Origin of the sequence: Oryzibacillus soli, from assembly GCF_051594765.1 — a bacterium.
Classification (GTDB): Bacteria; Bacillota; Bacilli; order Paenibacillales; family NBRC-103111; genus Paenibacillus_AR.
Map to the genome: position 1 here is coordinate 1 of NZ_JBPPGJ010000027.1, position 57,671 is coordinate 57,671.

The window sequence follows — 57,671 nt, forward strand, 5'->3', positions numbered from 1 at the left end:
GGGTTAAGACACCTCCCTTTCACGGAGGTAACAGGGGTTCGAATCCCCTACGGGTCATTTCCATTCCCGGGCGCTTAGCTCAGCCGGGAGAGCATCTGCCTTACAAGCAGAGGGTCGGCGGTTCGATCCCGTCAGCGCCCATTCGTTGGGGATTAGCCAAGCGGTAAGGCAACGGACTTTGACTCCGTCATGCCTAGGTTCGAATCCTAGATCCCCAGCCATTTTTGAGAGCCATTAGCTCAGTCGGTAGAGCACCTGACTTTTAATCAGGGTGTCGTAGGTTCGAGTCCTACATGGCTCACCATTTGCCTTATGCGCGTGTGGCGGAATTGGCAGACGCACTAGACTTAGGATCTAGCGGGCAACCGTGGGGGTTCAAGTCCCTCCACGCGCATTATACGATTTCTCTGCGGACGTGGCTCAGTGGTAGAGCATCGCCTTGCCAAGGCGAGGGTCGAGGGTTCGAATCCCTTCGTCCGCTCCATTTATTTTGCACCCTTAGCTCAGCTGGATAGAGCGTTTGACTACGAATCAAAAGGCCGGGAGTTCGAATCTCTCAGGGTGCGTTTTCTTCTTCACTATCATCGGGACGTAGCTCAGCTTGGTAGAGCACCTGGTTTGGGACCAGGGGGTCGCATGTTCAAATCGTGTCGTCCCGACCACTCATATACGTGCGGGTGTAGTTCAATGGTAGAACTTTAGCCTTCCAAGCTAATAGCGTGGGTTCGATTCCCATCACCCGCTTCGTACACACAAACATCGACCTCGGTCGATGTTTTTTTGCTTTCATATCATTCGCAGCATGGATCAAACCGCAATCCATATGGCTTTGACATGAATCATATGGAATCTTCCATACACCGTCACAAGTTTGACGAATTTACTTTACACGGGAGAACGGGCATGCTATTTTGTAGAAAGTGTGGATTTTCAGCCCTTTTGACAAAATTTGCGGAAGACCTTGAAAAACAATTTTTATACACTTCCCTCTATATTTATGCGTAGCCCATGTGATAAAATTAAGTAATCTAAGTTCACGGTCCGATAAAGAAGGATTTATGCGAAGTGTTGTAGAATGAATAGGGTTAACGAGGTGAGAGGCATGTCCGAATTCATACTGGCAAACAAGAGTTCCAACAACAATTTGCTGCGCCGCGACATCCGGTTTCTAGCCAATATTCTGGGTGAAGTGCTGGTTCACCAGGGCGGGGACGTCTTGCTGAATACGGTTGAGAAGATTAGAGAGATGAGCAAGTCCATGCGGGCTTCGTTCGATTCCGAGATCTATAAAGAATACACCGAGACGATCCACGGATTGAATCCGGAGATCCGGCATCAGGTGATCCGTGCGTTCGCGATCTACTTCCAGTTGGTGAACATCGCCGAGCAGAATCATCGGATCCGGCGCAAGCGGGATTACGACCGGACAGCCGGGGAGACCATTCAACCGGGCTCCATCGAGAGCATCATTAAAGAGCTGCGCCTGAAGGACATCACACCGGAAGAGATTAAGGAGATTCTCGAAGGCATCTCCCTCGAACTGGTCATGACCGCCCATCCGACGGAAGCGACACGTAAGGCCGTGCTTGATATTCATCATCGGATCGCCGACCAGGTGATGGAACTGGATAACCCCATGCTCACTTACCGGGAGCGAGAGCAGCTTCGTGCACGTCTGCACGGTGAAGTATTGGCGCTTTGGCAGACCGACGAGCTCCGTGACCGCAAGCCTACCGTCATCGACGAGGTTCGGAACGGTCTGTACTATTTTGACGAGACCCTGTTCGATGTGCTGCCGGAGGTATACGGTGAGGTGGAGCGCTGTCTGGACAAATATTATCCGGATCAGAGCTGGCACGTTCCGAGCTTCCTGCGCTTCGGCTCCTGGATCGGTGGCGACCGGGACGGCAATCCTTCCGTAACGGCTGACGTGACCTACGAGACTCTGGGTATGCACCGCGAGCTGGCCATCAAGAAATACAGCGAAGTCCTGCGCGAGGCCATGGGTTATATGAGCTTCAGCTCCGGCATCGTCCAAGTATCGGAGGAGCTGCTTGCGTCAATCCAAGCGGACCGTGAGGCTATTCAAGAGCTGGAGGATCCTTGGCGCAATGAGAAGGAGCCGTATCGGATCAAGCTGACGTATATGCTGGAAAAGGTGCAGAACTCGGTCGACCCCGAGTTAGATAACCCGAAGGCACGCTATAATTCGCCGGAGGAGCTGGTGGCCGATCTGCAGATCGTAGACCGCAGTCTCCGTTCCCACTATGCCGATCAAGTATCGGACCGCTTCATCAAAAAGCTGATTCGCCAGGTGGAGCTCTTCGGCTTCCACATGTCGACGCTGGATATCCGTCAGCACAGCAAAGAGCATGAGAATGCCATGGCCGAAATTTTCAGAACAATCGGATTAACGGAATCTTACGGAGACTTGTCCGAAGCAGAGAAAATCCAGTTGCTGAACGACGTGCTGAATGATCCGCGGCCGATCACATCGCCTTATTTCCAATATACCGACTCCACCATGGAATGCCTGAACGTCTACCGGACGGTTCAAGCCGCCCAGAAGGAGTTCGGCCAAGGCTGTATCCGCAGTTATCTGATCAGTATGACCCAAGGCACCAGCGATCTGCTGGAGGTCCTCGTATTCTGCAAGGAAGTGGGTCTGTACCGGAAGGATAAGGATGGCAACGTCATCTGCACCCTGCAGCCGGTTCCGTTGTTTGAAACCATTGACGACCTGCACGACGCTCCCGAAATCATGGGCAGGCTGTTCTCCATCCCGGCTTACAAGGTAAGCCTGGAGAGCACGGCCGGATTGCAGGAGATCATGCTGGGCTATTCCGACAGCAATAAGGACGGCGGCGTGCTGACCGCCAACTGGGAGCTCCGCAAAGCCCTCAAGAAGCTCACCGAGGTGGGCCGGGAGCATCAGGTGAAGCTGAAGTTCTTCCACGGCAGAGGCGGCGCTCTGGGCCGCGGAGGCATGCCGCTGAACCGCAGTATTCTGGCTCAACCTCCCGAAACCATTGGGGGCGGCATTAAGATCACGGAGCAGGGGGAAGTCCTCTCCCAGCGCTATTCGATGAAGGGGATCGCTTACCGCAGCCTGGAGCAGGCCACTTGGGCGCTGATCACGGCGGCCGTCATGTCGAAGCATCCGACCAGCGACATCCAGGAGCACAAGTATGAGACCATCATGGCCTCCATCTCTGAGAAGGCGCTGGATAAATATCAGGATCTGGTCTTCCGGGATCCGGACTTCCTGGCCTTCTTCAAGGAATCCACCCCGCTGCCGGAGATCGGCGAGCTGAACATCGGTTCCCGTCCCTCTAAGCGGAAGAACAGCGACCGGTTCGAGGATCTGCGAGCGATTCCGTGGGTGTTCGCTTGGACACAGAGCCGCTATCTCTTCCCTGCCTGGTATGCGGCGGGCTCCGGCCTGTACAGCTTCTACCAAGGCAAGGCGGAGAACATGAAGATGCTGCAGAAGATGTATGCCAAGTGGTCCTTCTTCCGGACTGCGATTGACAGTCTGCAGATGGCCTTGGCCAAAGCCGACCTTACCATTGCGCGGGAATACGGCACAATGGTTCAGGATTCGGAGGTGGCGGACCGGGTGTTCCAGCTGATCAAGAACGAATATCAGCTTACTTCGGACCTGATCCTGAAGATTACCGGCCAGCAGGATATTCTGGACAACGTGCCGATTCTGCAGGAATCCATCCGGCTCCGGAACCCTTATGTTGACCCGCTGAGCTATATGCAGGTCCAGCTTCTTAAGGAGCTTCGCTCCCTCCGGTCCCAGAACCAAGAGGACGAAGGGCTCCTGAGAGAAGTGCTTCTTACGATCAACGGAATTGCTGCAGGTCTTCGGAATACCGGCTGATGCCGGTACCCGGCACAGCAAACCGGCAGCAGTGCAGAAAGAGGCTTTTCCAAAGCGGCTTCGGCCGCTCTCGGAAAGGCCCTTTTTACTTCTTCACGGAGGGAGACTCCCTTCGTATAATCCGCTATGGGCTGGGGCACTAATAGCCGCAGATCCTTTTTTGGAGACAGACCCTACAGCCAAAGGAGAACGACATGAAAAACTGGTTACAGTACAAATGGATCAGCGTCCTGCTCATTCTGATCGGCGCATCCAGCTACGGTATGCTCTCCCCCCTCATTAAGCTGGCCTTCGCAGACGGCTATCACGATGGAGAAATCTCTTCCGCTCAGACCACTCTCGGTACGATCGTCATGTGGCTCTTGGTGCTCATCACACCAGAAGCCAGGCAAAACCCCTTCCGCGGACCTTGGATCAAGCTGGGGCTGATCGGTATGGCAGGGCTGTCCCTGACGACCGTGTTTTACAACAAGGCCCTGAGCGAATTGGATGCGTCCTTATCGATAGTATTGCTATTTCAGTTTACTTGGATTACCATCTTAATGGAGTGCCTTGCTGGCAAAAGATGGCCCACTGCGTATCAGACCGCAGCGGTGGTCATCGTGCTGATCGGAACCGTGATGTCCGTCAACCTGCTGGGAACCGAGCTGTCGCGCATCAGCCCTGTGGGGATTGCCTTCGGCTTTGCATCGGCGGTGACCTATAGCCTATTCCTGTTCTTAACGGGACGGGTAGAATCGAAGCAGCATCCGTTCCTGAAGTCGGCCTGGATGCTTACGGCGGGCCTCGTCGTTATCTATTGCTTCTATCCTCCTGCCTTCCTGTTCGAGGGGGGAACGCATTCAGCGGGCCTCTGGTTATGGGGACTGGGATTGGGCATTGTGGGACAGGTCATTCCCACGGTGACCTTCATTGTGGGGATTCCAAGGACAGGTGCGGCATTGGCCGCGATGCTGGGAGCGATGGAGCTTCCCGTGGCGGTTATCGGAGCTTTCGTGATCCTGCGAGAACAGGTGACGGCCATCCAATGGCTCGGCATGCTTCTGATCCTGGGAGGAGTTCTGGTGTCAGAGCTTCGTGCGGTTACGGAACGGGCCAGAGCCAAGGCGTAGGTGCCGGTGACAGGAGCATAACGCGAAGAGATAGGCTCAAGATAGGCTTTGGGAGAAGCCGGGTTGGAGGAATGTCCGTGAATTATGTTGAGACGCGGCTGGTTCAGCTGTCGCGTAACGGGGATCGTCGAGCTTTCGAAGAGCTGGTCGATATGTATAAGGACAAGATATACCACTTGGGATACCGGATGCTGGGCCAGTCCGGCGACGCGGAGGATGTGGTGCAGGAGACCTTCCTCCGGGTTTATATGAATCTGGACCGGTACGACGAGAATCAGAAATTTTCCACATGGATCTACCGGATTGGAACCAATCTGTGTATCGACCGCCTGCGCAAGCGCAAGCCCAACTATTCCTTGGACGCGGAGCTGCCCGATGCGGATGGCGCGGATTGGTATTCCACGCTGCCGTCCGATCAGGACACGCCGGAAGAGGAGATCATGCTCTCGGAGACGCAACAGCAGATCCGCCAAGCCATCGACACCCTGCCGGAGAAGTACAAGTCGGTTGTCATTCTCCGTTATCTGCATGACATGTCCCTTCAGGAGATCGGAGATGTGTTGCAGATGCCCGTTACGACGGTGAAGACCCGGGTGCACCGGGGAAGAGAGTTCCTGCGAAAAAAACTGGAGCCTGAATTCGGAGGCCAAATATAAATGAAACCAAGCCGGAATCCGCTACGTAGAATAGAGTGTGGAGTTCAAGAAGCCATGAAGAAAGGAGAGGCTGGACATGGAATGTCATGACGCCCTTCCTTTGATGCATGAGTATCTGGATGGAGATCTGGAGGCGGAGGATTCGGCCGCGCTGAAGAGGCACCTGATCGCTTGTCCGTCCTGCAATAGGATGTTCAAGCAGATGGAGCAAGCGGATGCGATGGTGCGCATGCTGCCCAAGAGCCCGGTTCCTGCCGGGTTGACGGCCCGAATCATGGCCCAGATCCCCGAGCCCAAGCGGCGCACGCGCTGGTATGCTTGGGTGAAGAGTCATCCGGCCTTGTCGGTGGCGTCCGTATTCCTACTGGTCATGATCAGCAGCTTTCTCTCCCTACTGAATGAAGACCAGGACATGGTAGTGAAAGGTGCTAATTTAGATCAGGTGGTGATTCGTGGTGACACGGTCATCATACCGGAGGGACATACCGTTCAAGGGGACCTCATGGTCAAACGGGGGAAAATCCAAGTCGACGGCAATGTCGAAGGTGATCTGACCGTTGTGGACGGAAGCTATAATCTGGCTTCCACCGCCTATATCTCAGGACATGTGAATAAGGTGGATGAGACGCTGGAGTGGATTTGGTACAGAATGAACGAGGTATTCTCGGCATTCGCCAAATAAGAGAAACCGTATAGACCTTCCTTACTATTTTTTATGTAAGGGAGGTTTTTTGTTATGAAATTTGTTATGATGAAATGAGGACTGTTCCTATAGAGATAGTTCGGACGTGGGGGATACAGGTATGGATTTCTGGACGAACCTGACGTTCAGGGGATCGATTAAAGAAATCATCGATATCATGATCGTCAGCTATGTCATCTATAAATTAATCATGCTCTTGCGGGGCACGAGAGCCATCCAGCTGCTGAAGGGAATTCTTGTGGTGGTAGCGGCCTGGGCGCTTAGCTTTGTCTTTCATTTGAATACGCTTCAGTGGCTCATGAACCAGATGTTCACCTACGGGGTTATGGCTCTCATCATCATCTTCCAGCCGGAGCTGCGCCGGGCCTTGGAGCAGTTGGGCCGCGGCAAGCTGTTCAGCCGGACGAATTCCGATGTGGACCAGGATGTGAACCGAAGGATCGGTGAAATCGTCAAAACGGTTAACAACCTCTCCCGCCGCAAAATCGGAGCCCTCATCGTCTTCGAGCGTGAGACGGGGTTGAATGATTATATCGAATCGGGAATTCCGCTGGGATCGCAGATTAGCTCGGAGCTGCTCATCAACATCTTCATTCCGAATACGCCGCTCCATGACGGAGCCGTCATCATCCGTCAGGGGTTGATCATGGCCGCCGGCTGTTATCTGCCGCTGTCGGAGAACCCTTTTATCAGCAAGGAGCTGGGAACCCGCCACCGAGCCGGTATCGGGATGAGTGAGGTATCCGATGCCATCTCCGTCATCGTCTCGGAGGAGACAGGACAGATCTCATTGGCCATCAACGGGCAGATCGTTCGGGACATCAAGGAAGAGTCCATGATCTCCAAGCTCTATGAGGAGCTGACCATGAAGAACCAGACTAAGGAGAAGAACACCTTTTGGAAGTGGAAGGGCGGTTCGAATGGATAAGTGGCTGCGCAATACCAACGTGGTGAAGGTCGTGGCGCTGGCCATCGGTATCATGCTCTGGGTGGTGGTGCATCTGGACGTGGAGACGAACTCCGGCAAGGCGACTCCATCGGTGCCCAACACGACCATCTCGAACGTGATGGTTCAGGCCCTCTACGATGAGACCCAATTCGGGATCGTCTCCATCGAGCCGAGCGAGGTGACGGTGACGCTGATCGGGGATACGGCGAAGATCCGGGAGTTGAACCCGAGCAACTTCAAGATTGTGGCCGACCTGACGAAGCTAACCGCCGGAACCTATGAGCTTCCGGTTACTGCGGACTCTCCGCTGCCCAAGGGTGTATCGCTGGAGATTGTGCCTAACAAGGTCAAGGTGACCATGGAAGAGAAGAAGATGAAGGAGATCCCGGTTCAGATCGACGTCACCGGCAAGCCTGCGGCGGGCTTCCGGGCCGGACAGCCTATCGTGAACCCGGGGCGGGTCTACTTCTCGGCGCCTGCAAGCAAGATCGAGAATGCCGTTACCGCCAAGGCGGAGGTCAACATCGAAGGTGCCAAAGCCAACGTGACCAAGAAGGTCAAGCTGATCGCGTATGACAAGGCCGGTCACGAGGTGAAGGGCTCCATCAGCCCTCCGGTGCTGGAGATCGAGATCCCGGTTACCCTGCCGCTCAAGTCCATGCCGCTTCAGATCAAGTGGACCGGTCAGCCGGCCAAGGGCTTCGCGGTGGCGTCCGTGCAGCAGAGCGTGGAGCAGATCACGGTATACGGCACGCAGGACGTATTGGACCGGATGGAATTCTACGAGGGCGTCGAGATCGATATCTCCGGCATCAAGGAAGATAAGGTCTATACCGTGGACATTCCCGTCAAGAACAAGGATATCCGGGTAGAGCCCGGGAAGCTCGAAGTGAAGGTGATCGTGGTTCCCTCCGTCACGAAGGTACTGGAGCAGGTGCCCGTAACGCTGAACACGCCCAATGAAGGCTTGAAGGCCGCCTTGACGGCACCGGCGAACGGCCGGATCTCGCTTGCGGTGGAGGGAGCTTCCGCCGTGGTGGAGAAGCTTAAGCCGCAGGATCTGGTCGGATTGGTGAATGTCAGCAATCTGAGCCCCGGGAGCTATGAGCTTCCGATCAGTGTCAGCTTGCCCCCGTTCGTCAAACGAACGGATACGCCCGTTAAGGCTACCGTTCAGCTGACGGCTGCGGTAAAGGCGGAGGGCTTGGCCACCGAGACGGCTGCTTCTCCGGCCGCTTCGGCTTCCGCCCCAACGGCGACGCCTGCGCCGGCTTCGAGCCAGCCGGCCGCATCCACTCCTGCCGCGGGGACGGTAACCCCGGCAGCAAGCAATACTCCGTCCCCCGAAGCAAGATAACGGAGGACGGCTACATTAGACTAGCAGAGAATGAAGGGGAGAAACCGCAACATGGGGAAATATTTCGGAACAGATGGTGTACGTGGTGTAGCCAATCAGGAGCTCACACCGGAGTTAGCTTATAAAATCGGCCGCTGCGGCGGGTATGTGCTGACCCGTCAGGCCCAGCATCCCAAGGTCGTCATCGGGCTGGATACCCGGATCTCGGGACCGATGCTGGAAGCGGCGCTGACGGCAGGCTTGCTGTCCATCGGAGCTAATGTCATCCGCCTGGGGGTCGTCTCCACGCCCTGCGTGGCCTACCTGACCCGCAAGCTGGGCGCCGATGCAGGCGTCATGATCTCCGCCTCCCATAACCCGGTAGAGGATAATGGGATCAAGTTTTTTGGCGGAGACGGCTATAAGCTGTTGGATGATACGGAGCTGGAGATTGAGGCACTGATGGATGCGGAGCAGGATGTGCTGCCCCGTCCGGTCGGCGGCGAGCTGGGTACCGTGTCCGAAGCAGCCGATGCGAAGAAGGACTATCTCGAATTCTTGAAGAGCACGGTCCAATCCTCGTTCAAGGGCCTGAAGATCGTGTTGGACTGCGCCAACGGCGCGGCCTTCGAGCTGGCTCCGGCTATCTTCCGGGAGCTGGGGGCGGAGGTCGTAACGATCGGCGCGGAGCCCAACGGCCGGAATATCAATGACGGCTGCGGCTCCACCCATCCCGAAGCGCTGGCGGTGCAGGTGCGCAAATACGGTGCGGATCTGGGTCTCTCTTTCGACGGGGATGCAGACCGTTTGATTGCTATCGACGAGAACGGGGAAGAGGTAGACGGCGATTATATCCTGACCATCTGCGGCGACGCGATGAACCGCGAAGGACGCTTGAACCACGGAACCGTCGTAACGACGGTGATGGCGAACCTGGGCTTCTTCAAGGGTGCCCGGGACCTGGGCCTGAAGGCCGTTCAGACGGCGGTCGGCGACCGGTATGTCATGGAGGAGATGCGGAAGAATGGCTACAACCTGGGCGGTGAGCAATCCGGGCACGTGATCTTCCTGGATTACAACACCACAGGCGACGGTATTCTGACGGCACTCCAGCTGACTGACACCCTGGTCAAGTCCGGCAAGAAGCTGTCCGTGCTCAAAGCCTCCATGCGCAAGTTCCCGCAGGTGCTGGTTAATGTCCGCGTGGCGGACAAGAGCAAGTACAAGGACAATGCGGCCATCGCCGAAGCCGTGGAAGCGGTGGAGCGGGAGCTGGGCGAGAACGGCCGGGTGCTGGTTCGTCCGTCCGGAACCGAATCCTTGATCCGCGTCATGGCGGAAGGACCGGAGAAGGAAATGGTCGAGGCTTACGTGAACCGGATCGTCGAGGTAGTAGAGCGCGAGCTGGTGTAAGAATATAGGTACGACCCTGGAGCGAATAGGGCTGCAGGGTCTTTTTTTTTGGTGATAAAAATCTGAAAATTCAAATAAATTATGATAAAATAGAGATGTAGCACCCGTATGTACCTGACATGGATGAATCAACAGAATGACGCGTTGGATCGGCGGTACCAGAACACAATTCCGAAGGGAGTGGGGTTCATGAGCGGCGATTGCGGATTCTGCGGCAAAGGTGTGTTTCAGGAGGATGGGAAGCGGTATTACTGCTCCCACTGCGACATGTCGGTATGGAAGAACGGGATGTTCTTCCGGGGAGTACCCTTCATCTCCGCGGATCGGGCACGGAGGCTTCTGAAGGGGCAGAAGGCGGTCTTCACCTGCGTCTCGCGTGCGTACGGCATGCCGTATGACGTGGAGGTGCGGCTGCTGCCGGAGGGGAAGCTGGAGGTGCTCGGCTTCGCGAAGAAATCCCGGAAGAAAGCGTAGGTTGGTCGGCCCGTCGGTGGACGGGCTTTTTCTTATGAAAAGTCCGTATGCGATCAGGTGCATTAATGCAGGTGCGATATTGTATGCATCCTGGAATCCGGTAATATAGGAAGGGCAAGCGGAATAGGTCAAATATGGATGATTTTGTTGTTGCAAGCCGGTATGAAAATGAATAAGATGGGTATATGTCAATTTGGATATGGAAGGGCAGGGTAGAGGTTTTCCGCAAGGCAAGCGCCAGAGCTTGCGGGCGTTGCGGGCTTGGACTCCCACGCAAGAGATGAATTTCGGGAGGAAGGGCAGCACGCTGCAAGCTGACGAGGTGAAGGTGTTCGGAATCATTCGGCGGGGACCTTCCGGCCTGCAGCAACCAGGTCGTGAAGTTGGAGGGCAAACCGGCGCGGGCAACCGGCCGTACAAGACTCCAACAGGATTGCTTGAACCATGAACAGTATCCGTGCGAGGCACGGACCACATAGAGCATGTCTACGAAGTTCGGATTACAGCCGGACCTTCTTGCCCTGCGTTTTTGAGACGGGGTTCGAAGGTTTATTTCGAAGCGCTCTTTTGAAAACTAAAAATCATTGGAGGAATACAATATATGTGCGGTATCGTCGGTTATGTGGGTAAACGGAACTCCCAGGGCATCCTGATTGAAGGTCTGAAGAAGCTGGAGTACCGGGGTTACGACTCCGCGGGCGTCGCTGTGTTCACGAGCGCCGGTCTGGAAGTGCGCAAAGCCAAAGGCCGTCTGGCCATTCTGGAATCGAACCTCGAGGACGCGCCGCTGCAGGGAAATATCGGCATCGGCCACACCCGTTGGGCGACCCACGGGAAGCCTTCGGATGTGAACTCCCATCCCCACACAGACAATACTTCGAAATTCTCTGTTGTCCATAACGGTATCATTGAGAACTACCTGAACCTGAAGGAAGAGTTGATCGCAGAAGGCGCTCATTTCGTATCCGAAACAGACACAGAGGTCATTGCCCACCTGATCGCATCGGTCTACGAAGGCGACATCGTGAAGGCTGTTCAGAAGGCCGTAAAACGGATGCGCGGCGCATTCGCACTGGGCGTCCTGACCGAATATGAGCCGGAGAAGCTGGTTGCCGTACGACTGGCCAGCCCGCTGATCATCGGCGTAGGCGAAGGCGAGAACTTCATCGGCTCCGACATTCCGGCAATTCTCGAGCATACCCGCAACGTTTATATCCTGAACGACGGGGAAATGGCTGTTCTGACCCAAGAAGGGGTCGAATTGATGACGATCGAGGGGAATTTCATTTCCCGGGAATTATTCCATGTCGATTGGGACATCACCACGGCTGAAAAAGGCGGCTTCGATCACTTCATGCTGAAGGAGATCTTTGAGCAGCCGAAGGCTTACCGCGACACCATGGGCGCGCGCATTAACGATGCGGGAACGGCGATCGAGCTTCCGGAAGTGAAGCTGTCCGCCGAGCAGATCAAGGGCATCCGCAATGTTCATATCGTTGCTTGCGGTACGGCTTACCATGCCGGCCTGGTCGGTAAAAACGTCATCGAGCGTCTGGCCCGTATCCCGGTTGAAGCGGATGTAGCTTCCGAGTACCGGTATCGGGAGCCGATCATCACGAAGGAAACGCTGGTTATCGTCGTCAGCCAGTCCGGTGAAACCGCGGATACACTGGCGGCCCTGCGGGAAGCGAAGCGCTGCGGCGCCCATGTGCTGGCCATCACTAACGTGGTCGGCAGCTCGGTTGCCCGCGAAGCGGACAGCGTCATCGTCACTTGGGCCGGCCCAGAGATCGCCGTCGCCTCCACCAAGGCGTATACCTCTCAGCTGATCGCCTTCTATCTGTTCGGTCTGTTCCTGGCCCAAACGCTGGGAACCCAGACTCCGGAAGCCATCCGCAGCATCATCGCGGACATGAAGGAGCTGCCGCAGCAGGTGGAGAGCATCCTGGCCCGCTCGGAGGAGATCAAGCAGTACGCGGAGGAATTCGCGAAGAACACGGACCTGTTCTTCATCGGCCGCGGCATCGACTATGCGGTGGTGCTGGAAGGCTCCTTGAAGCTGAAGGAGATCTCCTACATTCACTCGGAAGCCTATCCGGCGGGTGAGCTGAAGCACGGAACCCTGGCGCTGATCGAGGATGGCATCCCGGTTATTGCCCTGGCGATCCAAGAGGAGCTCTTCGAGAAGACCGTGAGCAACATCAAGGAAGTGAAAGCCCGCGGCGCCAATGTGCTGGGCATCGTCTCCGAAGGCAACGACGAGCTGCAGAAGTCCGTGGACCATGTGTTCACCATTCCGAAGACCACCGGTCTTCTGACTCCGGCCCTGTCCGTCGTTCCGCTGCAGCTGCTGTCCTACTATGCGTCCCTGGCCCTGGGCCACGACGTCGATAAGCCCCGCAACCTGGCTAAGAGCGTAACGGTAGAGTAAGTCGTTTCACTAGAAGCAAGAAGATTGGACATAAAGCAGGGAGCCCGAGGATTAGCTCGGTGCTCCCTTTTCACTTGTGTAGAAGTAATTCATGCGTAAGAAGGCACTTTAAAGTGGACTACCCACTTCAAAGTGCCATTTTGGATGGCAGTATCGCTACGATAACTTACATCATAAGCATGCTTTTTTATATTCACTCATCATATTGGTAAGGATCGTTTTGACCGGCAAGATTTCTTTGATTTCATGTACTCGGGATCCAGCAAATACAAGACCATTCTCGCAATCCCCATTCATAGAATTGTTCAAGGAATCAAGGATACAAAAGCGGTAAGAACAGTCTTTCAGGCAATTTAAGCACTGCTTGATCTTTACCTTTTTATCGTCAGAAATAAGATTGGTGAAATGGTTCTTGATCGCACGACCTTGGAGCCCGACACATGATTGAATCAAGGTGGTATCTCCTTGCTGGGCGTTTACATATTTCTCCTTAAAAGATAATGGTGCATCGCATTCTTCGCTAGCGACGAACCTCGTTCCAAGTTGTACTCCAGATGCCCCCGCACGTAAAGCTCTTAAAAGATCGTCTCCAGACAGAATTCCTCCAGCAGCAATAACCGGAATGGTGACGGCTGCAGTTACTTCAGGCAAAATATCAAACAAAGGTCTTTCCGTACCCAGGTGACCGCCGGCTTCGTGGCCTTCTACAACAACAGCAGCAGCACCAAGACGTTCTGACAGCTTGGCCAGCTTCGCCGAGGACACAATGGAGAGGACGGGGATGCCGGCTTCCTTACCCCAAGTATATATATCCCTTGAGATCCCAGCGCCAGATATGATGAAATCAACCTTTTCTTCAAGGGCTGCTTTCATTTTTTGGGCAAAATCATTCATGGCAAAAAGGACGTTTACTCCGATATATCCGGAATTCTTTATACAATCCCTCGCCTTTCTTATTTGTGATCTCATTTCCTCTACAGTAATCCCAGTTCCTGATATGGTACCAATTCCTCCTGCATTAGCAACAGCAGAAGCAAGTCCATGTAAAGAAATCCCTACCCCCATGGCACCCTGAATAACGGGAAGACTCGGTAACATATGACCTATTTTCAATTGTGGATAGCCCATAAAAATACCCCATTTCGTTATGTGTGAAAGGATTAATTTCACTAAGTTCAACAATAGTCCATAAGGGTTCTATAGAATAGTGACATGTGTAATGGTTAAAAATAAGAATCAAAAAAAACCATCCCTATGTCACACAATGTTCGAATTATTACCAACGAATTGTTTATCACGTATGAAACCATTATCATAAAAGGAACAGGTTTGTTTCATCGATCTCTTCAAATATGACATTTGTCACGTCCTAGTCTTGACGTTTATGTCTTACCCCCGAAGCTGTCGTTTCGTATAATGAGACGTACCAGGGAATTCGAAGGAGGCTGTATTTCGTCGATGAAGAGTGAAGTGATTAGGCTCAAGCAAGCTGTCGTCCCATTCGAGGAAACAAATACGAAAACGAGTATTTGGCAAATTATTACCACTATTCCGCCGTTATTGGTATGTTGGTATACGTCCTATGCAGCGCTCGCGGTATCGTTTTGGCTGATGCTGCCGCTTGCGGTAATTACGGGTGCCCTCGTTGTTCGCACGTTTATTATATTCCACGATTGTTGTCACCAGTCTTTCTTTAAGAGCCGTACAGCGAATGATGTGTTGGGTACCATTACAGGGGTTCTAACTTTCGTACCTTACCGGCAATGGAAGCATACCCACTCGATTCATCACGCGACCAGCAGCAACCTTGATAAACGAGGAATCGGCGATATGTGGCTCCTTACTACAGAAGAATATGCAGCTTCTACCTGGTGGCGTAAACTTCAATATCGAATATACCGCAACCCTTTTGTCATGTTTTTCATCGGGCCTATTGCGGTATTTTTGATCGAATATCGATTTAATCGCAAGGGTGCGAAACACCAGGAACGAATCAATACGTACGTGACCAACGTGTCCATTGTTGCGCTGTACCTCCTCATCGGCTTGTTAGTTGGAGTGAAGGCGTTATTGTTGGTGCAGGCCCCTATTTTTCTCGTATCCGGTGTGCTGGGTATTTGGCTGTTCTATGTTCAGCATCAGTTTGAAGATTCCTATTTTGAGCATGAGGAAGAGTGGAGCTATGTGCAGGCTGCGGTCGAAGGCAGCTCCTATTATAAGCTTCCGAAGATGCTTCAATGGATCACGGGTAATATCGGATTCCATCATGTACATCACCTGAGCCCGAAGATTCCTAATTATTATTTGGAAAAAGCACATCAAGCGGTGCCGCCGCTTCAGAAAGCCACAACCATCACAATGTCGACAAGCTTGAAATCATTGCGTTATCGCCTGTGGAGTGAAGGGGGCAAGAAGTTCGTTTCTTTCAGGGAAGCGAAAGCGATGCGGAAAGAAACCGCTGTCACCCCATCCGTTGAGAATCAGCCGTTTGTGCTGAGACAACGTCCACAAGAAAGTTCATGAGCGAAGGGAAAGAGGGTGGAGTAAAAGACCTATGAACAAGTGGAGTCAAGTATTGCGCAAACATACTGGACTCAACCCGTATGTATGGGTTGTCTTTTACATCTTTCCCTTTTATTTTGTGTTTCGATCCTCCTCCACGTACGACATTGTCATTGGCATCTCCATGATATTCGTTTATTTAATCTGTTACGTGTTGTCGATTGTATCCAAGGGCAAGCTCGTCTACTTCTGGACAATCGTTCAAATTGCAATCTCGTGCCTAATGGGCATCATGTTCGGCTATATTTATTTCTCGCTGTTTTTGGCTTTTTTTCTTGGCTATTTGAGGAACCGTACCGTATTCTTTATTCTGTACTCCATTCATATTGCCAGTACGTTAGTGGCGGTCAACTATGGGTTCATTATGCTAAAGCCGGACTTTCTCAAACAGCTTCCTTTTGTCCTCCTCTGTTTAATCACCGTCGTATTGCTGCCGATCAACACCTATAACCGCAGTAAAGAAGATAGGCTACAAGGTCAGCTCGATGATGCAAACAAGCGGATATCGGATCTGGTTAAGCTCGAGGAACGGCAAAGGATCGCCCGTGACTTGCATGATACGCTCGGCCAGAGGCTGTCTCTGATTGGACTGAAGAGCGAGCTTGCCGGAAAGTTGATCAACCACGATACCAAGCAGGCTGCAGCCGAAATGCAGGATGTTCATCAGACAGCCCGAATTGCATTGAAAGAAGTTCGAGAATTGGTCACGCAGATGAGAGGGATAAAGCTGGATGATGAACTCCATCGCGTTCATCAGGTACTTAAGGCAGCCCAAATAAAGTTCAGCGTCACCGGCGATCCGAGATTGAATAATACCTCGCTCATTGTTGAGAATGTCATTAGTATGTGTCTCAAGGAAGCTGTAACCAATGTCGTGAAGCACAGCCAGGCTACTGCTTGTGATATCGTAATCGAACCAGGTAAGATGGAGCTCGTCGTCACGATCAGGGATAATGGCATAGGAATGAAAATACCGGTGGACCATGTTCGAGGTAACGGTATTCGGGGCATGCGCGAACGGTTAGAATTCGTAAACGGGAGCCTAGACATGATAACGGACCAAGGAACGACGGTAGTGATGAAAGTGCCGAATTCCTATAATCGCCAGGAGTAGGAGGGGCATCGATGATACGGGTTGTGATTGCTGAGGATCAGAAGATGCTTCTAGGAGCATTAGCCACGTTGATTGAGCTGGAAGGGGACATTACCGTCGTCGGAAAAGCCTATAACGGCGAGGATGCGGTAAAGCTCGTGAAGGAGCTGAAGCCGGACATTTGTATTATGGATATTGAAATGCCGACAAAAAGCGGGCTGGATGCAGCAGAGGAGCTGAAGGGGAGCGGATGCAAGGTAATTATCCTGACGACCTTCGCCAGGCCGGGTTATTTTGATCGTGCCGTTAAAGCGGGAGTCTACGGCTATCTGCTGAAGGACAGCCCCAGTGAGGAGCTGGCGGGATCGATGCGCAGCGTAATGGCAGGAAGGCGCATCTATGCACCGGAGCTGATAGACGTTGCATTCACGGAAGTAAACCCATTAACGGAACGCGAGAATGAGGTGCTGACCCTTATGGCAGACGGCAAGAATACAAAGGAAATTGCCAGCGAGCTCTTCCTTAAGACAGGTACGGTCCGTAATTATATATCCGTTATTCTCGATAAACTTAATGTCGGTAACCGGATAGAAGCCATCAAAAACTTCAAAGAGAAAGGCTGGTTCAAGTAAAGACTATTGTATAAAAAAGGAAGTCCTCGCATTATACAGAAATATATATGCATTGTAGAAATCAGTCTTTTTAAAAGAAAGGAGATTTCTATGGAGGGCGTTCTAATAGAGGTTCGGGGAAAACGGTTGTATGTGGAGATTCACGGTAATGAAAATGCTCCATCGCTTTTATACCTGCATGGTGGACCAGGAGAAAGCTGTTATGAATTTATGTTACATCAGACACAACGACTTTCAGACAAACTTCGATTAATTAGTATTGACCAGCGTGGGGTTTGGCGTTCTGATGCAATTGAGGAAAATGAACCACTGAATCTTCAAGATTTGGTGGAGGATTGTGAGCAACTTCGTAAAAATCTAGGTATTCAAAGATGGTCCGTACTTGGGCATTCATTTGGAGGTTTCTTAGGAGTGCTCTATGCTAGCTATTATCCGAACTCAATTGAATGCTTGATTATGGAGGGACCATCTTTCGATTTTATTAAATCCTTTAGGAATTGGTTACGAAAAGCTTCAAGTCTATACGAGTCCATTGGGAATGTTGAAAAAGCACGAGAATGTTTAGCGGTAGCAAACGGGAATCAGCCACCGCGCGAAACCTTAGATGCTTTTATGGAATTAGGTCAAGGACTAGGTGAACTAAGAATGAAAGTTTATACACCAAATGACGGTAATAACTACAGCAAGATCCATTATTCGGATAGTCAGATGGTGGAGTTTGGGAGACGCAGTAACATACATTTTTCCAAATTAATTGACGAAGGGCGTATTTTTGATTCATTGCTTCCTAGTCTTAAAGACCTGATAGTTCCAGTTCTTCTAATTAAGGGAAGGCATGATCCGGTTATTTGTGAAGAGCAGACACAAGCATTTGTAAGAGACGTTAGGAACGGGTTTTTGAAAATTTATGATGAGAGTGGTCATTTGCCTCATTTTGAAGAACCGGATAGATTTGCGATGGATGTTATTCAATTTGTCCAAGGTAAAACTTGCCGTTACTGACAACGCGGTGAACCGTATCACAAATGACGCAGTATAAGGTATCAGACGTATGACAGACAGTTGTCATACGTCTTTATTTATTACAGAGGGCTGTTGGTGATGCGCTCCCCACTCACATAACCCTTCAAGAATAGGGAGTAGGGTTTTTGCTTTATCTGTAAGTCGGTACTCCACTTTTGGAGGAACTTGGGGGTATTCTTTCCGTTCCACCATTCCATCCTGCTCCAGCTCCTTGAGCTGCGAACTCAGTGTTTTATACGTAATCACCCCGATCTGTCTCTTCAGATCGTTAAATCGAACCGGCTCGTTCTCCGCTAGGAGGTAGATAATAACCATCTTCCACTTGCCGCCAATGACGGAAAGTGTATAACCGAAGGGAGTGTCCTGAAGATGCTTCACTTTGCCTTTGTATTGAGCCATACCCATGTTAACACTATCCTTTCTGGTAGTACCTATCAATAAAGTGCGTACTACTTTTTTGTTTGCCACCATCTTATACTAACCATACTATGAACGAAAGGAGAACAAAAATGAGGATAGCAAGAACATTTAATCATGGCGTTGCATGGGAGGAAGGGAGCGGCATATCCCAGGGGTATTCGATGAACGGAACGATCTATGTTTCGGGTCAATTTTCCCACGATATGCAAAGCAGATTCGTCGGTGAGGGAGACATCGAGGCGCAGACCCGGCAGACGCTTGATAATCTAGATCGCGTACTGGCGGGGTTCGGCGTCACGAGGTCCAATCTTGCTTATGTTGAGATTTACCTGACAAACGTGAAGGAACATTTCGAGCCTTGTATCCAGTTGTTTAAAGAATATATGGGGCATCACCGTCCCGCCGGCAGTCTCATTGGGGTGACAGCGCTGGCGTTCCCTGAGCAATTAATTGAGATCAGCGCTATCGCTCATACGAGCTAACGACGAGACCTTATCAAGAATAGTTCTCCATCATTTGATATAAATAGTTTCGAAACTCTTCCACATAGGTTTTGGGCTCTACAACTGTTAGATGGGTGCCGAAGCTAGCTAAGAATTGAAATCCCGTATCGTTTTGAGGGACCAGAATGGTCGCCATTAATAATCCGGACTTATGGTCTTCCATACTCCTCCGACCGTACCTTTCGATGATTTGATCTTTTATACTAGGCGATATCCATGCCTTTATCGTGACGAGCCGCGGGAGATAACTTGCTTGATGTCCTTGCTCGGACCAATCGTCTCTGGGATGAAACGCGCGTTCATCCACGGTAATATGATCGATGCGTGATAATTTGAATGTTCGATATCCCTGTCGATGTAAACAGAAACCCCTCAAGTACCAACTCGATTCACTAAAATGCAGCTCATAGGGCTCGACCATTCTATTCGTTACAGCCCCGTCTTTATCTGTATAATCAAACGAAACCAGCCTTTTCTTCAAAATGGATTCTTGACATGTCTTTAAGGTTTCAAGAATCTCGGACCGACCTTCCCAATCATAAAACGACAGTTGAATGGAACGATGCAGAGACAATGGACTGACCATTGCCTCTATTTTTTTTATCGTTCGTTCCACTTCTTCGGTAAGGAGGATTTGTTCCAATCCACCGAGCGCCGTTAATATATTCTCTAGATCGGAGCTGTTTAACAGGCGTTTATCCACCTTGTATTCATCCATGATGCCGTAGCCGCCATTCACCCCATGGACGGAGTAGATCGGGATATTCGCTAAGCTCAATGTTTCCATATCGCGAAGAATCGTTCTTTTGGAGACATGGAACAGTTCTGAAAATTCCGTTGTAGAAACAACCTCTTTTTTCAGCAATATCATGATAATCGAAATGAGTCTCTCCACTTTGTCCATCATGGCCCTCTTTTTTTCTGCATGGTTTCAGAACAGTGACACCTAGATGTCATCTTTCGTCCATTATACTACAAGTATCACAAGAAGGAGGTCATGCTGGATGTCTGCTATTACGTATTTGAATTTTGATGGGGTTGCCGAACAAGCGATCGATTTTTATTCGGAGGCTCTTCAGGCAACGGTAGTGAAAAAGGTCAAGTTTGGGGACTTACCACAAAATCCAAGCTACCCGCTGCCCGAAAATGAATGCAATATGATTATGGAGTCTTCGATCGAATTCGCAGGCGGGAAAATCATGATGTCAGATGTGCTGCCTTCCATGAAGAGCGTAACAGGGGAGTTGGTGAAGGGAAACAACGTATGGATCAGTTTAGTCTATGAGGACAAACAAAAGCTGGAGGTTTACTTTAATCATCTATCGGTTGGCGGCCATGTGATCATGCCGTTATCCAATACGCCGTGGTCATCCTGCTTCGGTATGCTGGTGGATAAGTTCGGGGTGTGCTGGAAGTTCAATAGCGATGCGGATCAGTTTCTGGACCATGTAATATCCAACCTGTTTTCAGTCGTTCCATGAGCAAAGCGACGTGGACAGCGCCCGGCCCGCTGCCATGTCCTGGCTGCCACTTGTCATCCTATTATTCAGAATAAAATAACCCTATTATTACCTTTATTTTCGTGGAATTTTTTTATGTATTTTACGAGAGCAGGTCTCTCTTCTTTCCCCCCGTAACTAAGCCTCCCGACAGCCCTGACCATTTCCCATTTACTAAGCACTGATAGGTCAAGCTGGTTATAGTGTTGATAGGTTCGTAAATAAATATTTGCAAATGCATTTCGTCCCAATTTTAAAGCGAGTTTAAATAAAAAAGAGGTATTTGGTGGGAATTGTCCGTTTTTTAGTATCAATAATGTATGAGCAACATCAGATGTAGCATCACCTCTACTAACACCGCCCCAATCCAGAAATACAGGACTATCGCCGTTGATAATAACATTTGACGGGTTATAATCACCATGACAAATACAATTTCCATCAGGTAATTCAGACAGTAACTTCAAGGTATATTGAATAATTTCATCGTCGAGACAATGAACTGCAGTTATACTCCTCTCTAAACCTTCCTTTAACAAAGGAATCTCAACCGGAGCTGCAATTTTATGAATGTCTGAATGGTACTGACCAAACATCTTTGACACTCTTAACATTATATAAGGTCTTTTTTCAACTGTTGATAAAATACTATTTCCCGTTACTCGCTCCATAACGAATCCGGGTCTACTTGATATATTTACATATTCATAAACCTTAGGAACAAGCAAACCACTCCGATACATTGTTTTTAATATCTCCATTTCACGTAGAGCCACTTTTTCATCATTTGAATTTCGAAATAACTTCAATACTTTGTTATCTTCCATGGCATATACTTCTGCATCTTGTCCTTCTCCAATTTTACTGAAGCTATTCATACCCTCCACTTTTACCCCTCCCGAGTAACCCGGCGAGCCATCTTAACTTACCATGGACCTAGCTCATATTACGCCCAGATAGACTACCTAATTTACCGTCTTATGGACAAAATCAATCTCATTCCTAATCCCTTTATGGGCGTCATTCCACAGGCCTTTGGTCAGGCGAATGCGCAGCAAGCATGTGTTAGGGTCTTCGTCGTTATTGGCTACGTTATACCACTCGGCGAATATGACGCGCAGCTTTGTCATCATCTCCGCGTTTTTCTCGTCGCATACCCAACCCAGGTTTTCACCGATACCATCGGCTGTAAAATTCTCGACAATGATACAAACGGCGACTTCCGGGTTTTGGGCGATCTGCTGCATCTTGCTTGAGGTTGCGTACGTGACGGTGTAGAACGCGCCGTCCTCATAATAGGCGTCCACAATGCGGGCGGCAGGACGGCTTTTGCCATTGGCCCCCGGTTCCAGCGCGATGGTGGACAGAGAGATCAGGGCGTCTTTGTTACCCACTTGTTCTTCCAGCAGCTTCATGGCTTCGTCGTACTTGCTCATTGTATTACCCTCCTAAAGTGTCATAAGCATATATTTGTAAGCTTATCACTGGAAAATCCTAGTGTATGTGAAGATTGATACCGAGCTGCTCCACCATGTGAAAGAATAACAAAGCATATCGGCCGTTAACGTTCCGTCAGGCGAGGGTGGTATAATCACTCTAGAGTATTGGAAGCAGAAGGGTGATAGCCATGAGCGTAATACGGTTGGAGAACGTCACGAAGAAGTATGAAGAGTCCATGATCTTTCGCGACATATATTTTCGAGTTATGCAAGGGGAACGTATCGGCCTAATCGGACGGAACGGCGCCGGTAAGTCGACAGTATTCAAGCTCATCCTGGGTAAGGAAGAGCCGACTTCCGGCAGAGTAGAAATAGATCCTCAGGTGCGGATCGGATACTTCTCGCAATTCTCGGAACTCAGCGGAAGCCGGTCCGTTCAGCAGGAATTGGAGTCGTGCTTCGAAACGGTTGCCCTGATCGAACGAGAGCTGCAAGAGGTCGGAGATCAGCTGGGCATGGTTACAGACGATAGCGAGATGAATGCGCTGCTGGCAAGGCAAGCGGAGTTATTCGAACAGATGGATCATCTCGATGGCTGGAACGTGTCCGTCGAGATTAATACGGTGCTTACGAAGCTAGGTTTTAGCGACAGATCCCGCAACCAGCCAATCGATGAGTTGTCCGGAGGATGGCGTAACCGCGCGGCGCTCGCGAAGATGCTAATCGAGCTGCCCGATGTCGTTCTGCTCGACGAGCCGACGAATTACTTGGATATGGAAGGGATCGCATGGCTGGAGCAGTGGCTGTACCGATTCAAGGGAGCTATGATTCTGGTGTCGCATGACCGGCAATTTATTGACAAGGTCGTCACGCGCACGATCGAGATCGAGAACTATCATTTTCAGGAATACGAAGGCAACTACAGCGATTACGTCCGTAAGAAGAAGATGCGCAAGAAGGAGCTGGACCGCCAGTTCGAGTGGGAGGAAGAGCTGCTGCTCATGGAATCCGAGGCGATCGACGATCGCGCGAACCGGAATTCCGGCTCCAAGGACCGACTCTCGCGTAAACTGGCGGATAACAAGAAGCGGATAGAGCCGCATCCCGTTAACGTGCTGATTACCGACATCTACGAGAGGTTGCGCTTCCCGGACAAGCTGTGCGAAGTGAAGAAGATTGGGCAGACATACGAAGGCAGACAGATCTTCGAGAACGTTAGCTTCGATATTCAGAAGGAAGATCGCTTGGTCATCGTAGGACCGAACGGAAGCGGGAAGTCCACGCTCATTAAGGCGCTTACCGGGCAGGAGAAGCCGGATTCCGGGGAGGTTATCTGGGAGAAAGGGGTTCATTATGCCTATTTCAATCGGATGTGGGAGGAGCTTGATCCCAAGGATACCGTCAGCCACGCGGTGAATACGTATGGATTGGGACTGGACGCTCCGCGCAAGAAGGTGAACAAATTCCTAGCTATGCTGCAATTCTCGGAGGCGGATCTGAGCAAGGCGATCGGTAATCTGTCCGGCGGGCAGAAAGCTCGGGTGGCGCTGGCTAAGTGTCTTCTCTCGGGAGCGGCCGTTATTATCTTGGACGAGCCGACCAACCATCTGGACCTCACGAGCATACAGGTTATGGAACAAGCTCTCATCCATTTTCCCGGCGCGGTCATTACGGTAAGTCATGATCGCTTCTTCATCGATAAGATCGGAACCAAGATGCTGATCTTCGATCCGGTAACGGGAGTGACCGAACAGCGCTTATAAGAGAGAAGGGCTTTCTCGATATCTCTTTGTGAATTCATCTTTATTCCCGACCCGGCCTATATCATAGGCCGGGTTTGCTGATTTTGTGGAGCAGGCGGCGGATGCGATAATATGTTTCATATTAAATTAAATGCAAACAATATAGATTTTAGCTATAATTGGTAGAAGCATTAAACGACAAAGCGGGCTATGCACGGAATCGACTAGATTAGAGGAAAGTAGTGGGATGAATATGAACAGACCCCAAACTTCTAGAGGCTTCTTATATCCGGTTATGGTAGTGATGGGAATGGTATGTTTGTTGTTCTTGTCCTTCATGTTGACAGATGGGAAAAAAGCGATGGCCTCCGGCAATGCCGATTTGTCCACTATTTATATGGAGAATATGTATTCCCCGGCCTTCAATTCAAGCACGACCGAATATTCGGCCACTTTTGGGAGTTCGACAAATAACTACTTTACTGCCTTTATGACTGCGGACCCCGAAGCAACCATGGAATACTCATTTAATGGCGGAAGCTGGGTTAGCCTGGGGTATTGGGCGTCAACCGGCAATCTTAACTTGAATTACAATACGAACACGTTTGACGTGAAAGTAACGGCTTCGGACCATGTTACGACGAAGACCTACCATTTTCATCTATTCCGACCTTATCCCCATGATGCCACTATAAGAGAGATACTTGTATCGTCCGGAACGCTGCATCCGGTTTCCGCTACCGACTATGCGATGGAAGTACCTTATAAAACGGACAGCATTTCATTGACACCGGCTTTGAACGATAGCTCTGCCACTATGACGATTAATGATGTAAGTGCGCCGAATGGCGCCAGTTTTGGACCCATAGCCCTATCAGTCGGTTCTAATACGATTCCGATTTCCGTTACATCTGCGGATGCATCCCAACACACGTTGTATCGGATCGTTATTATGAGGGAGGCCCCGAGTGAAAATAATAATCTAAGTATGCTTACGCTATCAGATGCTTCGTTAAGTCCGGGGTTTGAGGAAGATACCACCACTTATACCGCAAATGTGGCGAATGGGGTCCATAGCATCACGGTTACGGCCAGCGTATACGACAGTACCGCCACCATAACGGTCAGCGGTGAGGCCATTTCCAGCGGCAGCTCAACCACAGTGAATCTAAGCGTCGGACAGAATTCCATTCCGGTTACGGTAACGGCCCAGAATGGGAGCACCAAAACCTACATGTTGACTGTCACCCGAGCCGCATCGGGTATTGCGGAGTTAAGTGGCTTTACCCTTGATCAAGGTATCATGTCACCCGCGTTTAACCCTTCCATTTTGGATTACTCGGTGAACATACCTAACGAGGTCTCCAGTCTCGTGTTGTCCTTAACGAAAGCGGAACCCCATGAACGGCTTCATGTGACGGGGGCAGCCTACAGCTCCGTAACCGATCAAGTCTATACCTATCGGGCGTCTAATTTGCTTGTGGGGACCAACCTGATTCAGATTGCGGTAAGGGCACAGGATGGTACGCAGAAAGGGTATACCCTGACCGTGGACAGGATGGGCAGCAATAATGCGGATTTACAAAGCTTGATTCTGTCGAGGGGCCAATTGGATCCTGCATTTGAAGCCAGCATAACCGAATATCGTGCCCATGTGGGGAATGATGTTTCCAGTATCACGGTTACGGCCAGCGTATACGATAGCACCGCCAGGATGAAGGTAAACGGCATGACGGTGTTGAGCGGAGAAGAAAGCGCACCTATAGACTTAATCACAGGTGGTACCAACACGATCACCATTGAAGTCGCCGCGGAAGATAGAACGACGGTGAAGCAATATAAGCTAACCTTAACACACGAGGCTGCAGGCGTAACCCCTGATAGCGGAGGCGGTAATGAAAGTGATTCACCGTCTGCGCCCCCCAGCGGTATAGTCATCTCTACTAACGGTACACTCTCACTAGCGGCGGGCAGAGCAGGGGAGGTCAGCTTGGACAAGGAGATCAAGCTGCACATTCCTGCGAATGCATTCGCGCAAGATCTGCATGTAACCGTTCAAAGAGTAGGGAATACACAAAGACTGCTCACGCACCATGAGGTCTTGGCCAGTCCAGTATTCGAGATCCTGAAGAGCTTTCCGGAGAACTTCAGCAGTCCGGTAACCCTGACCATCGCCTTTGAGCCGAAAAGTGTGCAGCCTTCCGTCTTCTACTACGACGAAGAGAAGCGGATCTGGACAAAAGCTGGCGGCACGGTAGTAGATGGTAACCACATCGCCGTAGGGATCAATCACTTTACGAAATTTGCGGTGCTTGATGAAGGCCAAAAGCCGGATCCCGCAGATGAGAAAGCGGCGATGCATTTCAGCGATATCTCCGGACACTGGGCGGAGGCCCAAATTACCCAAGCCGCTGGCGAAGGGATCATCAGCGGCTATCCAGACGGCACATTCAGGCCGGATGCTGTTGTAACACGGGCGGAATTTACGGTCATGCTGATGAATGCGTTGGGAGCACAAGGCCAAGGAGCGAAGCTGGTCTTCCATGATACGGAGAAGATAGGTGCATGGGCCCTGCAAGCGGTGGCACAGGCCGTGCAGGCTAATCTGTTATCAGGCTACGAGGACGGAAGCTTCCGTCCGGATGCGGAAATAAGCCGTGCCGAGATGGCGGTGATGGCGGCCAGAGCACTTGGGCTGCCGGCGGATGCGAGCACGGCAACCGGCTTCGCGGATGATGGGGATATCCCCGCCTGGGCAAAGAACGCAGTGGCGTCGTTGAAGAAGCTCGGTCTGATGACGGGGAGAGGCGGGGATGAATTCGCCCCGAATGGGGAGACGACCCGGGCCGAAGCTGTAACGGTGCTGCTGAAAATAGCGGCGCAGAAGAAGTAAATCTCCGAACTTGAACGAGGAGCGTACAGCTCGGTAAGATGGCAAGGTGGAGGACATGTACGGCGCCAGGCAGTTTGCGAATCGCAAAACGCAATGCATCTTTCCATTGGGCATCCAGGGGCGGGAAATCGTCCCCTTGGGTCAGGTAGAACGGCTGAACTTCACCATCAAGAGGAATTTTGACCAAGAATGGCGGCTTTCGGCGCCCGGCCACTTCTATGGATAATATTCATACGCCACCAGCTATATTTTTTATACTATGCATTCTCAGGCATAACACGCAGTTTAAAGGTGCTCATCATTGAATGAAATATCGGCTCGAGCTTAGCGTAGTCTGATTCCAACGCTAGAGTTGATAAGATATAAACATCCTTACCCTGTGGTACAATAAGCAGATTTTGAATATACTTGTTTCCATCTCGACCATCAAAAAAGGATGCCGTCAGCAGTCCCGGTTTTTGATCACTTCCAGAGCCTACATCTTCTGGCTTCAAAAATTCAAAGGCTTTTTGCTTGTAGGTCTTAAACTCAGAAGCGGAGCTTTTATATATTTTTAAGTATCTCAAAGCCAATTCATCCGCTGATGAAACGAAATAATCATATTCGAACTTTGCAACAACAACAAAAGTTGAAAAAGTGCCTTCCACAGTTTCACTATCATTATCATAAAACCCAGCCATATGTTGTTTAGGCATATCCTCAGTAGCTGGGTCCACAAACACCCAATTTTCTGGGTACTTAACTTTTACCTCGTCATTCTTGTATTCCTTCCACGAAAGGATTTGTTCACCTACTGTATTTGATAGTGATATCGTCCTATTTGCTTCTCGGCATCCAGAGATCACCATAAGAGCTATAGCGAAAACAATTATTACTATTCCTCGTCTCATACTTGAACCGCATCCTCACTTCCTTAAAGTACCATAATACTACACGGCTACCCACAACATCACAATAATCCATATGCTGTACTTTTTTGCTGATATGCGCCCCCCCCCGGCCGGAGCCGGAGGGCATCGTGTCAACTACGAATATTTCGATGGAGCCATATGAAGCCACAATTCAAATGGCTTAATCCTTGCGTTCGGCATGTATGAAGGCAGCCAGCTCGTGTATCACCGTGGTTGTGGATCCCTGCGCCTACCTGCAGGTGCTGGGGCTGACTTATTGGGCCGCCGTGGCAATCATGCTAATCTTTTTCGGCCTCGGTCACTTCCCAACAAAAAATTAGTTCAGAAGAAGCTCTACAAACGAAGCTTTCGACTGAACGAATTATTACGGAATTTGGTGAGTTTATACGGACATCGGAGGCCCCCAAGGTGCACTCGAGTGAAGTAGCTCATGACGAAAAGGCGATTAACCCGCGTACTAAACAGCTGGTTACCGAATATGGTGTATTTGTGAAGCAACAATAATTCATGCGGCCTTCCTTAGCGCAATGTTTAAACAGCTTCATTTTCGACCCGGCCATATCACAGGCCGGGTTTACTGCATTTTTGTAGCCATCAGGAACGTAGTTGATACATTTGGGATTCCGAAACCGTCTTAATACCAGTAGCAAAGGAGAGTTGGACAAATAATTGAGATGAATTAAAGGAGAATCAAGATGAGGCTGTTTGAACTGCTGCTTTACTTGTCAACCATCGGCTTGCTTTCATTAACCGTTCTATTACAAAAAGGACGGCGTAGAGTTCCGATCCTCGTTGCTAGCGGGATCGCCATGCTTGTACTTGTTATTCATGGGGTGGTGGAAGGATACAGAGTTCAACTGTTGTTCCTCTATTGCATATCGATCCTTTTTTTATCCGTTTCAGGGTATCGTTATTTCAAAAAAAACAGCCCCCGAAAAATCCCGCGATTCCTATTGGGTTCAGCTTATACCGCTATAGCGATCATGCTGGTGGCAACAGCGGGGCTCATGTATGCTTTTCCGGTATTCGAACTACCTGAACCGGCAGGCGAATATAAGGTAGGGACGCAAACGTTTCATCTCGTGGATACAAATAGGGAAGAAATGTTCGACGACGCCGGAGAGGGCAAGAGAGAATTGATGGTTCAGGTATGGTATCCGGCCCAAGCTGGTACCGGTAAGCATGCTCCCTTTGTTCCCGATCCCCCGATTTTACGTTATATGGCCGCGGAGTATGGCCTTCCCGAATTTACTTTTCAACACCTGAAGTACGTATCCAGTCATGCTTATTCGGGGGCCGAAGTCTCTTCGGTACAGACCTCATACCCGCTGATCCTTGCGAATCCCGGCAACGGCTCCTCCAGGTTCCTTCACACGTCGCAGGCCGAAAATCTCGCAAGTCACGGCTATATCGTGGCTGTGATCGACCATACCTACAACACATTCGGAACCAAGTTTCCGGACGGGCGAATCACGACCAGCACAACCAACGATTTATTCTCGCCTGACCAAGATTACCGGGCGAGTAGAGCAGCTCGCGACAAGCTGGGAAAAGTGCTAACCGACGATGTGGCGTTTGTGCTGGACCAATTCGAGCTTATCCAATCGGGGCAGATTCCCAGTCATCTCAATGGGAGGATGGATCTCGGTCATGTCGGGGTGTTCGGTCATTCCATCGGCGGAGCGACGGCCTATGACGCTTCTTACGATCCGCGAATCGCGGCTGGAATAGACCTTGATGGAGGGCTTTATCGTCTGCGTGACCGAGAGAATCTGAGGAAGCCATTTTTGTTCATCCACTCGGAAAGCTATTTCGAACAATTAAAAAGGGTGATGGATAACCGGGTCTACACGGATGCAGAGCTTATTTGGATGGGCTCGACAAGAGAGTGGGAGGATCAAGTAGCGGAAGATAAAAGGCTGGAGCTTAAACGGATGCGCGAAACGGTCGAGGAAGGGGGGCAAGTCCTCTATATCGAACATACCGAGCACATGAATTTTGCAGACGTACAGTTCATTTCTCCGATCTTCAACATGCTGGGTATTACAGGCAAGATGGCGCCCGAAAGAGCGAGCTCCGTGATCAATGCCTATATGCTGGATTTCTTCGATAAGTATCTGAAAAATAAAGGCGGAATCTTATTGAAAGGTCCGGATAGCCACTTTCCGGAGGTGAAATTCGCAACCTGACGTAACAAAAAAAGATCTCCATACGTCAATTATATGGAAGAATAAGGGTGCTGTTAGGGAGGGAATATGAAAAAAAGAAAGCCTGTCTTTGTGCTGCTCCTGGTGTTTCTGTTGAGTGCATGTTCAAAAGACGAACAATCTTCCGAGTGGATAAAAGTAGCCAATAGGACTGAAAAACCGGGTATTGATTTCTACAAGATCACGGATATTCATCAAATGAACCAGATAAACGAAATTACAGGGGGGCTTAAATGGCAGGATAGGCAAATCGATACGGTTGGTGACTCTGACTACACATTCTGGTTAGAACGTAAAGGGGATGAGCTGAGAATTACGAATTATGAGTTATGGATCATTAAGAATGATTCCTCCGCAGTCATTGCGGATTATGTTCAGGTTAAGTTCGCCATGATCTATGGAGCTGAATTGAACCAACTCATTCAAATTTTGGAGTCAGGTCATTCAACTAACGCTAAACGGTAATGCGACGATCTGATATCACTTTATTATAGACCCGGCCTTATCCAAGGCCGGGCTTACTGCATTTCAAGTGGCCATCTTAACCACTTAACTAGAGAGCAACAATGGTCAGAATCTGCTGGGCCAGCTCATCGCTCTTACGTTCGAGGGAGATCAAGGTCTGCAGCATATCGGCTTGGTTCTCTCTATGCTGATGTGTCCAGGTCTTGTACGTAGCCACTCCTTCGGTGGATGTAGGGCTCGGAAGCTCCTGGTAGACCCGTTCAATCTCTTGATAGATCTGTTCATAGAGCTCTGCCATCTCTTCCAGCAGAGCAACTTCTCTATGTCCTTGAAGCAGCCGATGTGAAGCTTTCAAATACACAGCAGCAGACCTGCGGGCATCCAATAAGGACATCATACAGAAGTGGTTGACCCCTAGTCTTCGTGCATAGCTTTCACCGTCCGCAGTCTGGTACCAGCCTTCATCCAGCAAGCCTTCCCTCCACGTCTTCAACGCCTCATAACCCATCTTATAGCCTCGAGATTCCAGCATACTCATGGATTCTACTTTGATCTTCAGTGAAACAAGCAGGCTTTCGGCTGCTGACGGAGGGGCTGTCGGTTCCCCGAAGCGTACGATGGCGAAGGGCCAGTTGTCTACGTATAGATAGCCCTTGGTCGCTTTCATATCTTCTTGAAAATCGGCGTCATCTCTCAAGCCCTCGAAGGTTTCCTCGTCGAAGTAGGACCGGCATAACAACCGGTTGCCATTCTCGAGATACCCCGTCATGACGCCCCATTCAGGAGCAACTCTAAGATTAATGGCGATGGGAAGCTGGTGTTTGCGGATGCTATCCATGATACCCTGCTCCACCAAGCTGCGCTCCTCGCGGCTGATTCGATCCGCCCAGATGGGATGGTAGCCATAGGCTTTAAACGCTGGACTCGCATGGTCATAGACGACTAGGCCATCAACGGAGCTGTAATCCCACACTGGTGCAAAAGCCATTCGCCAACATGCTCCCGAGACGCCCATCACCTCTTCATAGGTGGTTTGAATGCCCATCGTGCGGAGGGACATATAGAAGGCGCCTGCCCAGGAACAATCCATCCCCTTGCCGAATTGCAGGTTGGGGACTTGCTCCACGATATAGGATTCATGCTTGAGACTGCTGACCGATAGCTCAGAGCGATCGGATGAATAATGAACCTGTTCCCCCTCAAGGCCGCTTACCACATGGATACCGGTTGAATTGACATATACAAGAAGAAGGTAGTCCGGTCCTTCATTATGGATCAGGCTGGGAAACCGCTCATGGTCAATCGTAAACTGCTTCCATTGAAAGAAGCTGTAATGCTCCAGCTTACGAAGCACATCGAGATGGTTCAAGTGGTTGCCATACCTAGCGAATACAATGTTTAAACCGCCCGGAACGGTCTTGTAGCCGGTTGAAGCGGCGTCAAGAGTGAGCGAGCTGCCCGCAGGGACATAGGTGTAGTAAACGCCCGAAGGTGTCTCATACTTGAGCAAGAGCACCTTTATTCGGTCATTGGGAATCGTAACCGGAACGGACTGCTCACTCAAATGCAGCACCAGGCGGTTGCCAACGATGATCTGATTCATATAAGCCGTGATATCATGATGGTCTACGCCGTCCGTGTATATAGCCTTCAGGACGAATAACTCCTGAGGCAGCAGCAGGCTGTCGATGGTATGTCCCAAGACTTTAGCGAGAAGAGGAAGGGTCGAGGTATCGGGAAGAGACTTCCCTGTTTCCCACTTGGACACGGCCTGCGAGCTGACGTTTAATTGTTCGGCTAGCTGCTCTTGGGACAGCTCTTTTTCTTTGCGAAGATTCGCTATTCGCTTTCCTACTTTTTCGGTGCAAATCATGTGTTCATCCCCTGGATTCCGATTACGACGTCGTTACCCTTATTATAGATTGCAAGCTTATGAAGAACCATCAACGGAAGGAGGGTAAAATCCAAAACCCCTCCAACTGTTAGTTGAGGGGCCTGGAGGTCTAATCTTCCATCTTCACTACAGGGGTGCAGAGGAAGGTCAATGTTAATTCGGGGGGGACACATCGATTTTGATACCATTCATAGTTCGGTCTGGATGGATCGGCTCTCCACCCGCTATCCGGAAGCCATTCTTGAACCCAACGATCCCAAGTAGGGCCAATTTCTTCGGAAGAACCAAAGTGGACGGTCACGGCATATAATCCGTCCGGAATGATCGTTTCCTGGAGATCGAAGTTGTTGTCGAAATCGGAATCGACTACAACGGCAGCAAATGATCGTTTGTCTTTCATTGGGATTTCGGGGGAATGGTCGGGGAATACCGACATCCACTCCTTGGCATGGGGATACAGCCCATGTTGTCCAAGGATCTTATGGAACTTCTCCCATGCATGAGGCAAGCCCCAATAGTCACCGATGTTCTGAACGCCAACCACTCGTTTCGGGGCAAAAGCAATAATCTTGGTTTCCAATGGATCCACTCCTTCTGGATTGAGGTAGAACCAATGTGATTTTTGCTTCTCGCTGTAATGTAGGCCAACGGAAGAGTATATGCACCCATTCCAGCTTGGAAGCCTCCTGGCATCTGTAGGAGTCAGACCATAAATGCGTTTAAACGCCTTGGTGAACGATTCTGGTGTCTCATATCCGGAGTCCAATGCAAGTGTGGTGATATCAACATCAGAATGCCGCAGCACATGCATGGCTCTTTCCATACGGAGTCTCTTCAGGCACTCATGTACATTCTCGCCAGTAAGCTCGCGAAACTTACGGTGGAAATGATAGGGCGACGAGTGGACTTCTCTGGAAATCTGCCGAAAATGCAAGGGTTCATCCAAGGTATTCAAAATCCGAAGGATCGCTTCTTCCACCCTACGATGCCAATCCGTCTTGGTATTGGTTCTCATAACACCTCTAATGGTAATCCTTATAAGGAGTGTTTGACCTGTCCTGTGTTGCGAAATACGAAAATTTCCTAACTAACAAATTCAACATCTAGAAAAAATCCCCTCTTTTCAGCAAAACGAAAAGAGGTCAACCAGCAAATCCTGGCTGACCTCATCCTACAACGGGATACATACCGCGGCGGTTCTACGCTCCGGCAGCACAGAGAGCGAACTGCTCCCGGAACCATTCCTCGTTCAGGTTTCTTCCAATCACAACAAACTCACTGCGGCGGGCTTCATCCTCTCTCCATGGACGATCCGGCGTAGAATCGAACAGCATGTGGATTCCCTGGAATACGACGCGTTCGCGGACCCCTCTGATATTCAGAACGCCTTTGTAACGGAAGGTATCCTCGCCATGCTCGGAAAGCCAAACCCCAAGGAATCGCTCCAGCTTGTCCAGCTCCAGAGGCCGCTCCTCAACCAAGGCGAACGATGTTACCTGGTCGTCATGATCATGATGCTCTTCTTCGAGGAAATCAGGCTCGATCTCCAGCTTCTTGGATAGATCGAAGGCTTGAATACCCAAGATTCGGTTGAGATCAATCTGCGATCGGCAGGTGCGGTACAGCTTGGCCGCTCCGTTCATGGCCTTAAGGCGGGCTTCCAGCGAGACCAGCTCGGACTCGTCGACGAGATCCGTCTTGTTCAGCAGGATGACATCGGCGAAGGCGACCTGCTCTTGGGCTTCATGGCCCTCATCCAGGTGCTGGCTGATGTGCCTTGCATCCACAACGGTAACGATCGCATCCAATTGGTAGTATTCCGCCATCTCCTCATCGACGAAGAAGGTCTGCGCTACGGGACCAGGATCGGCTAAGCCTGTCGTTTCGATCAGAATGCGGTCGAAATCCACCTTGCGGTCTCCGATACCGCGCTTGGCTTCCATCAATTCACCCAGGATCCGGATCAAATCCCCGCGAACCGTGCAGCAGATACACCCGTTGTTCATCTCGAATATTTCCTCATCAGCGCCTACTACCAACTGGTTATCAATTCCCACTTCACCGAACTCATTGACGATGACCGCGATCTTCTGCCCGTGATCCGCAGTCAGCACATGATTGAGCAGGGTGGTCTTGCCCGCGCCCAGGAAGCCAGTCAATACCGTGACCGGAATTCGGGAGTCATTCGGTGGGTTCAATGACATAATGGCACCATCCTTAATAGTAATCGTAACTATTACGATAATAAAGGATTTGGAAGGGATAGTCAAATTCCTGCGTTCAGGGGAGATTGACAGGAATAATGGAATGTCCTAATATAGGTTAAACGTAATTATTACGAATAAGGATAGAGGTTAACCAATAGAGGAGGCTTAAGCTGTATGGATGCTGCGAATTCCCGAATCCCGGTAACCGTATTATGCGGATACCTAGGCTCCGGCAAAACGACCGTTATGAACCATGTCTTACATAACCGAAACGGCTTGAAGGTGGCGGTTATCGTGAATGACTTGAGCGAAGTGAATATCGACGCGGCCTTGATACAAGGTGGGGGCGGATTATCCCGGACGGACGAGAAATTGGTGGAGCTCTCCAATGGCTGCATCTGCTGCACGCTCCGGGAGGATCTTCTGAAGGAAGTGGAGCGTCTGGTGCAGGAAAACCGGTTCGACTACATCCTGATCGAATCCACAGGGGTGGGGGAGCCCATACCGGTCGCCCAAACTTTTACCTACGTTGATGAGGAGCTAGGTATAGATCTGTCGAGGTATTGCAGGCTTGACACTATGGTGACGGTGGTGGACGCCTACCGCTTTTGGCATGACTATACCTCTGGAGAGACCCTCTTGGAGCGCAGCCAAGCAGTTGATACGGCCGATACGCGTGACGTGGTGGATCTGTTGGTGGATCAGATTGAGTTCTGTGATGTGCTTCTATTGAACAAGTGCGACCTGGTTGAGGAGAAGGAACTGACCCAGTTGGAAGGTGTATTGCGCAAGCTTCAGCCTCGGGCGAAGCTGATTCGAACCTCCAAGGGCCAGGTTGACCCGGCAGAAATTCTGAATACCGGCCGTTTCGACTTCGATGAAGCGAGCCGTTCCGCCGGCTGGATGCAAGAGCTGGAATCGACGGAGCATGTACCGGAGACGGAGGAGTACGGCATCTCCTCTTTCGTGTATGAACGTATCAAGCCGTTTCATCCCGGCAGGCTTATGGGTTGGATGCAGGATTGGCCGGCTGAGATCGTTCGGGCCAAGGGTATGGTGTGGCTGGCCACCCGCAACGAGATGGCGCAGAGCTTCAGCCAAGCAGGCCCTTCGATCATGTTCGGTCCAGCTGGCTATTGGGCGGCTGCTGCACCGAAGGAAGAGCTTAAGGTGATGCTGGAGGAGGACCCGGAGCTTCGGGAGAGCTGGCATCCGCAATATGGGGACCGGTGCACGCGAGTGGTGTTTATCGGGATGGACATGGACCGTATGGAGATCGTCAGGATGCTGGACGAATGCTTGTTGACCGAAGAGGAGCTTCATGGAGACTGGAACAGCCTCCCTGATCCATTCCCGGACATCAAGGAGGCATCCTAATCGTATACCGGTTGTTACTTCACCACAATCGGCACGAAGATATCCGACAGATGATAGCCCATTTTCTCCTTGAACACCTTGGGTGTAATGACATGGGCCATCACGTAACGTTCCGCAGAATCATTCTCGCTTGTGGATAATGCAAAGCAGCCACTTGTCTCGATCCATGAGAATAGGGCTGCTTTTGTTTCGTTCAGAGCCGCTTCATCTGCATCCTTGGAAGTGGCAACAGCATACAATCCCCCAGGGAAATCGACCACTTCGTATCCGCCACTATCTTGATGTCCCTCCGGCAGCGCAAAGAACCATTCCCAGTACCCTTTCTTGTCGTTATACCACATAAAGTCGCGGGGTGTAATGTAGATCTTAACATCAATAGACGACCACCATCGGTCGAACGCTTCGAAGACCTCCATAGAGGATAGATTTCCCGAATTCACGACTTTGAGAGGCGGGATCTCGATAATACGGATACGCTCCATGTTCACAAAACCTCCAGGGTTAGAAATCGTACTAACCCAGAGTCTAAGTACAATGGATGAATTTGGAAATGATATGCGTCACAAGTGAAAATGCTCACCCGTTCGATCTGCCGGGCAATCGGATGCCTTGCCAGCCGCCTACCTCGCATTGTCCCGATTGGTTATGGCCGACAGCAATCACCGTGCCGTCCGATTGCAGCCCGATGGTATGCGCGCAGCCTGCCACAACCGCCACGATATCGCGCCAGCCCTCCACACGGCATTGGCCGTGCTCATTCCAGCCTGCGGCGTCCACCGTACCGTCCGATCGTAGGCCGACGGTATGATTGCTGCCTGCCGCAATTGCCACGATACCGCGCCAGCCGCTCACCTCGCAAGCTCTGCGTTTATTCCAACCGGCCGCAACCACCGTGCCGTCTGATCGGAGACCGACGGTGTGGAGGTAACCGGCCGCAACCGCCGTGATGCTGGACCAATCCCCGATACGGCATTGGCCATACCGGTTATTGCCCACAGCCGTCACCGTACCGTCCGATTGCAGCCCGACGGTATGCCAATCCCCTGCCGCCAGCGCTACGATATCATGCCACCCGCTTACCTCGCATTCACCTTCGTGATTCCGGCCTACTGCAGCCACTGTGCCATCCGACCGAAGGCCGACGGTCCGGCGCCAGCCTGCTGCAATAGCCACCATGTCGTGCCAGCCGCTCACCTCGCATTGGTGATGCTTATTCCAGCCCACTGCAACTACGGTGCCGTCCGACTTGAGCCCCACCGTGTGGGAATTGCCCGTATGGGCGTTCCCTGCTGCAACCGCCACGATATCACGCCAGCCGCCGACATCACAAGAGCCGTATCGGTTATCCCCCGCAGCCGTTACCGTACCGTCGGACTGGAGCCCGACGGAATGGCGATAACCCGCCGCAATCAGGGCAGGCGAACCGGCTGACATGTCGCGCCATATGGGTGTATTGGGATTCATCATAGGGGTCCCCTTCCATCCTCTAACGTTTAAATAAACAAGTTATGACCGGATCCATCCGCTCGGCCGAGGTAATACCCGACCCCGCCGATGCCCACTCCGTCGATCAATTCCTCTCGGGTGATCCCCATCAGATCCATCGACATCTGGCAGGCTACGATCTCCACGCCTTGATCAAGAGCCGTTCGGATCAGCTCCTCCAAGGAGGAGACATTCTTGCTCTTCATCAGCCCCCGGATGATCCGGGGACCCATGCCCATCATATTCATCTGGGACAAGGCCAGCCTCCGGCTACCCCGGGGCATCATGGCGCCGAACATGCGGCCGATGATCGATTTCCGGACGGGAACCCGCCCGGGCTTCCGTATGATGTTCAGCCCCCAGAAGGTGAAGAACATGGTGACCTTCTTCCCGCTTGCCGCCGCTCCGTTGGCGATGATGAAGGAAGCGATGGCCCGGTCCAGGTCGCCGCTGAAGACTACCATCGTGCTGGCTTGATGGGAGGCGGAAGGAAGGGCTGCAGGCACGGATGAAGCGGCACCGTCCCCCTTGCACAGATAAGCCTCGATCATGCCGTTAGGCAGCTTGGTGACCTTCAGCAGACGGTTGCGGGACATCTGGGCCCAGGCCCGGATATCCTCATAGAAGCCGGGGTCCGAAGCCGTCACTTGAAGCACCTGGCCGTTCAGCAGCTGGTCCATGCGCTGCTTCACTTGGATCAGCGGACCAGGGCAGCACAGGCCGCAGGCATCCAGAACGGCATCAGGCGCCGCTGGCATTGCGGACGGGAGCGCCGCATCGGCCATCGCCGCAGGAGCGGGTGCCGTTTCGACGGCTGCCGCGATCTCCTGAGCGGGACCGGATGGAGCGGAGGGAGAGGCGGGCTTCGGTTGATAGCGGCTCATGAGATAGGTCTTGTAGCCGCCGGTCAGATTCCGGACCCGGAAGCCTTTTTGGCTCAATATTCTCGATGCGGTGTAGCCGCGCAGGCCGACCTGGCAGTAGACCCAGATCTCCTGGGACGGATCCAGCTCACTCAACCGGTCCCGCAGCTCATCGACGGGAATGGAGAGGGACCCCGGAATATGGCCATTGGCATGCTCCATCGCCGTGCGAACGTCCACCAGCAGAGTGGCGGCGGGATCGCGCTGCTCCAGATCGGAGGGGACGAAGACTCGGGTTCTGCCCGCGAGGACGTTCTCCGCCGCATAGCCGGCCATGTTCACCGGATCCTTGGCCGAAGAGTAGGGCGGCGCATAGGACAACTCCAGCTCGGTCAGATCGGTAACGGTCCCTCGGAAGCGAATGACGGTGGCGATATCGTCGATCCGCTTATCCACCCCGTCATAGCCCACGGCCTGAGCCCCCAGAACGACTCCCTGCGGATCGAACAGAAGCTTCAGGGAGATGGGGGTGGCCCCCGGATAGTAGGAAGCATGGCTATTCGGATGGACATGGATCACGTGGTACGGCAGGTTCATCCGGGCCAGGGTTTTCTCGCTGCTGCCGGTGGCGGCGCCGGTCAAGCCGAATACCTTGATGATGGACGTGCCCTGGGAGCCCTTGTAGGTGGTCGCCAGTCCGGCCACATTGTCCGCGGCAATCCGTCCCTGCTTGTTGGCGGGGCCGGCGAGGGGGATGGCCGTCTTCTGACCGTTGACATAGTCCACCACTTGAACCGCATCGCCGACGGCATACACATCCTGCAGGTTCGTCTCCATCCGTTCATTCACTTCAATATGTCCGCGGGGGCCGAGCGCCAAGCCGCTGTCCTTCAGGAAGTCCGTATCGGGCGTGACGCCGACGGCCAGCAGGACCATCTCGCTCCGAAGCACCCTCCCACTTGCCAGCTTCACGGCAATCTGGCTCCCGGACTCCTCGAAGCCCTGAACCATATCCGAGAAGATCATTCCGATCCCCTTGTCTTCCAGCTCCTTGGCCAGAACGGAAGCCATCTCGGGATCGAAGGGAGCGAGAATCTGCGGTCCGGCTTCGATCAAGGTGACCTCCAAGCCCGCCTCCTTCAGATTCTCCGCCATTTCCACGCCGATGAAGCCGCCGCCGATGACCACGGCTGAACGGGTTCCCTCCTCCTCGACCTTGGCCTTCACCTTATCCGTGTCCGGGATGTTCCGGAGCGTGAGAATCTTGGAGCTCCCCACACCGGGCCAATTCGGGCGGATGGGCTTGGCGCCGGGAGACAAAATAAGGGCGTCATAGCTCTCTTCGTACACTCCCCGATTCTGGCTGCGGACCCGAACCCTCTTGTTCACCGGGTCGACGGACACCACCTCACTGTGGATGCGGACATCGATAGTAAAGCGCTTGTGCATGGCCTCCGGCGTCTGAACCAGCAGCTTGGAGCGATCCTGGATAGACCCCCCGATATAATAGGGAAGACCGCAGTTGGCAAAGGAAATGTACGGATCCCGTTCGAACATGACGATATGAGCGTCCTCATCCAGCCTCCGAAGACGGGCTGCTGCGGAGGCGCCGCCGGCGACACCGCCGACGATCAGGACTTTCTTCTTAGTCATGGCTGGCTTCCTCCCCCAAAAATAGGATGATCAGCTGTTTGATCTTCTCATTCTTGACCGAGTAGATCATCTCGAGCCCCTGCCGCTCTGTCTCCACGATGCCCAGGCTGCGCAGCTTCTGCAGATGCTGGGATACGGTAGATTGCGGCAGCTCCAGACACTCCTGCATGTGGGAGACATTGCAGCTTCCTTTTTCAAGCAGGCCCTTGATGATACAGAGCCGGACGGGATGGGCAATGGCCTTCAAGATATCGGCCGTTTGGTTATAGACCTTGAAATTGCGATCCATCAGGAACACCTCGTTTAATTTTCGTTTAATCTGTATATTACGATAATACGATATAGGTTGAATAAAATCAATTCGAATGGAATTTCGGTTCTCGGTAAAAAATAGCAGTCGGGAAGAAACACGGAGAGGTTTTTCTGTTATACTAATATAGTAATTATTCTAAAGAAGCTCTCGAGGAGGTTCATGAATGGGAACCAACAGTCCGGTCACGATCACGGTCGAAACAATCGTTCTTGCTCCCGTTGACAACGTTTGGAAGTATTGGACGGAGCCGCAGCATATTACGCAGTGGAGCTTCGCATCCGAAGATTGGCACGCGCCCCGCGCCGAGAACGACCTAAGGGTCGGCGAAAGATTCACCACCCGGATGGAGGCCAAGGACGGAAGCTTCGGCTTTGACTTCGGCGGTGTCTACGACGAGGTCAGGCTGAACGATACCATTGCCTACACCTTGGACGACGGGCGCAGGGTGAATATTTCCTTCCTCCCCCAAGAGAACGGAACGAAGATCATCGAGTCCTTCGAAGCGGAAGAGTCGAACCCCGTCGAGATGCAGCAGGCCGGATGGCAGGCGTTCATGGATAACTTCAAGAAGTACGCGGAGACCTCCGAGAAAGCGAAAGGTTAGGCCAATAGAGCGATAAGCGCATACCCAAGGGTGTGCGTTTTTTTGTTAGGAATGGAAATGAAAGTTGACTAATTGTATACAAACGTATACAATATAACTATAACGTAGCTTAAATGTTACGAAACTACCATTACTCTTCGAGGTGCATACCGATGGCTGAGACTTACCGTAAATCGAAAGTGGAATATTACCTGGCACGCCTGGAGCTCCGCAAAAATGTGCTTACCGAGCAGTTGGATAAGCACGGCTTTGAAGATAAACACGATTTCATCCAAGGGCAGATCTCGGCTCTGGAGCTCGTTGTGAAGGAAATCAAGCTCGAATTCGAGCTGATGAATCCCAAATCGAATCAGGAGGAGAGTACATGAACATTCAAGCCAACGTAATGCCGAGCCCGGGGGCGATGAAGCAGCCACATCACAGCAAGCTGACGACTAAGAAATTCGCCCTCCGCTCCATCATGATGCTGCTGGGAGCCAGCCTGGTTTCCATCGGCCTGGAGATATTCCTCGTGCCGAATAACATCATCGACGGGGGAATCGTAGGCATCTCCATTATCGCGGCGCATCTGTTCCATCTTCCGCTGGGCGCATTCCTCTTCCTTCTTAATCTGCCATTCCTGTTCGTCGGGTATAAGCAGATCGGCAAGACCTTCGCCCTGTCCACCCTCTTCTCCGTCTTCGTCATGTCGGTGGGCACTACCTTCCTGCATCCCGTCCCCCCGATCACCATCGATCCGCTCCTGGCGGCCGTGTTCGGCGGCATCATCCTTGGCATTGGGGTGGGTCTGGTCATCCGCTCCGGCGGCTCGCTGGACGGCACGGAGATCATCGCCATACTGTTCACGAAGAAGTCTCCGTTCTCGGTGGGCGAGATGGTCATGTTCTTCAATGTCTTCATCCTCGGCAGCGCCGGCTTCGTCTTCGGCTGGAACAACGCGATGTATTCCTTGATCGCCTACTACATTGCCTACAAGATGATCGACGTCACCATCGAGGGCTTCAACGAGTCCAAGTCGGTCTGGGTCATCAGCGACAAGCATAAGGAGATCGGCGTCTCCATCATCAGCCGCCTGGGGCGCGGAGTGACGTACCTGAACGGAGAAGGAGCCTTCACCGGCGATGACAAGAAGGTCATCTTCTGCGTCATCAACCGGCTGGAGGAAGCGAAGCTGAAGACCATCGTAGAAGAGATTGATTCCGCGGCTTTCCTGGCGGTGGGCAACATCCATGATGTCAAGGGCGGACGGTTCAAGAAGAAGAGCATTCACTAGCAGGAGTGAAGCCGTAAGAGTTGTAAAGAGAGAGGAGAGGGTTTACGATGCGGCAAGCCTGGAGCAATCGAAAAGGGACGATTCAGCTGCTGTTTCTTCTCCTGATGCTTCCATGGGGGCTTCTCTCGAATGTCCATACGGTGGATCCGGATCAGACCCACGGGTATTATCTGACGATCAAAGCGCAGGACCACGCCATCTCGGCGGTGCATCACAAGCCGTCCCTGCCTCATACGGGGCCTAAGCCTCTCGCGAACGGCGTTCCCGGCGAGGTTCGGGAGTTGTTCGACCCGGTACCGGCGGCCATGAAGATCAGGCTGCTCGTTACCATACCGATTGAATGGAAGCATCTCATGCTCGAGCCTCTGAAGTACAAGTCGAGGTATGTGGGCGAAGTCCTCCCTTATCACAACGTGTGACAGTGGGGGAGGAGGGATTTACCTTGGATCGCAAAGAATACGACCGGCAGAAGGAAGAGCTGGAGAACCGGATTATGGTGCGGGAGATGGTCCGTACCATGTGGTTCTTCGTCGCTTCTCTGATTGCGATAGCCGTCGTTTACTATAGGGTGAAGTAAAAAGAAAGCCGCTGCGGGAATACCGCGGCGGCTTTGATTTTTGCGGCTGAAGGCCTCACTCCGCCGCAACGGGCGGATGCCGGAGCGAGGTGCCGACAGTGTAAGCGGCATCCCCCAGGAACCACGAAGCGGGAAGGAGCCAGACGCGGTGCCAGACCGGCTCCAGCCAGTAGTAGAAGGAAGCCGCGTAGGGATGAAGGACGTAGAGAAACACCAGGCACAGGCCCAGCCAGCAGAGCGAATAGGGCACACAGATGTGGCCGTGGAGCTGATGCCGGAAGTGGGAGTAGTCCCAGTACGTCCGGTGGAACAGCTCCTTCAGCATCACACCGCTGAGATACTCCACCACCGTGGGCACCGTCAGGCAGAGAACCGCCCGGGTCCAGAAGCCCGTCTCCGGTCCGGTCAGGAGCAGGAGTGTAACGGGGGCGATGCCGTACATGGGCTTATAGGGGCCTTGCAGGAAGTTGGCCTTCCGGAAAGAGCCGCCGAGGGCGGCATTGTACGTATTCTCCAGCAGCAAGCCGGCGAAGGAATAGAGCAGGAAGTAAAAGATCAGGGCCTCCACATCGTCATATCGGAGCAACGTCTCTGCGGGAAGCAAGCTTCCCAAGCTCCACCAACTGTCCACGGGCGTCCGCCACCTCTCCTAGGGCATCATGCTGACTGCCCTTAGGGTGTTCAAGTGGTGGGAATATATGCAAGCGCAGACTCGGCTGCGGCGATCTCCTCCTCGGCCGGTGCCAAGACGGGCTTCGCCGGCTTGCGGAGAGCCGCCGCCAGCATCAGCTTCAGCCGGTTCAGCTGATTCACCTCCGCCGCCCCCGGATCGTAGTCGATGGCAGCCAGATTGGCTTGGGGGAAGCGGCGTTTCACCTCCTTGAACATGCCCCGGCCCGTAATATGATTGGGCAGGCAGGCGAAGGGCTGCAGGCAGGCGATGTGATGGACTCCGCTCTCCAGGAGCTCCAGCATCTCGGCGGTCAGGAGCCAGCCTTCTCCGCATTGGTTGCCCAGGGAAACCATGTCCTTGGCCTTGGCGGCCAGCTCCTTGATGGTCAGCGGCGGATGGAACCGGCGGCTCGCCGAGAGGACCTTGCGGATCTCGGAGCGGTAGCCTTCGATGACGGCCGTGACGGCTTGAAGGATCCAATACCGGCGCCTCCCGATGTTCAGCTTCCGGAAGTAGAAGCCCTCGTCATAGATGCAGTAGAGGAAGAAGTCCAGCAGATCCGGAACCACCGCCTCCGCCCCCTCCCGCTCGAGAAAATTCACGATCCCGTTATTCGCTTGGGGATGGAACTTGACGAGGATCTCGCCGACGACGCCCACCCGGGGCTTCCGCTCCTCCGTCCGCAGCGCCAGCTCGTCGAACTCGGCGACGAGCCCCCGGATGACGGCGCGGTAGGCCGGCAGCCGTCCGGATCGGACGGAGTCCCGGCACCGGTCCATCCACCGGCGGAACAGCCGCTCGGCGGAGCCGGGCTCCGCCTCATAGGGCCGGGTCCGGTGGAGGACCTTCATCAGCAGGTCCCCCAGCGCGATGGCCATGATGCCCCGGTGCAGCAGCCGGGCCGACAGCTTGAAGCCCGGGGTCGGATCCTTCGTTCCGAAGCCCAGGGTCAGGACCGGCACATGCCCCAGCCCGGCGTCCCGGAGCGCCTTCCGCAGGAAGCCCGCGTAGTTGGTGGCGCGGCAGCCGCCGCCGGTCTGGGTAATCATCACGGAGGTCCGCTCCAGGTCGTACCGGCCGGATTGAAGGGCGGCTACCAGCTGACCGACGACGAGGATGGAGGGGTAGCAGGCGTCATTGTTAACGTACTGCAGCCCGGCGTCCACCACCTGCTTGTCGGAGCGGGTCACCACCTCCAGCTGGCACCCGGTGGCCCGGAACGCTTCCTCGATCAGTTCGAAGTGGATCGGGGACATCTGCGGGACCAGCACCGTGTGGGTAGCCTGCATCTCCTTCGTCCAGGGGCGCCGGACCGGCTCCGTCTCCCGAACGGTCGATGCGCCCGAGGCTGTGGCGTGAAGACACCGCTGCTTCCGCTCCTCCATCGCCGCCAGCAGGGAGCGGACCCGGATGCGGACCGCGCCCAGATTGCTGCCTTCATCGATCTTCAGCGACGTGTACATCCGGCCGGCGCGCTGCAGAAGCTCCCGCACCTGGTCCGTCGTGACCGCGTCGATGCCGCAGCCGAAGGAGTTCAGCTGGACCAGCTCCAGATGCGGCTCCCGCGACACCAGCTCCGCTGCGGCATAGAGCCGGGAGTGGTACATCCACTGGTCCACGTAGGTCAGAGGGCGAGGGGGGCTGCCCAGGTGGGCGACGGCGTCCTCGGTCAGCACCGCCAGGCCCAGGCCGGCCAGCAGCTCGGGGATCCCATGGTGGATCTCCGGGTCCAGGTGATAGGGCCGGCCTGCCAGCACGATGCCGCTTCGGCCCGTGCGCCGCAGGTGCTCCAGGACCTCCTCGCCCTTGGCCCGAAGCTCCTGCTGGACCCGCCGCTCCTCCTGGCGGGCGGCGAGAACGGCCCGGCGGACCTCGTCTTGGCCCACGCCGTAGGGCTTCAGCTCCTCGAACAGCCGGTTCGCCAGCTTCCCGGTATGGTCATAGGGCAGGTATGGGTTCAGGAACGGAACCGCTCCGGAGCGCAGCGGATCCAGATTGGCGCCGATGACCTCCGGATAGGAGGCGACCACCGGGCAGTTGTAATGGTTATCGGCCTCCGGGCGCTCCTCGCGCTCGAAGGGAATGCACGGATAGAAGATGAACCGGACGCCCCGTTCCGTCAGGCTCTTGATATGGCCGTGGGCCAGCTTGGCCGGGTAGCAGGCAGTGTCCGAGGCCACGGTGTCCAGCCCCTGCTCGTAGAGCTTCCGGGAGGAGCGGGGGCTGAGCTCCACCCGGAAGCCCAGTGCCGTGAAGAACGTAAACCAGAAGGGATAATTCTCATACACGTTCAGCACCCTCGGGATGCCGACGCTGCCCCGGACGGCCTGCTCCCGGCTCAGCGGACGGTAGCCGAACAGACGCTTGTATTTGTAGTCGAACAGATTGGGCACCGGGTCCTTCTCTTCCTGCATTCCTCCCCCGGCCCCCCGTTCGCAGCGGTTCCCGGTCACATACCGGCGTCCGTCATGGAAGGAATGGACGTTCAGCAGGCAGTGGTTGCCGCACAGCTTGCACAGCTCGGCGGCGGAGGTGATGCCGAACCGCTCCAGCTCGGCGGGTCTGGCCAACCGGCTGCGCGCTTGGCCGGCGCAGCGGTCCCGGGCGATCAGGGCCGCCCCGAAGGCGCCCATGATCCCGGCAATGTCAGGGCGGAAGGGGGTGCGGCCCGTAATGTTTTCGAAGGCGCGCAGCACGGCGTCATTCAGGAAGGTGCCGCCCTGTACCACGATCCGGTTCCCCAAGTCCTGCGGAGAGCGGATCTGGATGACCTTGTAGAGGGCGTTCTTCACCACCGAATAGGAGAGTCCGGCGGAGATATCTCCCACGGAGGCGCCCTCCTTCTGGGCCTGCTTCACCTTGGAGTTCATGAAGACCGTACAGCGGGAACCCAGGTCCAAGGGAGAGGTAGCTGTCAGAGCCGCTTCGGCAAAAGCTCCGATCTCCAGGTTCAGGGACTCGGCGAAGGTCTCGAGGAAGGAGCCGCAGCCGGAGGAGCAGGCCTCGTTCAGCATGATGCTGTCGATAGAGCCGTCCCGGATCCGCAGACACTTCATGTCCTGGCCGCCGATATCGAGGATCAGGTCCGTGTCCGGGTGGAAGAAGCGCGCAGCCTGGTAATGGGCCACTGTCTCGATCTCGCCGGCATCCACGGACAAGGCGGCCTGGATCAGCCCCTCCCCGTAGCCGGTCACGGCGCTGCCCGCCAGTACGGCTCCTTCCGGAAGCCGGGTGTACAGCTCCTTCAGCACACCGATCACGGATTGGAGAGGACTGCCGCCGTTGCTGCCGTAGGAGGAGTACAGGAGCCGTCCCTCCTCGTCGATCAAGGCGGCCTTGGTGGTGGTGGAGCCGGCATCCAAGCCCAGGAAGCACCGGCCCGAGAAGCCTGCAAGCTCTCGGCGGGCCGTCCGGCTGCCATGCCGGCTGCGGAAGTCGCGGAGCTCCTCTTCGCTGCCGAACAGCGGCTCCAGGCGTCCGGCTGCCTCCGATAAGGGGGCGAACAGGTGGGGCAGCCGGGCGGTAAGAGCCTTCATCCCGATGGGCTGCTCCCGGCGGGAGGCCAAGGCCGCCCCCATGGCAACATACAGCTGGGAATGAGCGGGAACGATCACTTGGCCGGGAGTCAGGGCCAGCGTCTCGATGAACCGGTTCCGGAGCTCCTCCAGATAATAGAGGGGCCCCCCCAGGAAGGCCACGTTCCCCTTAATGGTACGTCCGCAGGCCAGGCCCCCGACCGTCTGGTTCACAACAGCCTGGAGCACGGAGGCGGCAATATCCTCGCGGGACACGCCCTCGTTCAGAAGCGGCTGGATATCCGTCTTGGCGAATACGCCGCAGCGGGAGGCAATGGGGTACAGGTTCCGGTGGCGGCGGGCCAGTTCATTCAAGCCGGCGGCATCCGTCTGCAGAAGAATGGACATCTGGTCGATGAAGGCGCCGGTACCGCCCGCGCAGGAGCCGTTCATCCGCTGCTCGAGCCCTCCTTCGAAGAAGGTCAGCTTCGCATCCTCGCCTCCCAGCTCGATGGCGACGTCGGTATGGGGGATCAGCTGCTCCACCGCCTCCGTTCCGGCGATCACCTCCTGAATGAAGGGAAGCTCCAGCCATTCCGACACGGCCATCCCGCCGGAGCCGGTGACTGTGATAGTGAGAGGAGGTTCGGGAAACTCAGCAGCCGCCTCGGACAGGAGGCGGAATACGGTGGTCCGGATATCGGAATAATGCCGTTCATAACGGTGATAGATCAATTGGTTCCAGGGATTCAGGACGGCAAGCTTCACCGTGGTAGAGCCTACGTCCAACCCCCATGCGTATGGGTGATTCATAAGGGCCACACTTCCTCTCCGGTTGAGACTACCTCGGCAGCAAGCCGTTCAGCAGAATATCGATCATAAGCTCCAGCTCCTTGTTGTCCTCCCACTCCCCGTCCGGATGGAGGACGGACCGGATCACCGCGTAGCCCATGAAGACGGGAATCACGGTACGAAGGACGGTGGATACGGGAAGATCCCGGATTTCCCCCGCAGCCTGACGGGAGGCGATCATCTCCTGGAGGGAGGGGGCAAGCCGCTTCATCCACAGCTCTGTAACCGCTTCCCGGTAAGGGGTCTGCAAGAGAAGCTCGCGCAGAAGCACCTGCACCGTGTGCGGCTGTTCGAGAGCGAAGTGAAGCCGGTCTTGGGCGACCCGGAACAGCTGCTCCGCCAGAGGCGCTTCAAGCTGGGCCTTGGATTGGGCCTGCTCCCGCCTGATCAGAGGCTCGATGGATTCCAGAATCGAGGGGAGCGCCGTCTGGAGGAAGAGCTGTTCCTTGCTCCCGAATCGCTGGAATAAGGTTTTCTCCGATACGCCGGCCCGCTTGGCAATGGCCATGGTCGTGGCCCCGGAGTAGCCCTTCTCGGCGAATTGCTCCAGCGCGGCGGCGAGAATCCGGCATTCGGTATCGGATGGGGTCCTGCCGGGAGACGGCTTCCGTTCCGATACGGCCGGGTCCAGCATGGACAAGATGAGATCCTTCATGAGGAACACTCCTTTCCAGCTTTTAGTATATCATGGCGCTGGAAAGGCGGTTAAGTAAGCACTTACTTCTGTTTTGTTACAATTTGGTGGCGAATGCCCTCGCCAGCCGAATGGTACGAAGAAGGAGCGGACGAATAACCGGACGGTTGCGGCCATAATTTCAGGGGATCATGGGAATCCTAGGATAAACTTATGCAAGGTCCGAAGAATGGAGGGGGACGTCATCCATAACTTCCGCAACAAGAGCCGGAACAGGCGTTATAAAGCTTATGTGAGCTTGTTAGGGACCACGCAGCTCCACCTTCGCAATCCATATGCAGTTGCCAGCTGGTCCATGGCCTTTCCCGGCTTCGGGCATTTGCTTCTGAACAAGTACCTGCGGGGTTATGCCCTGGTCATCTGGGAGATGTATATCAACCAGAAGATCCATCTGAACACCGCCATGGTCCATACCTTTAACGGGCAGTTCGAGGCGGCGCGGGAGGTCTTGGATCCCAAGTTCATGATGATGTATATCCCCGTCTACCTGTTCTCCATCTGGGACAGCTACCGGACGGCGGTGGATATGAACAAGGTGTTCATCCTGGCCAACCGGGAGAACGGGAGATACAGCACCTTCTCCATGGGAGCGCTGGAGGTGAATTACCTGGACAAGCGCAAGCCCTGGCTTGCAGCCATCTGGTCCGCATCCATCCCCAGTCTGGGCCAACTCTATCTGCATCGGATCGTCCTCGCGGTCTTCATCCTGATCTTCACGATTGTTCTGATGGCCAACTCCCAGCTGCTGCTGGGCTTGCATTATCTGATCCTGGGGGATTGGGAAGCTTCCTCCCGCGTGCTGGAGGTACAGTGGCTCCTGTACATTCCCTCTTTCTACCTGTTCACCATCTACGACGCTTATGTGAATACGGTCGAGAACAACAAGCTTTTCAACGAGGAGCTCACAAGCTACCTCCTGCGGCACTTCCAGCCGCCGGGACGGGTCATCACGGTAGAAAGCAGGGTGGACGGATGCAGATCTTCGCCACATTCGAATTGACCTCCTTCGTGGAGATCGCCATATCCGATCTGAAGGTCAAGGGGATTACGGATATCTATGCGGTACCGCTGGAGCTGCGGAAGGAAGAGGCGCGCATCATGGATACGATCCACCGGGCGGACGGCATCTCTCTGATGGATAAGGGGATGATTCTCGCCTTTATGTTCAGCACCATCGGCGCCAGCAAGGGCTTCGTCTGGAAGGGAGGGCCCATCGTCTGGGGACTGGCCGGGGCTGGCTTGGGCTTCGTGCTGGGGGTGCTGATCAATTGGATCCTCTACTTGAAGACGAAGAAGAAACGCAGGCGGGAAGCCCGCAAGGGCGCGAAGGGTGAAATCATCCTTATCGTCACCTGCAGAGATTCGGAGGCGGACCGGGTGGAGGATATTCTGTGGGACCATATGGCTCTGGGAATGGCCCGAACCCGGTAATGCGGCAGGGACAAATGAAGTAGAGGAAGAAGCCTGTCCGATTTAAGCGGACAGGTTCTTTTTTTGTCGATGGGGTACAAAGGAATGGATCGCCAAACGGCTATTTAGTATAATTACAAATAGTTTCATAGAATCTCCCAAAATGAGGGCCATCCGCCGATCATGAGACAATACGAGCTGGAAATCCATGTGGAAAACGATGTGTACCTGGCGCTGCATTACGCCCGTCTGCTGATGAACGAGCTGGGCTTCTCGGAGATGGAGAAGCAGAAGGTGCTGGTGGCAGTATCGGAGCTGACCCGCAATGTGCTGGACCATGCCGACGGACGCGGATCCTTCCTCTGCGAGATCATCGGCGGACACGGTCTGCGCCTGGTTGTCCGGGATTGGGGGACCGGAATTGAGCGTCTTCCGGAGATCCTTCACGGCGAACCATCACATAACCGCCGGGGCCTCGGATTGGGGCTTGCAGGCGCCAAGCGGATGATGGACGAATTTCATATCAGTACCTCCAAGGAAGGGACGGAGATCGTTGGCATCATATGGAAAGGAAAAGCTCCCCAAAGCCGGCGAGGATGATCTGACCTTGGACCGTCTGGCTTCCATCGGGCAGATCGCGGCGGGAATTGCCCACGAAGTCAAGAATCCTCTGACGGCGGTGAAGGGCTTCCTTCAGCTTCTGAAGGAGCAGCAATCCCACAAATATATCGATGTGGCGTACGAAGAGCTGGAGCATGCGCTGGACACCCTGAACAATCTGCTGCAGGTCTCGAAGCCGGATCTGGAGGACGAGCCTTACTCCTCCATCAATATCTGTACGGAGATCGAGTCTCTCCTGTATCTGTTCCAGGACCAGAGCTACCACCATGTCACGGTGGTGAGGGAGCTGACGGATACCCACGAGCGGATCTACGCCAAGCGCAATCAACTGAAGAAGGCGTTCTTCAACTTGTTGAAGAACGCTTACGAAGCCATCATCGGCGAGGGCATGATTACGATCAAGCACTACGTCCGCAGTGACCAATTGATCATCAGTATCTCGGATACGGGAGTCGGGATCCCGAAGGAGAAGCTGAATCTGCTGGGCACCCCTTTCTTTACTTCCAAATCGGCGGGCACCGGCATGGGCTTGACCCAGGTGTTCTCCACCGTGTACGACCATCAGGGAACCATCGGGGTCAGAAGCCAGCCCGGGAAGGGCACCACCTTCATCATCAAATTTCCCATTGCGCAGACCAGACAGATCGGAGTGGTTAAGTTGAATCTTTCGACCCGGGAGAAGCAGGATTTCAGCCAATTTTTCGCGGAGAACAAGCAGCAATTCGCAGAGATGCTGGCCTCCCAGGGCAAGGACCTGCTGGATGCGGTCCAAGCCGCCAGCAGCTTGAGTGTGGAGTATATCCTGCAGTCGGCTCAGACCATTGCCAATATGCTGATCGACGGCAACGAGCATGCCATGATCATGCACGCCAAGGAGCATGGGCGCAATTGGGCCAAGCATGAGCTGGACCTGATTCTGAAGCTGGAATGGATCCAGATGCTCCGCTCCTTGTATTGGAATTTCCTCTATACCTACCATACGGACAACCGGATGGAGCAGGACGAGTTCTTCAACCTGGAGCGTTCGGTCAATTACAATCTGGACTCCTACCTGAATCACTTCTCCTCCAGCTTCTCAGAATACAAGCAGGAGCTGCTGCAGTCCCAGCGGGAGGTGATCCAGGATCTGACCGTGCCGGTCATTCCCTTGTCCGATGCGATGGCGATCCTGCCTATTGTTGGAACCATGGACACACTTCGGGCGAAGAAGATCCAGGAGGACGTGCTGGTCAAGATCTACGAGCTGAAGCTCAAGCGGCTCATCATCGACCTGTCGGGCGTAGCTTACATGGACACGGCCGTCGTATCCCATCTGTTCAAGATCGTCAACGGCATCGCCATCCAGGGCTGCAAGGCCGTCATCACCGGCATTCGTCCGGAGATCACCAACACGATGGTGGAGCTAGGGATTACGCTGAACGATAAGGCGGAAACCATGGGGACGCTGAAGCAGGCCATTGAGGTCTATCATTAACCGGATTGTCCAACATAGAGGGCCCCGCGTTGCACCGGAAGGTGCAGGCGGGGCTTTTCCCATTTGAAGAATGAAGTTGTTAATACGGCACTCGCCGCTAAGAATAAACTTTTTAAATGAAAAATTCCTCCTTTGTAAACAGCTCGGTAGGATATGATGTATGGAAGTGTTATGTGGAGCTAGAGGAGGATGCATATGTGCCCGGACACTACTGATTTGCCAATAAAGGTAATATACGAAGTGTTAAAGACCCGGAATATCTCACCGAGTGTGCTAGAGCTATACCAAAAGAATGACCGAATGATAGCTTATTTATTAGACAATAAGTATGTCTTGAGAATATCTAAACCCGCGCTGGACGTTCAAATCAAGCAGGACCGAGTAAAGTTGGTCTCATATGTACCCAAAATTCATTCATCCGGGTCCTTTCATGCGTCAGATCGAGAATACTATTATTTGATTACGGAGTATGTGCAAGGCAACGATTTGTGGAGTGTCCTACAGAAATTGACGGATGAACAAAACATTCTTATCGGACAGGATCTTGTTCAATTTCTAACGGAATTACATTCGATAACGGACTCTTCTTATGATATCGGCCACTATATTGCAACCGTTCCGAGGTATAAACGGTCATGGAAGGATGGACATCTTGAGTACATCCATGTGCTGCATAAAGGTCTATCGGAGATGAAGCCACCGTTAATAAGTGAAAAAATCATTTCAGCGGCCTTTGATTACCTCTATTCCAATATAAATTGCTTGGACTACCAGACGGGACCTAAGCTATTGCATAATGATCTTCATCCCAAAAATATCATTGTGCATGAAGGCAGATTGGCCGGAGTAATCGATTGGGAATGCTCGCAATTCGGTGAAGCGGACTTTGAATTGGCACATCTGTTTCATTGGTGCATTTATCCGCCAACGCCAGGCAATACGTATGGATTACTTCTGAGAACTATTGTTGAAAATCTTGGAGTGGTCATGAATGTGCCCCATATTGAAAAACGCCTAACCATCTATCAACTCGAGCATGAATTAAACCAGCTCATTTGGAGTGGCAAGAAGCATGAGGAAGAGAGGGTACGAAGAATAAAGGGTTGGCTGAGTGGCTCGTTACGAATATTCTGATCTAAGAAGAAACAACCGTATCCCATTGTTCTTGGAAAAGACCGGAGGCGCATGAAGCGTGCCTCCGGTCTTTTTTGTTAGCGGCGCTGGGGCAGCCGCAGCTCGTTGCGCCGGCTTGCGGTCATGGAGAAGGCATCTCCTTCATGCAGGTAAAAGGGGCGCCCCAGGGATCAGGCGCTGTACAGGCGGTAATCCCACGGTGTGGGTGCGGTGGATCCACTGTGATGCGGCTGGGTGATTGTCGAATGGTGCGGCTGCATGACATAATCGAGATACATTCTAACGGTCAGGAAGTGATGCGGTTGTCCGACATCAGCAAGCTTTCGTTCCGCAATAAATTGAAGGTGGCGTTTCTTACCGTGACGATCCTCTCGATCCTGATCACGGGCAGTTTGGCCTATGGGATTACCGCTTCCATTCTGGAGAAGAATGCCATGAATCTGACCCAGGATACGGTCGTGACCTCCGCCCGGATTGTGGACGAGAAGCTGAACAAGCTGATGCTGGTCATGATGACGTTCATGATCAGCCAGCCGTTCCACGACATGCTGAAGGACGTGGCCAACGGGGAGACGAGCCGGTACTACACGCATCTGAACAATTTGGACAACGTCTTCTCCCAGGCCCGCATGGCGGAGCCCCTGATCGATTCCATCTTCATCTCCACGCCGATGGGCGAATTCTATCCATTGACGCTGAACCGGAACCGGCAGCAATCCTTCTTCGATACGCCGCTGTATGAGCGGGTGCTTCGGGAGAAGCGCAACGTATGGGTGGAGGGGCACGAGGATCAGCTGTTCTCCGGCAAGCACCGGGTGGTCTCGCTGATTCTGGAGCCGATCTATGACGTTCCGATCCGGGACGTGTACGTGGTGGTCAATATCCGAGAGGAAGGGCTGCACAAGCTGGTAAGCCCGGAGACCGGGAACGACGGCGGGTCGTCGCGTCTCCTGTTGGGGCGGGACGCCAAGCCGGTCTATGATGCGCAGGACGAACTGGCGGCCCGGGCTCTAGGCAGCGGACAGCTGGCGCGGCTGATCGAAGGGGGCTCCTCCGGGAACGACTCCTATGTGCTGGACTCCCGGACGTATCTCCTGAATTACGCCCATCTGGCAACGGCGGACTGGACCATGGTGGCGGTCCAATCGAAGGACTACGTGCTCCGGGACATGATCTACATCAAGTGGATGATGCTCTGGATCACGGCCGGCTGCTTCCTGGTCACCTCCGCCGTATCGGGGGGCTTCACCACCTATCTCCTGCGGCCGCTTCAGGCGCTGCTGCTGGTCATGAAGCGGGTGGAGGGCAATGATCTGACGGTGCGTTATGCAAGCCGGAACCAGGACGAGCTGTCCCAGGTCGGCTTCCGCTTCAACCGGATGCTGGACCAGATCGTGCTCTTGATCGACGAGGTGAAGATGGCCGAGACGACGAAGCGCGCCGCGGAGATCAAGTCCTTGTCGGCGCAGATGGACCCCCACTTTCTCTACAATACGCTGAACACGATCTACTGGAAGCTGAAGCTCAAGCAGGTGGATCCATCGCAGAAGATGGTGGTGGCCCTGTCCCGTCTGTTCCAGCTGGGCCTGAACAAGGGCAATGAGATCACCACCCTGAAGAAGGAGCTGGAACATGTGCGGCAGTACCTGGAGCTGCAGACCTACTCCTATGAGAATCTGTTCGAGTACGAGATCTCGGTGCAGCAGGAGGAGCTGCTCCAGCTCTCCCTCCCGCGCATCATGCTCCAGCCCTTGGTGGAGAACAGCATCCTGCACGGCTTCCGCAGCATGGAGAGCGGCGGCCGGATCGAGATCGAGGCCGGTATGGACCAGGAACGGAAGGTCTGCGTCATCCGGGTCACGGACAACGGGAGGGGGATGGAGGCGGGGCCGCTGCAGGCCTTGGTCCGGGCGGACGGCCACGAGCAGAGCGGCGGCTACGCCATCGGCAACCTGAACAGCCGGCTCCAGCTGTACTACGGCGGGAAGGCCGGCCTCACCATGGAGAGCGTGCCGGATGAAGGAACCACCGTACGGATCCGCATCCCCTTGAAAGGAGTTCCATCCGATGAATAACGAGGAACGTATCAAGCTGTGCATCATCGACGACATCCGGAGCGTAGTGGACGGATTGACCGCCATCGACTGGCACGCCTGCGGCGTGGAGCTGGCCGGTACATCGGCGAACGGCCAGGACGGACTGGAGCTGGTCCGGCGGGTGAAGCCGGAGCTCATCATTACGGACATCCGGATGCCGATCATGGACGGATTGACCATGCTGCATGCCATCCAGGAGCTTGCGCTCAGCTGCAAGGTGATCCTGATCAGCGGATACACCGATTTCGAATATGCCAAGGAGGCGGTGCAGCTCGGCGCCTTTGATTTTGTCGTCAAGCCCTTCACCGAGGAGGAGATCCTGGACGCTGTCCTGCGGGCCAAGGAGGAGATCGGCCGGGAGCGGGAGCGGCTTCTGAACGTGCGCGAGATGGAGCTGAAGCTGCGGGAGAGCATGCCTCTGCTGCGGCAGGAGTATATGGCGCTCCTGATTCAGCACCGGACCCGCTGGGAGCAGGCGGCCAAGCGGTGGGACTTCCTGAAGATCGACCTGAACCCCCGGGGACTTGGGGTCATGCTGATGGAGATCGACGGCTTCCAGGAGCAGGCGGACGCCCTCTCCGTCCATGAGGTGGAGCTGATCCGCTTCTCCGTGCAGAACATTGCGCATGAGACCATCTGCGGGTATACGCCCTGTGTCGTCTTCCGCGCCATGCACAACCGGTTCGTGGCGGTTCTGAACGATCCGGCCCCCGTCAAGGCCATCCAGGTCGCGGAGGCTCTGTGCCATAATATCGGGCGGTATACGAAATTTACCGTATCCGTCGGGGTGGGAGGCCGGGCGGAGACCATCGAAGGGCTGCCGGATTCCTACCGGCAGGCGGAGCGGGCCCTCGTATACCACCTGTTCACCGAAGGCAACGGCGCCATCGATTACGAGGAGATTCCGGGCGCCAACCGGCAGGAGCCCTTGACACTGGACCGGAAGGACGAGCTGCTCCTGGTGCTCCGTTCCGGGCGGGGAGACCGGGCAGCCGGGCTGCTGGGGGAGATTACGGAGAGCCTGCACGGCATGGTTCCGCGGCCGAACCCCGACTATCTCCTGAGCTTGTACGACGAGCTGGCGGCTTCGGTGATCCGGACCTTCTATGAGCTGGTGCCCCTCTCCGCCATCCAGCCGCTCGTCGAACGGTACAAGTCCATGCGCGGCGCCTCGGGCTTGACCCTGTCCGGCCTGGAGCAGCTGCTTCTGACGCTGTGCCGGGAGGGCACGGAGCTGGTGGGCCGGAACACGCTGTCGGAGGGTCAGGCGGTCATCTACAAGTCGCTGGATTACGTGAAGAGCCAGCTGGACCGGGAGATTACCGTCACGGAGTGCGCCGCCCATGTACACCTGAGCCCCAGCTATTACTCGAGCCTCTTCAAGAAAGTGACCGGCGTGACGCTGACTCAGTATGTGACCGGCGAACGGATCAACAAGGCCAAGCAGCTCCTGGTCGGGGGCATGCCCGTGCAGGAGGTGGCCGCGGCGGTGGGGTATGAGGAGCGCCGGTACTTCAGCGACATGTTCAAGAAGGTGACCGGGATGACGCCTTCCGAATTCCGGGCCAGCTACCATCCGGAGACGCCGAATCCGTAGCAAGACCGTATGATCGCCTCCCTCGAGAGTCATCTTACCGCACTCCCTTTCCGGCCGGCCTGCCTTACAATAAAGAAGAAGCATAATTCGACAAAAGGGGATAAGCGATGATGTGGAGAAAAATCGTGAATGCCGGATTGGGCCTTACTCTGGCGGCCAGCTTGGCCGGCTGCGGCGGCAGTGCCGATGACACCAAGAAGGACGCAGCCGGGACTGCCGGAGCGTCGGCAACACCTGCTCAAGCGGCCAAGAAAGTCACCATCAAATACTGGACGGACGACCGTCATGACCAGGAATACATTAAGGAGCTGGTGACCAAGTTCAACAGCACCAACAAGGATAATATCGAAGTCGAATATACCGTGATGTCCGAGAACTACAATCAGAGCGTCGACATCGCCTTCGCCAGCAACCAGGCGCCGGACGTGCTCCGCTTGAAGAGCGCCAACACGGAGACCTTCTTCAAGAAAGGCTATCTGGCTCCCATCGACTCCTATCTGAACGAGGATCTGAAGAAGAAATTCTCCTCCGTCCTGCTCGACGGGGTGAACCGCTTCGACGGCAAGCTCTACTCCCTTCCGAATACCGGACTGACCTTGAGACTGGTCTACAACCAGGAGCTGTTCGAGAAGGCGGGCATTAAGAATCCCCCGGCTTCCCTTCAGGAGATGGTGGATGACGCGAAGAAGATCACCGACATGGGCAAGAAGGAAGGCGTCTATGGTTTCGCCTTGAACTTCAAGAATCCGAAGGGCGCCTTCGACCGCTCCATCCGCGAGATTCTGTCGCTGAGCGGCTACCAAGGCCTGGGCTTCGATCTGAAGACCGGCAAGTTCGACTTCGCACCGTATGGCCAAGCCATCGAATACTTCAAGAAGATGTATGCGGACGGCAGCATCATGCCGGGCGCCGAGACGCTGGACATCGACCCGCTGCGCGCTCAATTCGCCGCCGGCAAGATCGGCATGTACCTGAGCTTCTCCACCGAGCCGGGCGTGTACAAGGAT

The 57,671-nt window shown here is 53.6% G+C and carries 49 protein-coding genes and 8 tRNA genes (1 of these 57 running past the window's edge); 41 read left to right on the top strand and 16 right to left on the bottom strand.

Translation table 11 applies throughout. The annotated features are described in order from the left end of the window. The first annotated feature begins 68 nt into the window (after window positions 1–68). The 17 genes from ACSEXW_RS25690 (at window position 69) to glmS (ending at window position 12,963) form a co-directional block, all read left to right on the top strand. Window positions 69–141 (top strand) — tRNA-Val (locus tag ACSEXW_RS25690). A 5-nt stretch (window positions 142–146) separates the two neighbouring features. Continuing rightward, window positions 147–221: transfer RNA gene (locus tag ACSEXW_RS25695), tRNA-Gln, on the top strand. Window positions 222–228: 7 nt separating this feature from the next. Beyond that, window positions 229–304 (top strand) — tRNA-Lys (locus ACSEXW_RS25700). A 10-nt stretch (window positions 305–314) separates the two neighbouring features. Beyond that, window positions 315–394 (top strand) — tRNA-Leu (locus tag ACSEXW_RS25705). A gap of 15 nt (window positions 395–409) precedes the next feature. Further along, a tRNA-Gly gene (locus ACSEXW_RS25710) sits at window positions 410–484 on the top strand. Between the two features lie 8 nt (window positions 485–492). Continuing rightward, window positions 493–566, top strand: a tRNA-Arg gene (locus ACSEXW_RS25715). Window positions 567–585: 19 nt separating this feature from the next. Next, window positions 586–662, top strand: a tRNA-Pro gene (locus ACSEXW_RS25720). Window positions 663–673: 11 nt separating this feature from the next. After that, a tRNA-Gly gene (locus ACSEXW_RS25725) sits at window positions 674–744 on the top strand. 358 nt (window positions 745–1,102) lie between these two features. Then, window positions 1,103–3,889 carry a phosphoenolpyruvate carboxylase gene (gene ppc / locus ACSEXW_RS25730; protein WP_438449052.1) on the top strand — a complete coding sequence of 929 codons (2,787 nt, stop codon included), beginning with the start codon at window positions 1,103–1,105 and terminating at the stop codon, window positions 3,887–3,889. 194 nt (window positions 3,890–4,083) lie between these two features. After that, window positions 4,084–5,001: a DMT family transporter gene (locus ACSEXW_RS25735; protein WP_438449053.1), complete on the top strand. Its 918-nt coding sequence runs from the start codon at window positions 4,084–4,086 to the stop codon at window positions 4,999–5,001. Between the two features lie 71 nt (window positions 5,002–5,072). Then, window positions 5,073–5,657, top strand: a complete 585-nt coding sequence (sigW, locus tag ACSEXW_RS25740; RefSeq protein WP_438449054.1) for an RNA polymerase sigma factor SigW — start codon at window positions 5,073–5,075, stop codon at window positions 5,655–5,657. Between the two features lie 76 nt (window positions 5,658–5,733). Next, window positions 5,734–6,339, top strand: coding sequence for a zf-HC2 domain-containing protein (locus ACSEXW_RS25745; RefSeq protein ID WP_438449055.1), 606 nt, complete (start codon window positions 5,734–5,736; stop codon window positions 6,337–6,339). 121 nt (window positions 6,340–6,460) lie between these two features. Then, window positions 6,461–7,288: a diadenylate cyclase CdaA gene (cdaA, locus tag ACSEXW_RS25750; RefSeq protein WP_438449056.1), complete on the top strand. Its 828-nt coding sequence runs from the start codon at window positions 6,461–6,463 to the stop codon at window positions 7,286–7,288. Next, entirely contained in the window at window positions 7,281–8,666 is a 1,386-nt protein-coding gene (locus ACSEXW_RS25755) for a CdaR family protein (RefSeq protein WP_438449057.1), read from the top strand. Before cdaA ends, ACSEXW_RS25755 begins: the two co-directional genes overlap by 8 nt. Window positions 8,667–8,717: 51 nt before the next feature. Continuing rightward, window positions 8,718–10,058: a phosphoglucosamine mutase gene (glmM, locus tag ACSEXW_RS25760; RefSeq protein ID WP_438449058.1), complete on the top strand. Its 1,341-nt coding sequence runs from the start codon at window positions 8,718–8,720 to the stop codon at window positions 10,056–10,058. 189 nt (window positions 10,059–10,247) lie between these two features. Continuing rightward, window positions 10,248–10,532 carry a hypothetical protein gene (locus tag ACSEXW_RS25765; protein ID WP_438449059.1) on the top strand — a complete coding sequence of 95 codons (285 nt, stop codon included), beginning with the start codon at window positions 10,248–10,250 and terminating at the stop codon, window positions 10,530–10,532. 601 nt (window positions 10,533–11,133) lie between these two features. Then, the gene (gene glmS / locus ACSEXW_RS25770; protein WP_438449060.1) at window positions 11,134–12,963 is read left to right on the top strand and encodes a glutamine--fructose-6-phosphate transaminase (isomerizing); all 1,830 of its coding nucleotides are present in this window, start codon (window positions 11,134–11,136) and stop codon (window positions 12,961–12,963) included. 171 nt (window positions 12,964–13,134) lie between these two features. Here the strand turns inward: glmS and ACSEXW_RS25775 are convergent, their stop codons facing one another. Then, complete coding sequence (locus ACSEXW_RS25775; protein ID WP_438449061.1) at window positions 13,135–14,091, bottom strand: NAD(P)H-dependent flavin oxidoreductase; 957 nt, start codon at window positions 14,089–14,091, stop codon at window positions 13,135–13,137. A gap of 330 nt (window positions 14,092–14,421) precedes the next feature. Between ACSEXW_RS25775 and desA the strand changes: the two genes are divergently transcribed. From desA to ACSEXW_RS25795, 4 genes are all read left to right on the top strand, one after another. Beyond that, entirely contained in the window at window positions 14,422–15,486 is a 1,065-nt protein-coding gene (gene desA, locus ACSEXW_RS25780) for a Delta(5) desaturase DesA (RefSeq protein ID WP_438449062.1), read from the top strand. A 31-nt stretch (window positions 15,487–15,517) separates the two neighbouring features. After that, window positions 15,518–16,639 (top strand): sensor histidine kinase, encoded by a 1,122-nt coding sequence (locus tag ACSEXW_RS25785; RefSeq protein ID WP_438449063.1) that lies wholly within the window; start codon window positions 15,518–15,520, stop codon window positions 16,637–16,639. Window positions 16,640–16,650: 11 nt separating this feature from the next. Then, window positions 16,651–17,250, top strand: a complete 600-nt coding sequence (locus tag ACSEXW_RS25790; RefSeq protein ID WP_438449064.1) for a response regulator — start codon at window positions 16,651–16,653, stop codon at window positions 17,248–17,250. A gap of 90 nt (window positions 17,251–17,340) precedes the next feature. Then, window positions 17,341–18,252, top strand: coding sequence for an alpha/beta fold hydrolase (locus ACSEXW_RS25795; protein ID WP_438449065.1), 912 nt, complete (start codon window positions 17,341–17,343; stop codon window positions 18,250–18,252). 63 nt (window positions 18,253–18,315) lie between these two features. Here ACSEXW_RS25795 and ACSEXW_RS25800 read toward each other — a convergent pair whose 3' ends face one another. Then, entirely contained in the window at window positions 18,316–18,678 is a 363-nt protein-coding gene (locus ACSEXW_RS25800) for a winged helix-turn-helix transcriptional regulator (RefSeq protein ID WP_438449066.1), read from the bottom strand. A gap of 104 nt (window positions 18,679–18,782) precedes the next feature. On the opposite strand from ACSEXW_RS25800, the gene ACSEXW_RS25805 reads away from it, so the two are divergent. Then, the gene (locus ACSEXW_RS25805; RefSeq protein ID WP_438449067.1) at window positions 18,783–19,175 is read left to right on the top strand and encodes a RidA family protein; all 393 of its coding nucleotides are present in this window, start codon (window positions 18,783–18,785) and stop codon (window positions 19,173–19,175) included. A 13-nt stretch (window positions 19,176–19,188) separates the two neighbouring features. On the opposite strand, the gene ACSEXW_RS25810 is transcribed toward ACSEXW_RS25805, so the two are convergent. Next, entirely contained in the window at window positions 19,189–20,100 is a 912-nt protein-coding gene (locus ACSEXW_RS25810; RefSeq protein WP_438449068.1) for a helix-turn-helix transcriptional regulator, read from the bottom strand. A 100-nt stretch (window positions 20,101–20,200) separates the two neighbouring features. On the opposite strand from ACSEXW_RS25810, the gene ACSEXW_RS25815 reads away from it, so the two are divergent. Then, window positions 20,201–20,677 carry a VOC family protein gene (locus ACSEXW_RS25815; RefSeq protein WP_438449069.1) on the top strand — a complete coding sequence of 159 codons (477 nt, stop codon included), beginning with the start codon at window positions 20,201–20,203 and terminating at the stop codon, window positions 20,675–20,677. A 65-nt stretch (window positions 20,678–20,742) separates the two neighbouring features. Here ACSEXW_RS25815 and ACSEXW_RS25820 read toward each other — a convergent pair whose 3' ends face one another. Further along, window positions 20,743–21,573 (bottom strand): aminoglycoside phosphotransferase family protein, encoded by an 831-nt coding sequence (locus ACSEXW_RS25820; RefSeq protein WP_438449103.1) that lies wholly within the window; start codon window positions 21,571–21,573, stop codon window positions 20,743–20,745. An 87-nt stretch (window positions 21,574–21,660) separates the two neighbouring features. Next, window positions 21,661–22,131, bottom strand: a complete 471-nt coding sequence (locus tag ACSEXW_RS25825; RefSeq protein WP_438449070.1) for a pyridoxamine 5'-phosphate oxidase family protein — start codon at window positions 22,129–22,131, stop codon at window positions 21,661–21,663. Between the two features lie 191 nt (window positions 22,132–22,322). Here ACSEXW_RS25825 and abc-f point away from each other — a divergent pair, with 191 nt between their 5' ends. Next, window positions 22,323–23,897: a ribosomal protection-like ABC-F family protein gene (gene abc-f / locus ACSEXW_RS25830; protein WP_438449071.1), complete on the top strand. Its 1,575-nt coding sequence runs from the start codon at window positions 22,323–22,325 to the stop codon at window positions 23,895–23,897. A gap of 226 nt (window positions 23,898–24,123) precedes the next feature. Next, window positions 24,124–26,769 carry a cadherin-like beta sandwich domain-containing protein gene (locus ACSEXW_RS25835; RefSeq protein WP_438449072.1) on the top strand — a complete coding sequence of 882 codons (2,646 nt, stop codon included), beginning with the start codon at window positions 24,124–24,126 and terminating at the stop codon, window positions 26,767–26,769. Between the two features lie 257 nt (window positions 26,770–27,026). Here the strand turns inward: ACSEXW_RS25835 and ACSEXW_RS25840 are convergent, their stop codons facing one another. Further along, complete coding sequence (locus ACSEXW_RS25840; RefSeq protein WP_438449073.1) at window positions 27,027–27,659, bottom strand: hypothetical protein; 633 nt, start codon at window positions 27,657–27,659, stop codon at window positions 27,027–27,029. A gap of 716 nt (window positions 27,660–28,375) precedes the next feature. On the opposite strand from ACSEXW_RS25840, the gene ACSEXW_RS25845 reads away from it, so the two are divergent. Both ACSEXW_RS25845 and ACSEXW_RS25850 read left to right on the top strand, forming a co-directional pair. Next, window positions 28,376–29,869, top strand: coding sequence for an alpha/beta hydrolase family protein (locus tag ACSEXW_RS25845; RefSeq protein WP_438449074.1), 1,494 nt, complete (start codon window positions 28,376–28,378; stop codon window positions 29,867–29,869). Between the two features lie 66 nt (window positions 29,870–29,935). Further along, window positions 29,936–30,352, top strand: coding sequence for a hypothetical protein (locus ACSEXW_RS25850; RefSeq protein WP_438449075.1), 417 nt, complete (start codon window positions 29,936–29,938; stop codon window positions 30,350–30,352). 88 nt (window positions 30,353–30,440) lie between these two features. Here the strand turns inward: ACSEXW_RS25850 and ACSEXW_RS25855 are convergent, their stop codons facing one another. The 3 genes from ACSEXW_RS25855 to ACSEXW_RS25865 form a co-directional block, all read right to left on the bottom strand. Beyond that, a complete protein-coding gene (locus ACSEXW_RS25855; protein ID WP_438449076.1) occupies window positions 30,441–32,225 on the bottom strand; it encodes a helix-turn-helix domain-containing protein in 1,785 nt (594 codons plus the stop codon). A 130-nt stretch (window positions 32,226–32,355) separates the two neighbouring features. Then, complete coding sequence (locus ACSEXW_RS25860; protein ID WP_438449077.1) at window positions 32,356–33,261, bottom strand: AraC family transcriptional regulator; 906 nt, start codon at window positions 33,259–33,261, stop codon at window positions 32,356–32,358. Between the two features lie 184 nt (window positions 33,262–33,445). Further along, complete coding sequence (locus ACSEXW_RS25865; protein ID WP_438449078.1) at window positions 33,446–34,450, bottom strand: CobW family GTP-binding protein; 1,005 nt, start codon at window positions 34,448–34,450, stop codon at window positions 33,446–33,448. 177 nt (window positions 34,451–34,627) lie between these two features. On the opposite strand from ACSEXW_RS25865, the gene ACSEXW_RS25870 reads away from it, so the two are divergent. Further along, entirely contained in the window at window positions 34,628–35,830 is a 1,203-nt protein-coding gene (locus ACSEXW_RS25870) for a GTP-binding protein (RefSeq protein WP_438449079.1), read from the top strand. A gap of 14 nt (window positions 35,831–35,844) precedes the next feature. Here the strand turns inward: ACSEXW_RS25870 and ACSEXW_RS25875 are convergent, their stop codons facing one another. The 4 genes from ACSEXW_RS25875 to ACSEXW_RS25890 all read right to left on the bottom strand — a co-directional run bounded on the left by ACSEXW_RS25875 (window position 35,845) and on the right by ACSEXW_RS25890 (window position 40,120). Then, a complete protein-coding gene (locus tag ACSEXW_RS25875) occupies window positions 35,845–36,312 on the bottom strand; it encodes a GyrI-like domain-containing protein (protein ID WP_438449080.1) in 468 nt (155 codons plus the stop codon). 94 nt (window positions 36,313–36,406) lie between these two features. Then, window positions 36,407–37,297 (bottom strand): RCC1 domain-containing protein, encoded by an 891-nt coding sequence (locus ACSEXW_RS25880; protein ID WP_438449081.1) that lies wholly within the window; start codon window positions 37,295–37,297, stop codon window positions 36,407–36,409. Window positions 37,298–37,323: 26 nt separating this feature from the next. Further along, complete coding sequence (locus tag ACSEXW_RS25885; protein ID WP_438449082.1) at window positions 37,324–39,831, bottom strand: FAD-dependent oxidoreductase; 2,508 nt, start codon at window positions 39,829–39,831, stop codon at window positions 37,324–37,326. Continuing rightward, the gene (locus ACSEXW_RS25890; protein ID WP_438449083.1) at window positions 39,824–40,120 is read right to left on the bottom strand and encodes an ArsR/SmtB family transcription factor; all 297 of its coding nucleotides are present in this window, start codon (window positions 40,118–40,120) and stop codon (window positions 39,824–39,826) included. The genes ACSEXW_RS25885 and ACSEXW_RS25890 overlap by 8 nt, the downstream gene beginning before the upstream one ends. 187 nt (window positions 40,121–40,307) lie before the next feature. Between ACSEXW_RS25890 and ACSEXW_RS25895 the strand changes: the two genes are divergently transcribed. From ACSEXW_RS25895 to ACSEXW_RS25915, 5 genes are all read left to right on the top strand, one after another. Beyond that, window positions 40,308–40,748, top strand: a complete 441-nt coding sequence (locus ACSEXW_RS25895) for an SRPBCC family protein (RefSeq protein ID WP_438449084.1) — start codon at window positions 40,308–40,310, stop codon at window positions 40,746–40,748. Window positions 40,749–40,900: 152 nt separating this feature from the next. After that, window positions 40,901–41,116: a hypothetical protein gene (locus tag ACSEXW_RS25900; protein WP_438449085.1), complete on the top strand. Its 216-nt coding sequence runs from the start codon at window positions 40,901–40,903 to the stop codon at window positions 41,114–41,116. 35 nt (window positions 41,117–41,151) lie between these two features. Continuing rightward, entirely contained in the window at window positions 41,152–42,021 is an 870-nt protein-coding gene (locus ACSEXW_RS25905) for a YitT family protein (RefSeq protein WP_438449104.1), read from the top strand. Between the two features lie 47 nt (window positions 42,022–42,068). Then, window positions 42,069–42,440: a hypothetical protein gene (locus ACSEXW_RS25910; protein WP_438449086.1), complete on the top strand. Its 372-nt coding sequence runs from the start codon at window positions 42,069–42,071 to the stop codon at window positions 42,438–42,440. Between the two features lie 23 nt (window positions 42,441–42,463). Continuing rightward, window positions 42,464–42,598 (top strand): hypothetical protein, encoded by a 135-nt coding sequence (locus ACSEXW_RS25915; protein WP_438449087.1) that lies wholly within the window; start codon window positions 42,464–42,466, stop codon window positions 42,596–42,598. A 55-nt stretch (window positions 42,599–42,653) separates the two neighbouring features. On the opposite strand, the gene ACSEXW_RS25920 is transcribed toward ACSEXW_RS25915, so the two are convergent. The 3 genes from ACSEXW_RS25920 to ACSEXW_RS25930 are packed head-to-tail and all read right to left on the bottom strand — an operon-like array spanning window position 42,654 to window position 48,293. After that, window positions 42,654–43,229 (bottom strand): putative ABC transporter permease, encoded by a 576-nt coding sequence (locus ACSEXW_RS25920; protein WP_438449088.1) that lies wholly within the window; start codon window positions 43,227–43,229, stop codon window positions 42,654–42,656. A 50-nt stretch (window positions 43,230–43,279) separates the two neighbouring features. Further along, the gene (locus ACSEXW_RS25925; protein ID WP_438449089.1) at window positions 43,280–47,599 is read right to left on the bottom strand and encodes an acyl-CoA dehydratase activase-related protein; all 4,320 of its coding nucleotides are present in this window, start codon (window positions 47,597–47,599) and stop codon (window positions 43,280–43,282) included. A gap of 28 nt (window positions 47,600–47,627) precedes the next feature. Beyond that, the gene (locus ACSEXW_RS25930; protein ID WP_438449090.1) at window positions 47,628–48,293 is read right to left on the bottom strand and encodes a TetR/AcrR family transcriptional regulator; all 666 of its coding nucleotides are present in this window, start codon (window positions 48,291–48,293) and stop codon (window positions 47,628–47,630) included. A gap of 271 nt (window positions 48,294–48,564) precedes the next feature. Here ACSEXW_RS25930 and ACSEXW_RS25935 point away from each other — a divergent pair, with 271 nt between their 5' ends. The 8 genes from ACSEXW_RS25935 to ACSEXW_RS25970 form a co-directional block, all read left to right on the top strand. Further along, a complete protein-coding gene (locus tag ACSEXW_RS25935) occupies window positions 48,565–49,332 on the top strand; it encodes a hypothetical protein (RefSeq protein ID WP_438449091.1) in 768 nt (255 codons plus the stop codon). Next, window positions 49,305–49,763 carry a hypothetical protein gene (locus tag ACSEXW_RS25940; RefSeq protein ID WP_438449092.1) on the top strand — a complete coding sequence of 153 codons (459 nt, stop codon included), beginning with the start codon at window positions 49,305–49,307 and terminating at the stop codon, window positions 49,761–49,763. The genes ACSEXW_RS25935 and ACSEXW_RS25940 overlap by 28 nt, the downstream gene beginning before the upstream one ends. A gap of 162 nt (window positions 49,764–49,925) precedes the next feature. Further along, on the top strand, window positions 49,926–50,342 hold the full coding sequence (locus tag ACSEXW_RS25945) for an ATP-binding protein (RefSeq protein WP_438449093.1): 417 nt from the start codon (window positions 49,926–49,928) through the stop codon (window positions 50,340–50,342). After that, window positions 50,296–51,837 (top strand): ATP-binding protein, encoded by a 1,542-nt coding sequence (locus tag ACSEXW_RS25950; RefSeq protein ID WP_438449094.1) that lies wholly within the window; start codon window positions 50,296–50,298, stop codon window positions 51,835–51,837. Before ACSEXW_RS25945 ends, ACSEXW_RS25950 begins: the two co-directional genes overlap by 47 nt. Before the next feature lie 300 nt (window positions 51,838–52,137). Continuing rightward, window positions 52,138–52,971, top strand: a complete 834-nt coding sequence (locus ACSEXW_RS25955; protein ID WP_438449105.1) for a phosphotransferase — start codon at window positions 52,138–52,140, stop codon at window positions 52,969–52,971. A gap of 296 nt (window positions 52,972–53,267) precedes the next feature. Continuing rightward, the gene (locus ACSEXW_RS25960) at window positions 53,268–55,046 is read left to right on the top strand and encodes a cache domain-containing sensor histidine kinase (protein WP_438449106.1); all 1,779 of its coding nucleotides are present in this window, start codon (window positions 53,268–53,270) and stop codon (window positions 55,044–55,046) included. After that, complete coding sequence (locus tag ACSEXW_RS25965) at window positions 55,039–56,664, top strand: helix-turn-helix domain-containing protein (protein ID WP_438449095.1); 1,626 nt, start codon at window positions 55,039–55,041, stop codon at window positions 56,662–56,664. Before ACSEXW_RS25960 ends, ACSEXW_RS25965 begins: the two co-directional genes overlap by 8 nt. A gap of 110 nt (window positions 56,665–56,774) precedes the next feature. After that, window positions 56,775–57,671 carry the 5' portion of an ABC transporter substrate-binding protein gene (locus ACSEXW_RS25970; protein ID WP_438449107.1) on the top strand. Its footprint extends 498 nt past the window's final position, so 897 of the gene's 1,395 nt are visible here — the first part of the coding sequence; the start codon lies at window positions 56,775–56,777; its stop codon lies off the right edge, out of view.

What these genes read in the sequence shown, in the direction of transcription:
- ACSEXW_RS25835 (WP_438449072.1), top strand. Translation starts at nt 24,124, where the DNA reads ATGAATATGAACAGACCCCAAACTTCTAGAGGCTTCTTATATCCGGTT.
- ACSEXW_RS25810 (WP_438449068.1), bottom strand. Translation starts at nt 20,100, where the DNA reads ATGGACAAAGTGGAGAGACTCATTTCGATTATCATGATATTGCTGAAA.
- ACSEXW_RS25930 (WP_438449090.1), bottom strand. Translation starts at nt 48,293, where the DNA reads ATGAAGGATCTCATCTTGTCCATGCTGGACCCGGCCGTATCGGAACGG.
- ACSEXW_RS25805 (WP_438449067.1), top strand. Translation starts at nt 18,783, where the DNA reads ATGAGGATAGCAAGAACATTTAATCATGGCGTTGCATGGGAGGAAGGG.
- ACSEXW_RS25765 (WP_438449059.1), top strand. Translation starts at nt 10,248, where the DNA reads ATGAGCGGCGATTGCGGATTCTGCGGCAAAGGTGTGTTTCAGGAGGAT.
- ACSEXW_RS25965 (WP_438449095.1), top strand. Translation starts at nt 55,039, where the DNA reads ATGAATAACGAGGAACGTATCAAGCTGTGCATCATCGACGACATCCGG.
- ACSEXW_RS25795 (WP_438449065.1), top strand. Translation starts at nt 17,341, where the DNA reads ATGGAGGGCGTTCTAATAGAGGTTCGGGGAAAACGGTTGTATGTGGAG.
- ACSEXW_RS25775 (WP_438449061.1), bottom strand. Translation starts at nt 14,091, where the DNA reads ATGGGCTATCCACAATTGAAAATAGGTCATATGTTACCGAGTCTTCCC.
- ACSEXW_RS25875 (WP_438449080.1), bottom strand. Translation starts at nt 36,312, where the DNA reads ATGGAGCGTATCCGTATTATCGAGATCCCGCCTCTCAAAGTCGTGAAT.
- ACSEXW_RS25815 (WP_438449069.1), top strand. Translation starts at nt 20,201, where the DNA reads ATGTCTGCTATTACGTATTTGAATTTTGATGGGGTTGCCGAACAAGCG.
- ACSEXW_RS25940 (WP_438449092.1), top strand. Translation starts at nt 49,305, where the DNA reads ATGCAGATCTTCGCCACATTCGAATTGACCTCCTTCGTGGAGATCGCC.
- ACSEXW_RS25785 (WP_438449063.1), top strand. Translation starts at nt 15,518, where the DNA reads ATGAACAAGTGGAGTCAAGTATTGCGCAAACATACTGGACTCAACCCG.
- ACSEXW_RS25870 (WP_438449079.1), top strand. Translation starts at nt 34,628, where the DNA reads ATGGATGCTGCGAATTCCCGAATCCCGGTAACCGTATTATGCGGATAC.
- ppc (WP_438449052.1), top strand. Translation starts at nt 1,103, where the DNA reads ATGTCCGAATTCATACTGGCAAACAAGAGTTCCAACAACAATTTGCTG.
- ACSEXW_RS25855 (WP_438449076.1), bottom strand. Translation starts at nt 32,225, where the DNA reads ATGATTTGCACCGAAAAAGTAGGAAAGCGAATAGCGAATCTTCGCAAA.
- ACSEXW_RS25890 (WP_438449083.1), bottom strand. Translation starts at nt 40,120, where the DNA reads ATGGATCGCAATTTCAAGGTCTATAACCAAACGGCCGATATCTTGAAG.
- ACSEXW_RS25955 (WP_438449105.1), top strand. Translation starts at nt 52,138, where the DNA reads ATGATAGCTTATTTATTAGACAATAAGTATGTCTTGAGAATATCTAAA.
- ACSEXW_RS25895 (WP_438449084.1), top strand. Translation starts at nt 40,308, where the DNA reads ATGGGAACCAACAGTCCGGTCACGATCACGGTCGAAACAATCGTTCTT.
- ACSEXW_RS25905 (WP_438449104.1), top strand. Translation starts at nt 41,152, where the DNA reads ATGAAGCAGCCACATCACAGCAAGCTGACGACTAAGAAATTCGCCCTC.
- ACSEXW_RS25900 (WP_438449085.1), top strand. Translation starts at nt 40,901, where the DNA reads ATGGCTGAGACTTACCGTAAATCGAAAGTGGAATATTACCTGGCACGC.
- ACSEXW_RS25960 (WP_438449106.1), top strand. Translation starts at nt 53,268, where the DNA reads ATGCGGTTGTCCGACATCAGCAAGCTTTCGTTCCGCAATAAATTGAAG.
- cdaA (WP_438449056.1), top strand. Translation starts at nt 6,461, where the DNA reads ATGGATTTCTGGACGAACCTGACGTTCAGGGGATCGATTAAAGAAATC.
- ACSEXW_RS25735 (WP_438449053.1), top strand. Translation starts at nt 4,084, where the DNA reads ATGAAAAACTGGTTACAGTACAAATGGATCAGCGTCCTGCTCATTCTG.
- abc-f (WP_438449071.1), top strand. Translation starts at nt 22,323, where the DNA reads ATGAGCGTAATACGGTTGGAGAACGTCACGAAGAAGTATGAAGAGTCC.
- glmS (WP_438449060.1), top strand. Translation starts at nt 11,134, where the DNA reads ATGTGCGGTATCGTCGGTTATGTGGGTAAACGGAACTCCCAGGGCATC.
- ACSEXW_RS25845 (WP_438449074.1), top strand. Translation starts at nt 28,376, where the DNA reads ATGAGGCTGTTTGAACTGCTGCTTTACTTGTCAACCATCGGCTTGCTT.
- sigW (WP_438449054.1), top strand. Translation starts at nt 5,073, where the DNA reads ATGTCCGTGAATTATGTTGAGACGCGGCTGGTTCAGCTGTCGCGTAAC.
- glmM (WP_438449058.1), top strand. Translation starts at nt 8,718, where the DNA reads ATGGGGAAATATTTCGGAACAGATGGTGTACGTGGTGTAGCCAATCAG.
- ACSEXW_RS25820 (WP_438449103.1), bottom strand. Translation starts at nt 21,573, where the DNA reads ATGAATAGCTTCAGTAAAATTGGAGAAGGACAAGATGCAGAAGTATAT.
- ACSEXW_RS25850 (WP_438449075.1), top strand. Translation starts at nt 29,936, where the DNA reads ATGAAAAAAAGAAAGCCTGTCTTTGTGCTGCTCCTGGTGTTTCTGTTG.
- ACSEXW_RS25945 (WP_438449093.1), top strand. Translation starts at nt 49,926, where the DNA reads ATGAGACAATACGAGCTGGAAATCCATGTGGAAAACGATGTGTACCTG.
- ACSEXW_RS25825 (WP_438449070.1), bottom strand. Translation starts at nt 22,131, where the DNA reads ATGAGCAAGTACGACGAAGCCATGAAGCTGCTGGAAGAACAAGTGGGT.
- ACSEXW_RS25860 (WP_438449077.1), bottom strand. Translation starts at nt 33,261, where the DNA reads ATGAGAACCAATACCAAGACGGATTGGCATCGTAGGGTGGAAGAAGCG.
- desA (WP_438449062.1), top strand. Translation starts at nt 14,422, where the DNA reads ATGAAGAGTGAAGTGATTAGGCTCAAGCAAGCTGTCGTCCCATTCGAG.
- ACSEXW_RS25755 (WP_438449057.1), top strand. Translation starts at nt 7,281, where the DNA reads ATGGATAAGTGGCTGCGCAATACCAACGTGGTGAAGGTCGTGGCGCTG.
- ACSEXW_RS25925 (WP_438449089.1), bottom strand. Translation starts at nt 47,599, where the DNA reads ATGAATCACCCATACGCATGGGGGTTGGACGTAGGCTCTACCACGGTG.
- ACSEXW_RS25910 (WP_438449086.1), top strand. Translation starts at nt 42,069, where the DNA reads ATGCGGCAAGCCTGGAGCAATCGAAAAGGGACGATTCAGCTGCTGTTT.
- ACSEXW_RS25745 (WP_438449055.1), top strand. Translation starts at nt 5,734, where the DNA reads ATGGAATGTCATGACGCCCTTCCTTTGATGCATGAGTATCTGGATGGA.
- ACSEXW_RS25840 (WP_438449073.1), bottom strand. Translation starts at nt 27,659, where the DNA reads ATGAGACGAGGAATAGTAATAATTGTTTTCGCTATAGCTCTTATGGTG.
- ACSEXW_RS25790 (WP_438449064.1), top strand. Translation starts at nt 16,651, where the DNA reads ATGATACGGGTTGTGATTGCTGAGGATCAGAAGATGCTTCTAGGAGCA.
- ACSEXW_RS25880 (WP_438449081.1), bottom strand. Translation starts at nt 37,297, where the DNA reads ATGATGAATCCCAATACACCCATATGGCGCGACATGTCAGCCGGTTCG.
- ACSEXW_RS25865 (WP_438449078.1), bottom strand. Translation starts at nt 34,450, where the DNA reads ATGTCATTGAACCCACCGAATGACTCCCGAATTCCGGTCACGGTATTG.
- ACSEXW_RS25885 (WP_438449082.1), bottom strand. Translation starts at nt 39,831, where the DNA reads ATGACTAAGAAGAAAGTCCTGATCGTCGGCGGTGTCGCCGGCGGCGCC.
- ACSEXW_RS25800 (WP_438449066.1), bottom strand. Translation starts at nt 18,678, where the DNA reads ATGGGTATGGCTCAATACAAAGGCAAAGTGAAGCATCTTCAGGACACT.